The organism is Nocardioides kongjuensis, assembly GCF_013409625.1.
In the GTDB taxonomy this organism is placed as follows: domain Bacteria; phylum Actinomycetota; class Actinomycetes; order Propionibacteriales; family Nocardioidaceae; genus Nocardioides; species Nocardioides kongjuensis.
Map to the genome: position 1 here is coordinate 1,728,479 of NZ_JACCBF010000001.1, position 56,308 is coordinate 1,784,786.

The 56,308-nt window shown below is 73.1% G+C and carries 54 protein-coding genes (2 of these 54 cut by a window edge); 26 read left to right on the forward strand and 28 right to left on the reverse strand.

The window, feature by feature from the left end; genetic code table 11:
• On the forward strand, nt 1-246 hold the 3' end of the coding sequence (locus BJ958_RS08335) for a dihydrofolate reductase family protein (protein ID WP_179726406.1). It extends 330 nt beyond the left edge of the window; the window shows 246 of its 576 coding nt (coding positions 331-576); its start codon lies off the left edge, out of view; its stop codon occupies nt 244-246.
• Between the two features lie 6 nt (nt 247-252).
• On the opposite strand, the gene BJ958_RS08340 is transcribed toward BJ958_RS08335, so the two are convergent.
• Genes BJ958_RS08340 through BJ958_RS08355 form a run of 4 tightly spaced genes read right to left on the reverse strand, consistent with a single transcriptional unit; the run spans nt 253 to nt 4,127 of the window.
• On the reverse strand, nt 253-2,190 hold the full coding sequence (locus BJ958_RS08340; protein ID WP_179726407.1) for a YhgE/Pip family protein: 1,938 nt from the start codon (nt 2,188-2,190) through the stop codon (nt 253-255).
• A complete protein-coding gene (locus tag BJ958_RS08345) occupies nt 2,187-2,798 on the reverse strand; it encodes a hypothetical protein (RefSeq protein WP_179726408.1) in 612 nt (203 codons plus the stop codon). The genes BJ958_RS08340 and BJ958_RS08345 overlap by 4 nt, the downstream gene beginning before the upstream one ends.
• A 57-nt stretch (nt 2,799-2,855) precedes the next feature.
• On the reverse strand, nt 2,856-3,137 hold the full coding sequence (locus BJ958_RS08350) for a putative antibiotic biosynthesis monooxygenase (RefSeq protein WP_273516267.1): 282 nt from the start codon (nt 3,135-3,137) through the stop codon (nt 2,856-2,858).
• Nucleotides 3,138-3,167: 30 nt separating this feature from the next.
• Complete coding sequence (locus tag BJ958_RS08355) at nt 3,168-4,127, reverse strand: NAD(P)/FAD-dependent oxidoreductase (protein ID WP_179726409.1); 960 nt, start codon at nt 4,125-4,127, stop codon at nt 3,168-3,170.
• A gap of 79 nt (nt 4,128-4,206) precedes the next feature.
• Here BJ958_RS08355 and BJ958_RS08360 point away from each other — a divergent pair, with 79 nt between their 5' ends.
• A complete protein-coding gene (locus BJ958_RS08360) occupies nt 4,207-4,824 on the forward strand; it encodes a helix-turn-helix domain-containing protein (protein WP_179726410.1) in 618 nt (205 codons plus the stop codon).
• On the opposite strand, the gene BJ958_RS08365 is transcribed toward BJ958_RS08360, so the two are convergent.
• From BJ958_RS08365 to BJ958_RS08375, 3 genes are read right to left on the reverse strand one after another with little or no spacing between them, the layout of a single operon-like run.
• A complete protein-coding gene (locus BJ958_RS08365; protein WP_179726411.1) occupies nt 4,811-5,932 on the reverse strand; it encodes a class I SAM-dependent RNA methyltransferase in 1,122 nt (373 codons plus the stop codon). The two genes, BJ958_RS08360 and BJ958_RS08365, sit on opposite strands and share 14 nt — an antisense overlap.
• The gene (locus BJ958_RS08370; protein WP_179726412.1) at nt 5,929-7,968 is read right to left on the reverse strand and encodes an amino acid permease; all 2,040 of its coding nucleotides are present in this window, start codon (nt 7,966-7,968) and stop codon (nt 5,929-5,931) included. The genes BJ958_RS08365 and BJ958_RS08370 overlap by 4 nt, the downstream gene beginning before the upstream one ends.
• Nucleotides 7,969-7,996: 28 nt before the next feature.
• Nucleotides 7,997-8,290, reverse strand: coding sequence for a hypothetical protein (locus tag BJ958_RS08375; protein ID WP_179726413.1), 294 nt, complete (start codon nt 8,288-8,290; stop codon nt 7,997-7,999).
• 74 nt (nt 8,291-8,364) lie between these two features.
• Between BJ958_RS08375 and BJ958_RS27725 the strand changes: the two genes are divergently transcribed.
• The 3 genes from BJ958_RS27725 to BJ958_RS08390 are packed head-to-tail and all read left to right on the forward strand — an operon-like array spanning nt 8,365 to nt 10,701.
• Complete coding sequence (locus BJ958_RS27725; protein WP_179726414.1) at nt 8,365-9,321, forward strand: LuxR C-terminal-related transcriptional regulator; 957 nt, start codon at nt 8,365-8,367, stop codon at nt 9,319-9,321.
• 26 nt (nt 9,322-9,347) lie between these two features.
• Entirely contained in the window at nt 9,348-10,013 is a 666-nt protein-coding gene (locus tag BJ958_RS08385; protein ID WP_179726415.1) for an NAD-binding protein, read from the forward strand.
• Nucleotides 10,014-10,026: 13 nt separating this feature from the next.
• Nucleotides 10,027-10,701 carry a potassium channel family protein gene (locus BJ958_RS08390; RefSeq protein ID WP_179726416.1) on the forward strand — a complete coding sequence of 225 codons (675 nt, stop codon included), beginning with the start codon at nt 10,027-10,029 and terminating at the stop codon, nt 10,699-10,701.
• A 14-nt stretch (nt 10,702-10,715) separates the two neighbouring features.
• On the opposite strand, the gene BJ958_RS08395 is transcribed toward BJ958_RS08390, so the two are convergent.
• From BJ958_RS08395 to dut, 4 genes are read right to left on the reverse strand one after another with little or no spacing between them, the layout of a single operon-like run.
• Nucleotides 10,716-11,474 carry a DUF3159 domain-containing protein gene (locus BJ958_RS08395; RefSeq protein ID WP_218865648.1) on the reverse strand — a complete coding sequence of 253 codons (759 nt, stop codon included), beginning with the start codon at nt 11,472-11,474 and terminating at the stop codon, nt 10,716-10,718.
• Nucleotides 11,471-11,830: an OB-fold nucleic acid binding domain-containing protein gene (locus BJ958_RS08400; protein WP_179726417.1), complete on the reverse strand. Its 360-nt coding sequence runs from the start codon at nt 11,828-11,830 to the stop codon at nt 11,471-11,473. The genes BJ958_RS08395 and BJ958_RS08400 overlap by 4 nt, the downstream gene beginning before the upstream one ends.
• 8 nt (nt 11,831-11,838) lie before the next feature.
• Nucleotides 11,839-12,513, reverse strand: a complete 675-nt coding sequence (locus tag BJ958_RS08405; protein ID WP_179726418.1) for a DUF3710 domain-containing protein — start codon at nt 12,511-12,513, stop codon at nt 11,839-11,841.
• Between the two features lie 40 nt (nt 12,514-12,553).
• The gene (dut, locus tag BJ958_RS08410; protein WP_179726419.1) at nt 12,554-13,006 is read right to left on the reverse strand and encodes a dUTP diphosphatase; all 453 of its coding nucleotides are present in this window, start codon (nt 13,004-13,006) and stop codon (nt 12,554-12,556) included.
• Nucleotides 13,007-13,067: 61 nt separating this feature from the next.
• Here dut and BJ958_RS08415 point away from each other — a divergent pair, with 61 nt between their 5' ends.
• Nucleotides 13,068-13,550, forward strand: a complete 483-nt coding sequence (locus BJ958_RS08415; protein ID WP_179726420.1) for a DUF3093 family protein — start codon at nt 13,068-13,070, stop codon at nt 13,548-13,550.
• 42 nt (nt 13,551-13,592) lie between these two features.
• Nucleotides 13,593-13,883, forward strand: a complete 291-nt coding sequence (locus BJ958_RS08420; RefSeq protein WP_179726421.1) for a DUF4235 domain-containing protein — start codon at nt 13,593-13,595, stop codon at nt 13,881-13,883.
• Between the two features lie 81 nt (nt 13,884-13,964).
• Here BJ958_RS08420 and BJ958_RS08425 read toward each other — a convergent pair whose 3' ends face one another.
• From BJ958_RS08425 to BJ958_RS08435, 3 genes are all read right to left on the reverse strand, one after another.
• Complete coding sequence (locus tag BJ958_RS08425) at nt 13,965-14,255, reverse strand: DUF4193 domain-containing protein (protein WP_179726422.1); 291 nt, start codon at nt 14,253-14,255, stop codon at nt 13,965-13,967.
• 137 nt (nt 14,256-14,392) lie between these two features.
• Nucleotides 14,393-15,196, reverse strand: a complete 804-nt coding sequence (locus BJ958_RS08430; RefSeq protein ID WP_179726423.1) for an inositol monophosphatase family protein — start codon at nt 15,194-15,196, stop codon at nt 14,393-14,395.
• The gene (locus tag BJ958_RS08435) at nt 15,193-16,281 is read right to left on the reverse strand and encodes a ferrochelatase (RefSeq protein WP_343052613.1); all 1,089 of its coding nucleotides are present in this window, start codon (nt 16,279-16,281) and stop codon (nt 15,193-15,195) included. Before BJ958_RS08435 ends, BJ958_RS08430 begins: the two co-directional genes overlap by 4 nt.
• 32 nt (nt 16,282-16,313) lie before the next feature.
• Here BJ958_RS08435 and BJ958_RS08440 point away from each other — a divergent pair, with 32 nt between their 5' ends.
• The 5 genes from BJ958_RS08440 to BJ958_RS08460 all read left to right on the forward strand — a co-directional run bounded on the left by BJ958_RS08440 (nt 16,314) and on the right by BJ958_RS08460 (nt 22,464).
• The gene (locus BJ958_RS08440; protein WP_179726424.1) at nt 16,314-17,561 is read left to right on the forward strand and encodes an MFS transporter; all 1,248 of its coding nucleotides are present in this window, start codon (nt 16,314-16,316) and stop codon (nt 17,559-17,561) included.
• Nucleotides 17,509-18,849, forward strand: coding sequence for a D-arabinono-1,4-lactone oxidase (locus BJ958_RS08445; protein ID WP_179726425.1), 1,341 nt, complete (start codon nt 17,509-17,511; stop codon nt 18,847-18,849). Before BJ958_RS08440 ends, BJ958_RS08445 begins: the two co-directional genes overlap by 53 nt.
• Nucleotides 18,842-19,255: a YchJ family metal-binding protein gene (locus tag BJ958_RS08450; RefSeq protein WP_218865650.1), complete on the forward strand. Its 414-nt coding sequence runs from the start codon at nt 18,842-18,844 to the stop codon at nt 19,253-19,255. The genes BJ958_RS08445 and BJ958_RS08450 overlap by 8 nt, the downstream gene beginning before the upstream one ends.
• Nucleotides 19,256-19,309: 54 nt before the next feature.
• Nucleotides 19,310-20,314: a septation protein SepH gene (gene sepH, locus BJ958_RS08455; RefSeq protein ID WP_179726426.1), complete on the forward strand. Its 1,005-nt coding sequence runs from the start codon at nt 19,310-19,312 to the stop codon at nt 20,312-20,314.
• 104 nt (nt 20,315-20,418) lie between these two features.
• Nucleotides 20,419-22,464 (forward strand): SDR family oxidoreductase, encoded by a 2,046-nt coding sequence (locus BJ958_RS08460; RefSeq protein ID WP_179726427.1) that lies wholly within the window; start codon nt 20,419-20,421, stop codon nt 22,462-22,464.
• Here BJ958_RS08460 and BJ958_RS08465 read toward each other — a convergent pair whose 3' ends face one another.
• On the reverse strand, nt 22,465-23,289 hold the full coding sequence (locus BJ958_RS08465) for a sulfurtransferase (RefSeq protein ID WP_179726428.1): 825 nt from the start codon (nt 23,287-23,289) through the stop codon (nt 22,465-22,467).
• Nucleotides 23,290-23,368: 79 nt separating this feature from the next.
• Here BJ958_RS08465 and BJ958_RS08470 point away from each other — a divergent pair, with 79 nt between their 5' ends.
• Nucleotides 23,369-23,797 (forward strand): hypothetical protein, encoded by a 429-nt coding sequence (locus BJ958_RS08470; RefSeq protein WP_179726429.1) that lies wholly within the window; start codon nt 23,369-23,371, stop codon nt 23,795-23,797.
• Here BJ958_RS08470 and BJ958_RS08475 read toward each other — a convergent pair.
• Together BJ958_RS08475 and BJ958_RS08480 are read right to left on the reverse strand one after the other, a co-directional pair.
• On the reverse strand, nt 23,794-25,257 hold the full coding sequence (locus tag BJ958_RS08475) for a glutamate-cysteine ligase family protein (protein WP_179726430.1): 1,464 nt from the start codon (nt 25,255-25,257) through the stop codon (nt 23,794-23,796). The genes BJ958_RS08470 and BJ958_RS08475 overlap by 4 nt on opposite strands.
• Before the next feature lie 9 nt (nt 25,258-25,266).
• On the reverse strand, nt 25,267-26,289 hold the full coding sequence (locus BJ958_RS08480; protein WP_179726431.1) for a DUF4192 domain-containing protein: 1,023 nt from the start codon (nt 26,287-26,289) through the stop codon (nt 25,267-25,269).
• A 133-nt stretch (nt 26,290-26,422) separates the two neighbouring features.
• On the opposite strand from BJ958_RS08480, the gene BJ958_RS08485 reads away from it, so the two are divergent.
• Together BJ958_RS08485 and BJ958_RS08490 are read left to right on the forward strand one after the other, a co-directional pair.
• A complete protein-coding gene (locus BJ958_RS08485) occupies nt 26,423-27,751 on the forward strand; it encodes a DNA polymerase IV (protein WP_179726432.1) in 1,329 nt (442 codons plus the stop codon).
• A gap of 10 nt (nt 27,752-27,761) precedes the next feature.
• Nucleotides 27,762-29,918, forward strand: a complete 2,157-nt coding sequence (locus tag BJ958_RS08490; RefSeq protein WP_179726433.1) for a S9 family peptidase — start codon at nt 27,762-27,764, stop codon at nt 29,916-29,918.
• On the opposite strand, the gene BJ958_RS08495 is transcribed toward BJ958_RS08490, so the two are convergent.
• Together BJ958_RS08495 and BJ958_RS08500 are read right to left on the reverse strand one after the other, a co-directional pair.
• The gene (locus BJ958_RS08495) at nt 29,908-31,233 is read right to left on the reverse strand and encodes a cytochrome P450 (protein ID WP_179726434.1); all 1,326 of its coding nucleotides are present in this window, start codon (nt 31,231-31,233) and stop codon (nt 29,908-29,910) included. The two genes, BJ958_RS08490 and BJ958_RS08495, sit on opposite strands and share 11 nt — an antisense overlap.
• Complete coding sequence (locus tag BJ958_RS08500) at nt 31,233-33,077, reverse strand: peroxidase family protein (protein WP_218865651.1); 1,845 nt, start codon at nt 33,075-33,077, stop codon at nt 31,233-31,235. The genes BJ958_RS08495 and BJ958_RS08500 overlap by 1 nt, the downstream gene beginning before the upstream one ends.
• Before the next feature lie 238 nt (nt 33,078-33,315).
• Between BJ958_RS08500 and BJ958_RS08505 the strand changes: the two genes are divergently transcribed.
• The gene (locus BJ958_RS08505; protein ID WP_179726435.1) at nt 33,316-34,518 is read left to right on the forward strand and encodes a PucR family transcriptional regulator; all 1,203 of its coding nucleotides are present in this window, start codon (nt 33,316-33,318) and stop codon (nt 34,516-34,518) included.
• A gap of 162 nt (nt 34,519-34,680) precedes the next feature.
• Nucleotides 34,681-35,643 carry a sigma-70 family RNA polymerase sigma factor gene (locus BJ958_RS08510; protein WP_379144582.1) on the forward strand — a complete coding sequence of 321 codons (963 nt, stop codon included), beginning with the start codon at nt 34,681-34,683 and terminating at the stop codon, nt 35,641-35,643.
• 28 nt (nt 35,644-35,671) lie between these two features.
• Here the strand turns inward: BJ958_RS08510 and BJ958_RS08515 are convergent, their stop codons facing one another.
• Nucleotides 35,672-36,334, reverse strand: a complete 663-nt coding sequence (locus BJ958_RS08515; protein ID WP_179726436.1) for a hypothetical protein — start codon at nt 36,332-36,334, stop codon at nt 35,672-35,674.
• Between the two features lie 122 nt (nt 36,335-36,456).
• Between BJ958_RS08515 and BJ958_RS28980 the strand changes: the two genes are divergently transcribed.
• Nucleotides 36,457-37,485, forward strand: coding sequence for a LuxR C-terminal-related transcriptional regulator (locus BJ958_RS28980; protein ID WP_218865653.1), 1,029 nt, complete (start codon nt 36,457-36,459; stop codon nt 37,483-37,485).
• Here BJ958_RS28980 and coaE read toward each other — a convergent pair.
• On the reverse strand, nt 37,469-38,059 hold the full coding sequence (coaE, locus tag BJ958_RS08525; protein ID WP_179726437.1) for a dephospho-CoA kinase: 591 nt from the start codon (nt 38,057-38,059) through the stop codon (nt 37,469-37,471). The two genes, BJ958_RS28980 and coaE, sit on opposite strands and share 17 nt — an antisense overlap.
• 22 nt (nt 38,060-38,081) lie before the next feature.
• Between coaE and BJ958_RS08530 the strand changes: the two genes are divergently transcribed.
• Nucleotides 38,082-39,326, forward strand: a complete 1,245-nt coding sequence (locus tag BJ958_RS08530) for a class I adenylate-forming enzyme family protein (RefSeq protein WP_343052614.1) — start codon at nt 38,082-38,084, stop codon at nt 39,324-39,326.
• Here the strand turns inward: BJ958_RS08530 and BJ958_RS08535 are convergent.
• Entirely contained in the window at nt 39,317-40,798 is a 1,482-nt protein-coding gene (locus tag BJ958_RS08535) for a PucR family transcriptional regulator ligand-binding domain-containing protein (protein WP_179726439.1), read from the reverse strand. The genes BJ958_RS08530 and BJ958_RS08535 overlap by 10 nt on opposite strands.
• 84 nt (nt 40,799-40,882) lie before the next feature.
• On the opposite strand from BJ958_RS08535, the gene gabT reads away from it, so the two are divergent.
• Genes gabT through BJ958_RS08550 form a run of 3 tightly spaced genes read left to right on the forward strand, consistent with a single transcriptional unit; the run spans nt 40,883 to nt 44,921 of the window.
• A complete protein-coding gene (gene gabT / locus BJ958_RS08540) occupies nt 40,883-42,238 on the forward strand; it encodes a 4-aminobutyrate--2-oxoglutarate transaminase (protein ID WP_179726440.1) in 1,356 nt (451 codons plus the stop codon).
• Nucleotides 42,238-43,509 carry a Glu/Leu/Phe/Val family dehydrogenase gene (locus BJ958_RS08545; protein ID WP_179726441.1) on the forward strand — a complete coding sequence of 424 codons (1,272 nt, stop codon included), beginning with the start codon at nt 42,238-42,240 and terminating at the stop codon, nt 43,507-43,509. The genes gabT and BJ958_RS08545 overlap by 1 nt, the downstream gene beginning before the upstream one ends.
• Before the next feature lie 26 nt (nt 43,510-43,535).
• Nucleotides 43,536-44,921: an NAD-dependent succinate-semialdehyde dehydrogenase gene (locus BJ958_RS08550; protein WP_179726442.1), complete on the forward strand. Its 1,386-nt coding sequence runs from the start codon at nt 43,536-43,538 to the stop codon at nt 44,919-44,921.
• Between the two features lie 140 nt (nt 44,922-45,061).
• Here BJ958_RS08550 and BJ958_RS08555 read toward each other — a convergent pair whose 3' ends face one another.
• On the reverse strand, nt 45,062-46,405 hold the full coding sequence (locus tag BJ958_RS08555; protein WP_179726443.1) for an amidohydrolase family protein: 1,344 nt from the start codon (nt 46,403-46,405) through the stop codon (nt 45,062-45,064).
• Between the two features lie 158 nt (nt 46,406-46,563).
• Here BJ958_RS08555 and serA point away from each other — a divergent pair, with 158 nt between their 5' ends.
• From serA to BJ958_RS08570, 3 genes are all read left to right on the forward strand, one after another.
• Nucleotides 46,564-47,757: a phosphoglycerate dehydrogenase gene (serA, locus tag BJ958_RS08560; protein ID WP_179726444.1), complete on the forward strand. Its 1,194-nt coding sequence runs from the start codon at nt 46,564-46,566 to the stop codon at nt 47,755-47,757.
• A gap of 113 nt (nt 47,758-47,870) precedes the next feature.
• Complete coding sequence (locus BJ958_RS08565) at nt 47,871-48,449, forward strand: DUF6318 family protein (protein WP_179726445.1); 579 nt, start codon at nt 47,871-47,873, stop codon at nt 48,447-48,449.
• A 50-nt stretch (nt 48,450-48,499) separates the two neighbouring features.
• A complete protein-coding gene (locus tag BJ958_RS08570; protein ID WP_179726446.1) occupies nt 48,500-49,168 on the forward strand; it encodes a PKD domain-containing protein in 669 nt (222 codons plus the stop codon).
• A gap of 9 nt (nt 49,169-49,177) precedes the next feature.
• Here the strand turns inward: BJ958_RS08570 and BJ958_RS08575 are convergent, their stop codons facing one another.
• Nucleotides 49,178-50,503, reverse strand: coding sequence for an HNH endonuclease signature motif containing protein (locus BJ958_RS08575; protein ID WP_179726447.1), 1,326 nt, complete (start codon nt 50,501-50,503; stop codon nt 49,178-49,180).
• 72 nt (nt 50,504-50,575) lie between these two features.
• On the opposite strand from BJ958_RS08575, the gene BJ958_RS08580 reads away from it, so the two are divergent.
• Nucleotides 50,576-50,974, forward strand: a complete 399-nt coding sequence (locus BJ958_RS08580) for a hypothetical protein (protein WP_179726448.1) — start codon at nt 50,576-50,578, stop codon at nt 50,972-50,974.
• Here BJ958_RS08580 and speB read toward each other — a convergent pair.
• From speB to BJ958_RS08600, 4 genes are all read right to left on the reverse strand, one after another.
• A complete protein-coding gene (gene speB, locus BJ958_RS08585; protein WP_179726449.1) occupies nt 50,971-51,909 on the reverse strand; it encodes an agmatinase in 939 nt (312 codons plus the stop codon). The genes BJ958_RS08580 and speB overlap by 4 nt on opposite strands.
• A 114-nt stretch (nt 51,910-52,023) precedes the next feature.
• Nucleotides 52,024-53,376 (reverse strand): helix-turn-helix domain-containing protein, encoded by a 1,353-nt coding sequence (locus tag BJ958_RS08590; RefSeq protein WP_179726450.1) that lies wholly within the window; start codon nt 53,374-53,376, stop codon nt 52,024-52,026.
• An 11-nt stretch (nt 53,377-53,387) separates the two neighbouring features.
• Entirely contained in the window at nt 53,388-54,329 is a 942-nt protein-coding gene (locus BJ958_RS08595) for a helix-turn-helix domain-containing protein (RefSeq protein WP_179726451.1), read from the reverse strand.
• 209 nt (nt 54,330-54,538) lie between these two features.
• A protein-coding gene (locus tag BJ958_RS08600) for an aryl-sulfate sulfotransferase (RefSeq protein WP_179726452.1) crosses the window boundary here: on the reverse strand, nt 54,539-56,308 show its 3' portion. Its footprint extends 258 nt past the window's final position; only the last 1,770 of its 2,028 coding nucleotides appear in the window; the start codon falls outside the window, past its right edge — the gene reads right to left on this strand; its stop codon occupies nt 54,539-54,541.

Consider the following 56,308-nt stretch of genomic DNA (forward strand, 5'->3'; position numbering starts at 1 on the left):
GACGTCGCCGCGCTCAAGGAGACCGACGGCGGCCCGATCTCGATCCACGGCTCGGCGAGCCTGGCCCGTGGCCTCGCCGACGCCGGGCTGCTCGACCGCTACCACCTGCTGGTCTTCCCGTGGGTCCTCGGCGCCGGCAAGCGGATGTGGAGCGAGACCGACAAGGACCGCCAGAAGCTGGAGCTGGTCGAGAGCGCGTCGTACGCCAACGGCGTGCAGAAGCTCTGCTACGACGTCGTGCGCTGACGCCTCCTACAGCACCACCGTCGGCTTGACCCGGCTCGGCGTCCACACCCTGTGCCGGCGCGCGACCAGCGAGGTGAGCACCAGCGCACCGACCAGGTACGCCGCCAGCACCAGCACCGCCGTGGACGCGCGGGCCGGGTCACCGCCGTACATGAGCTGGCGCAGGCCGTCGACGGCGTAGCTCATCGGCAGCACCTGGTGCAGCCAGTGCAGCGGCTCGGGGATCGTCTGCCACGGGAAGGTGCCGCCGGCGGTCACCAGCTGGACCACCATCAGGACCAGCGCGAGGAACTGGCCGGGCGTGCCCAGCAGGGCGTTGAGCAGGTGCACGATCGCGATGAAGGTCGCCGAGATCAAGATCATGAACAACCAGGTCCGCAGGCACTCGACGATCCCGACGTCGAGGGTGAGCGCCACCACCGCGAAGGCCAGGGTCATCTGCACCGCGCCGATGAGGGCGGGGGGAAGCCAGCCGCCGAGGGCGATCCGCAACGGCTGCTGGTTGGCCGCCAGCGCCCGGCTGGACAGCGGGCGGACCAGGAGGAAGAGGACGTAGCCGCCGATCCAGGCGGCCAGGGCCAGGAAGAACGGCGCGAGGCCGGCCCCGTAGTTGCGGGCCGCCGCGTCGCTGCGAGCCCGGACGTCGATCGGGTTCGCGATCGTCTCGGCGATCTGCCGGCGCGAGTCCTCGGTGGTGTCGGGGACCTTCTCGACGCCGGCAGCGAGCCCGTCGCGCAGCGTGCCGGCGCCCGCGGTCAGCTGCCGCAGGCCCTTGCGCAGCTCGACAGTGCCGTCGTGCAGGGTGCCGGCGCCCTTGTCGAGCCGGGCCGCCCCGGTCTCCAGCTTGCCGGCGCCGTCGCGCGCCTGACGGATCCCCTCCACCAGGGCGGGCGCCGAGCGGGCCAGCTGCTCGGCGCCGTCGGCGACCTGGTCCGCGCCGCTCGCCAGCTGGTTGAGCTGCTTGCGCACGTCGGCGGCCTTCGTGTCGACGGCGTGCACCTTGCCGCCGACCCGGTCGTAGACCCCGAGCAACCGGTCCTGGGCTCCCTGGTCGAGGCCGAGCTGGTTCATCTGGGCGACGAGGTCGGCCCGGCCGCCGTCGTACGCGACCCGGGCGTCGTGGACCGCACCGGCGATCCTATTGCCCGCGCCTGCGACCTTCTGGTCGCCGGACGCGACCTGACGGGCGCCGTCGGCCAGCCTCCGGGCCTGCCGGGGCAGGGGCGCGGTACGGGTGGCGAGTGTGGTCAGCCCGTCGTGCAGCTGGGTTGCTCCGGTGTGCAGCTGCCCGGTGCCGTCGGCGAGCTGGGCGCTGCCGTCGACGAGCCTGCGCGAGCCCGTGCGGGCCTGCTTCAGCCCGTCCTGCAGCTGGCCCGCCCCGTCGGCCCCCTGCTGGAGCCCCTGGCGGACGTCGGCGATGCCGAGCAGGAAGGTGCCGACCGCCTCCTGGGAGACCTTCTGCCCGATCGCGTCGCGCACCTTGGTGGCGACGGTGGTGGCGATGGTGGTCGACAGGTAGGAGTTCGCGTCGTTGGTGAGCATGGTGATCCGCGCTTGCTCCGGGTCCCCGCCCGAGCTGCTGGTCAGGGCGGCGGAGAAGTCACGCGGGATGAGCAGTGCGAAGTCGTAGGTGCCGTCGTCGACCCCGGCCTTCGCGGTGGCCCGGGAGACCTCGTGCCAGCCGAAGTCGGCGGAGTCCAGGAGCTGGTCGGCCACCTCCCGCCCGGCGTCGAGCTCCTTGCCGTCGAGCCCGGTCGCGCCGGTGTCCTCGACGACCAGCGCGGTCGGGACCCGGTCCAGCGCGGCGTACGGGTCGTGGTTGGCGTAGAGGTAGAGCCCGGCATAGATGGTCGGCACCGTCACCAGCGCCAGCACGGTGATCCGGCCCATCCGGATGCTCAGGAGCCGGGAGAGCTCGCTCCACGCGATGCGCAGGGTGTTCACGCCGCACCTCCGATCGTGGCCGTGCGGACGACCTCGCCGGCCAGGTCCACCGCCTCGCTCACGGTCACCAGGACCCCGAGCCCGCGGTCCGCCGCTCCCCGGGCGACCGGCCACCAGTCCCGCCGGTGCAGGCCGTGCCGGTCGGGCGAGACCAGCACCAGGAACCGGGCATCCGGTCGCGCCGCCCCGAGCTCGGTCAGCGAGCGGATCCGGTCCGCCGGCGGCACGTCCTCGGTCCGGAGCCCGGGGCCGGTCGCGAGCCGGTGCTCCCGCAGCCACGCCGACACCGCCCGCAGCCCCGCCGGACGCCCGGCGAGGGCGAGCTCCTCGGCGACCACCACCCGGAACGGCACGCTGTCGTCCGGCTCGGTGACCCCGGGTACGTCGACCAGCACCACCGCCGCTTGCAAGGCCCCGGGCGAGGGGTCCTCGCCGAGGGCGACGGTGCCGCCGGTCAACCGGAGCCGTCCGGCCAGCGCGAGGGCCAGCGCGACGTTGCCGTGCCCGGGCCGCCCCACGGCGACGACCACCTCGCCGGCGACCAGCTCCACCGAGGTGGGTTCGAGCAGCCCCGCGACCGCACCGTCCGTCATGACCAGGTTCGCCATGACCGTCAGTCTGCCGTGGCGGCGCCGCGACCCTGCGGAGGACCGGCCTGCCGCGCCCTAGCGTGCGTGGTTCGGTCTGGGGCTCCGGGCAAGGATCCGCGAGCGGATCCTGTGCAGCTGCGGCATCAGGCCGTAGACGACGATGGGGACGGCGATGGTGGCGAGCACGAACGTGCGCAGCACCGGGGACATCGGGCGCAGCCAGTCCGCAAGGGTCAGGTTGATCAGCGTCAGCGTCGGGAAGACGCACAGCCAGATCATCAGGGCGAGCTGGTGCTTGGTCGGCGGGCCGGCGGGGCGGGCGGGGCGGTCGGGTGTGGCGGTGTCCTGGTCGGGCACGGCGGGCTCCTCTGCTTCTCGGTGGGTGGGTCAGGTGGCGGATCGGACGGGCAGGCCCGCGCGGAACGCATCGACGGCGTCCCGGACGTCCTCGTCCGTGAGGTCGTTGTTGATGGCGATGGCCGCCGCAGACCCCTCGCCGGCGGCCGTGATGACCTGGGCCCGCGGGTTCGACGCGTTCCCGGCGGCCCAGACGCCGTCCACGGTCGTCCTCCCGCCGGCGTCGACGAGGGGCCATCCGTCCTCGTCGGCCTGTCCCCCGAGGCCACGGACGAAGTCGTCGTTCCCGGCGAGCCCGGGACGCACGAAGACCGCCGACCTCGCGACGAGCCGGCCGTCGGCGAGACGTACGCCGCTCAGCCGGTCGTCGTCGACGACGAGCCCGCCGACCGTGCCCTCGACGATGCCGATGGCCCGCGCCGTGAGCTGTTCGCGCTCCACGTCGGTGAGCCGGGTCGTGTGGGCGAAGAACACCACGTCGTCGCTCCACTGGCGCACCAGCTGCGCGTGCGCGACGGCACCAGGCGTGCCGCCGAGGACACCCAGCGGCTGGTCGCGGACCTCGTGACCGTGGCAGTACGGGCAGTGCAGCAGGTCCTTGCCCCAGCGTTCGGCGACGCCGGGCAGGTCCGGCACCCGGTCGGTGAGGCCCGTGGTGACCAGGAGCCGCCGGGCTGCGAGTCCCCGGCCGCTGCCGAGCAGCAGGCCGAAGCGGCCGTTCGCCGAGGTCATGAGCCCGGCGACGGTGTCGGTGACGAGCTCTCCTCCGTACCGTGCGACCTCGTCGCGGCCGGCCGCGAGCAGGTCCGCCGGCGCCATGCCGTCGCGGGACAGGAATCCGTGCATCCGGGAGGCGGGTGCGTTGCGCGGCCGGCCGGCGTCGATGACGACCACGCTGCGCCGCGCGCGGGTGAGGACCAGGGCGGCGGAGAGCCCGGCGGGTCCGCCGCCGATGACGGCGACGTCGAAGCTGCTGGTGGGGGTGCTCATGGCGACGAGCCTGCGCTCCTCGTCCCGATACCGGCAACATTCGTTGCCGAAACCGGGACAGACGCGGTTTCATGGCCGCATGGACGACCCGACCTCCCGGATCTCGGCGGCCCTCGAGGCGGTCGGACCGCGGCTCAGGCGCATCCGGTCGATCCGCGGCACCAGCCTCGCCGACCTCGCCGCGGCCACGGGGATCTCCACGAGCACGCTCTCGCGCCTCGAGACGGGACAGCGCAAGCCCAGCCTGGAGCTCCTGCTCCCGCTCGCCCAGGCCTACGGCGTACCGCTCGACGAGCTCGTCGGCGCTCCCGAGGTGGGCGACCCACGCGTGCACCTCCGGCCACGGACCGTCAACGGGCGGACCGTCATCCCGCTCACCCGCCAACCGGGCGCCGTCCAGGTGTGGAAGATCGTCATCCCGACGTCCAAGCACGAGGTCGACCTCAAGGCCCACGAGGGCTACGAGTGGATGTACGTCATCAGCGGCAGGCTCCGGGTCGTCATCGGCGACCACGACCTCGAGCTCGGCCCCGGGGAGGTCGCCGAGTTCGACACCCGCGTCCCGCACTGGTTCGGCAGCAACGGCCGGGTCCCGGTCGAGGTGCTCTCCGTCCTCGGCCGGCAAGGGGAGCGCATGCACGTGCGTGCCCGGCCGAAGGGGACGAAGGGGACGAAGGGGTCGGTCACTCCCGCGTGAGCAGCGCGACGCACTCGACGTGGTGCGTCATCGGGAACAGGTCGAAGGCGCGAAGCGACCCGAGCCGGTAGCCGTGCTCGGCGAAGATCGCGACGTCGCGGGCGAGCGCGGAGGGGTCGCAGGCGACGTACGCCACCGCGCGGGGGCCACGGGCGACGACCTGCTCGACGACGGCCCGCTTGGCGCCGACCCGGGGCGGGTCGAGCACGACGAGGTCGGCGTGGCCCCAGGCTGCGGGCAGGCCGGTGGCGAGCACGGAGGCCACGTCGCCGGGGACCGCGGTGATCCCGGGGCAGTTGCGCTCGGACAGCGCCGACGCGGCCTGGTCCCCCTCGACCGCGGCGACGCGGCCGGTCGGGCCGACCGCCTCGGCGAGGAAGCGGCTGAACAGGCCGACGCCGGCATAGAGGTCGAGCGCGCTCTCGCCCGGCCGGGGGTCGAGGGCCTCGAGCACGGCCCCGACCAGCGCCTCCGGGGCGCCGGGGTGGACCTGCCAGAAGCCACCGTCGGCGACCTCGAAGGTCCTCCCCCGCACGACGTACGACGGACCGCCAGGCGCCTCGAGCAGGCACTCGTCGACCGGGACGACGTCGTGGGAGCGGTGCTTGCGCATCCCGCGCCCACCGTCGGGCAGCGGCACGTAGCGCTGGCGGGTGCGCCAGTGCAGTCCGTCCTCGTCGCCGGGCACCGCCTCCACGGTGACGTCCACGTCGAGGCGGGCCAGGCGACGCAGCTGCTCGCGCACCACGGCGGCCTTCAGGGACCGCTGGGCCGGGACCGCGACGTGCTGGAAGTCGCAGCCGCCGCACAGTCCGGGGCCGGCGTACGGGCAGGGGGCGGGCACGCGGTCGGGCGAGGCCGTGAGCACCTCGACGGCGTCGGCGCGCCAGAACGTGTCACCCTCCGTGCCCTCGGTGATCTCCAGGACCACCCGCTCACCGGGCAGGGCGTGCCGGACGAAGACGACCCGGTCCTCGACCCGGGCGACGCAGTGGCCGCCGTGGGCGACCGGACCGACCTCGGCCTCGAACCTGCGCCCGGCGACGGAGGCACCGCGGGTGGTCCGGGCCCGGGGCCGACGCGAGGGTCGGCGGGCGGGCCGGCTCACCGCGGGGTCTGCCGGTCGTCGCCGACGACCCGGCCGCGGCGCAGGTCGCCGGCGTGCACGCGGTGCTCCTCGCGCTCCTCGCGCTCGAGCGCGATCTCGGAGGACCGCAGCTGGTAGGGCACCGAGATGACCATGACGCCGGGCGTGAACAGCAGCCGGCCCTTGAGCCGCAGCGCGGTCTGGTTGTGCAGGAACTGCTCCCACCAGCGGCCCACGACGTACTCGGGGATGTAGACGGCCACGACTCCGCGCGGATTGGCACGGCGGATCGCGGAGGCGTACTCCACGATCGGCTTGACCACCTCGCGGTACGGCGAGTGCAGCACCTTGAGCGGGATGCCGGTGTTGCGCTCGTCCCACTCCTCCAACAGCCGCACGGTGTCCTTCTGGTCCACCGACACGTAGACGCCCTCGAGTGCGTTCGGCCGGGTCGCCTTCGCGAACGCCAGCGCCCGCAGGGTCGGCTTGTGCAGCTTGGAGACGAGCACGATGGCGTGCACGCGGGTCGGCAGCGCCTTGTCGGTCTCGTCGGCGGCGAGCTCGCGCTCGACGTTGTCGTAGTGCTTCTTGATGCCCCTCATCACGATGAAGAAGAACGTCATCGCCAAGATCGTGATCCAGGCTCCGGCGAGGAACTTGGTCAGCAGCACGACGACCAGGACGACGGCGGTGAACGACAGCCCGATCGCGTTGATGGTCCGCGAGCGGATCATCCTGCGCCGTTCGCCGGCGTCGCGCTCGGTCGCGAGGTGGCGGGTCCAGTGCCGGATCATGCCGAGCTGGCTGAGGTTGAAGGAGACGAAGACGCCGACGATGTAGAGCTGGATCAGCTTCGTGGTCTCGGCGTCGAACGCGATGATCAGGACGATCGCCATCAGGGCCAGGAAGACGATGCCGTTGCTGTAGGCGAGCCGGTCGCCGCGGGCGCCGAGCGCGCGCGGAGCGAGACCGTCCTTGGCCAGGATCGAGCCCAGGACGGGGAAGCCGTTGAAGGCGGTGTTGGCGGCCAGGACGAGGATGATGCCGGTGACCGTGACGACGAAGTAGAAGCCCGGGCTGAAGTCGCGGAAGACCGCGTCGGCGATCTGCGCGATCACCGCGTGCTGGTCGTAGCCGTCGGGCACCGGCTTGCCGTCCATGGTCAGCCGCTCGAGCTCGTGCGGGTCGACGTACTTCAGGCCGATCTGCTTGGCCAGCACGATGACGCTGATCATCATCGTGATCGCGATCAGGCCGAGCATGAGCAGCGTGGTCGCCGCGTTCTTGCTCTTGGGCCGCTTGAACGCCGGGACGCCGTTGGAGATCGCCTCGACACCGGTCAGCGCCGCACAGCCCGACGAGAACGCACGGGCGAGCAGCACGACCAGCCCGAAGGTCGTCAGCGGCTCCTCCCAGCCCTCGCGGGGAGCGATGTCGAGCCCGGCGCTCTCGGCCATCGGCAGCGACCCGCCGAGCGCCTGGACCAGGCCGAAGGCGCACATGCCCAAGATCGCGACCATGAACAGGTAGGTCGGGATCGCGAAGAACGTGCCCGACTCCCGGATGCCGCGCAGGTTCATCGCCATCAGCAGCAGCACCAGGACCACGGCGATCGTCGCCTCGTGGTCCTGGAACGCCGGTATGGCCGCCGAGGCGTAGTTCGCCCCGGACGAGATCGACACCGCCACCGTCAGCACGTAGTCGACCAGCAGCGCGCTGGCCACCGTCATGCCCGCAGTGCGCCCGAGGTTGACGGTCGCCACCTCGTAGTCGCCACCACCGGAGGGATAGGCGTGCACCGTCTGGCGGTACGACGCGATCACCGCCGCCATCACGATCGCGACGGCGATGCCGATCTTCCACGACCAGATGTACTGCGAGGCGCCCGCGATCGCCAGCATGATGAAGATCTCGTCGGGTGCGTACGCCACCGACGACAGCGCGTCGCTGGCGAACACCGGGAGCGCGATCCGCTTGGGAAGCAGTGTCTCCCCCAGCTGGGCGCTGCGCAGCTTGCGCCCGAGGAGGATGCGCTTCGATACGTCTCCGACACCCACGAGCGACAACGGTAGGGCATGCCTGCCGCTATCCCAGCGTTCGCTGCACCACCAGGTCGAGGACGACCGGCTCCCGGTGCCCCGCCAGCTGGTCGCGCGAGGCCGGCGTCGCCCAGATCTTCGCCAGTGCGCCCCGGAAGGCGGTGGCGGTCGCGAGGTCGTCGAAGTCGAGGTCGACCCGGACCTGACGCGGGTCGTCGGCCGCCCGGACCACGCGGTAGGAGCGGACCCCGCTGCCGCGGCGGAAGTCCTCGTAGCGGTTGAAGACCTCGAACCACGTGTCGAAGTCGTGGACGGTGTTGTCGACGCTGAGAGTGATCATGAGGCCAGCGTCGTCGGCCCCGGGCTCGCGGAACATCCCCGAGCCCGGGGGGTTCGCCGCCCTACCCTGACGACGTGGACCTGCTCGTCCGCGTCGAGCGCACCTGTGCCGCCGACTGCTCCGACCGCGAGCTGCGGGAGCGGCTCGTGGCGCTGCTGCGCGAGCGGTTGCCGTTCGAGGGGCACATGTTCGCGATGACCGACCCGGTGACCGGGGTGGCCAGCTCTCCGCACGCGACCGTGCCGATGCTCCCCTGGCCCGAGCTGCCCGGACTGGTCCGCACCCGGCACCTGACGCCCGAACGGACGGCGTGGAACACCTACCTGTCCCGGTTCGGCGTGACCGACACGGCCCACGTCGCCTTCGCGGACCGGCACGGCCGCTGGGGCTGGCTGGAGCTGTGGCGCGTCCGGGGCCGGTACGACGACCGAGAGCGCCGCCTCCTCGCGCAGCTGGCGCCCACGATCACCCGGGGCCTGCGTGCCGCGTCGGCCCGGACCTTCGCCGCCCGCGACCCCGCCCTGTCCCCCGTGCCGCCCGGCGTCGTCCTCCTCGACGACGGGCTGCGGGTGCTCGACCAGACCGACGCCGCGGCGCAGGCGCTGCTGCGTCTGCTGCCACCGCCGGGGGCCGATGCCTCGATGGCGCCGATCCCGGCGGCGGCCTACAACGCCGGGGCCGCGCTGGTGGCGGCCGAGGCCGGACTGTGGCCGACGGACCCGAGCTCCCGGGTCCACCTCGGCGGCAACCGGTGGGTCACGGTCCGGGCCGCGCGCCTGGGCGCGGGCATCGCGGTGGCGATCGCGCCCGCCACGGCCGAGGAGCGCACCGACCTGTTCGCCCGCGTGCACGGGCTGTCCCCGCGGGAGACCGAGGTGCTCGGCCTCGTCCTCCAGGGCCTCGGCACGCCCGAGATCGCCGCGCGCCTGGTCCTCGCCCGCACGACGGTCGAGGACCACGTGAAGGCACTGCTCGCGAAGACCGGCTCCCCCAGCCGACAGGTCCTGCTCGCGAGGGCACTCGGAACCTGAGGCCCGGCTGCTATAGCGTGCTCACCGTGCACGTCGTGATCATGGGCTGCGGACGGGTCGGCTCGACCCTGGCCCGCAGCCTCGAGGACCGCAACCACACCGTGTCGATCATCGACAGCGAGCCGGACGCCTTCCGGCGGCTGGGTCCTGGGTTCAACGGTGACAAGATCCCGGGGATCGGCTTCGACCAGGAGGTCCTCGAGAAGGCCGGCATCCGGCGCGCTGACGCGTTCGCGGCCGTGTCGAGCGGTGACAACTCCAACATCATCGCCGCGCGGGTCGCCCGGGAGACCTTCGGGATCCAGCAGGTCGTCGCCCGGATCTACGACCCCGGCCGCGCCGAGGTCTACCAGCGGCTCGGCATCACCACGGTCGCCACCGTGAAGTGGACCGCCGACCAGGTGCTGCGCCGGATCCTGCCGGCCGGTGCCGAGCCGGACTTCCGTGACCCGTCGGGCACGATCCGGGTCGACCACATCCCGGCTCCCGAGGTCTGGGTCGGCGCGCGGGTGGGCCAGCTCCAGGAGCAGGCCCGCTGCCGGGTCGCGTGGATCGACCGTCTCGGCGAGGGCCTGCTGCCCGACCGGGACAGCGTCATCCAGGAGGGCGACATGCTGCACCTGGTCACCCGCGAGGAGTCCGCGGACCAGGCGTACAAGGTGCTGGCCCGCGGGCCCGAGCACGAGGGCTGAGGGGAACAGACAGATGCGTGTCGCCATCGCCGGAGCAGGTGCCGTCGGTCGCTCGATCGCCCGCGAGCTGATCGAGAACGGCCACGAGGTGCTCCTCATCGACAAGTCCCCGTCCTCGATCCGCCCCGAGCGGGTCCCGGACGCCGAGTGGCTGCTCGCCGACTCGTGCGAGCTGTCCTCGCTGGAGGAGGCCCGGCTCGACAAGTGCGACGTGGTCATCGCCGCCACGGGCGACGACAAGGCCAACCTGGTCACCTCGCTGCTCGCCAAGACGGAGTTCGGGGTCCCGCGCACGGTCGGGCGGGTCAACCACCCCAACAACGAGTGGCTGTTCACCGAGGCCTGGGGCGTCGACGTCAACGTCTCGACGCCGCGCATCATGTCGGCGCTGGTCGAGGAGGCCGTGAGCGTCGGCGACCTGGTGCGGCTGTTCACCTTCCGCAAGGGCAACGCCAACCTGGTCGAGATGGTGCTGCCGGCCGACTCGCCGTACGTCGGCAAGGCCTCCGGCCTGATCCCGCTCCCGGAGAACTGCGCGCTCGTCTCGATCCTGCGCGACGGTCAGGTCTACGTGCCGACGCCGGAGCAGCCGGTCGAGTCCGGCGACGAGCTCCTCTTCGTCGTCCCGGCCGAGGCCGAGGACGAGCTGGAGCGGCTGCTCGCCCCGGGCTCGCACCCGGAGAAGTAGGCCGGACAGGTAGGTCAGGCGGGCTCGGCGTCGGCGCTGGCGTCGGACCCGGCGACCTCGGCGGCGGCCTCCAGGGGCGTCGCGTTGCGGGCGAGCAGCCAGAACATCAGCGAGAACGCCGCGATCCGCAGCACCCAGCCGAGGCCGAGCCGCAGCACCGCGATGATCGTGACGGCCACCTCGGCCCGGATCACGTCGTGGTGACCGAGCAGCCAGACCGGTCCCTGCAGGAGCACGCCGATGGCTCCGGGCGCCAGCATCAGCCAGGTCAGCCGGCTGCACAGCCGGACGACCTGGTCGTTCTTGCGCCACTCGAGGGGGTCCTCGGTGCCGACGCCGAGCATGAAGCCGAGCATCGGCCAGCGCAGCAGGCAGGTCGCGGCGAGGACGACCGAGTAGACGCCGCTGTAGAGGATGCCGGGCAGGAAGTACGCCAGCGCCTGGTCGGAGGCGTCGCCGCCCGAGCCCTGCGCCCAGCGGACGAACACCCAGCCGATCGCGAGGCCGAAGATCGCGTTGAACACGTACTGCGTCGAGCTGCGCTGGACGAGCCGCAGGACCAGGGCGATCGCGGCCACGGCGCCCGCCGCGACCAGGGCCAGCTCGATCTGCTTGGTCGGCAGCCAGAGCAGGGTGAACACCAGCCCGGGCAGGGCCGCCTCGATCGTGCCCCGCCGGCCGCCGAGGGTGGTCGCGAGCTGACGCCGCACGAGCGCCTCGACGGTGTCGACGCCGATCGGCTCGTGGCTCGCGGCCCTCTCCGGCGTGCTCACAGCAGCTCGTAACGGGGGTTGTAGAGGATCCGGGTGCCGTCCTGGCTGCCGATGCGCCCCGTCACCTCGAGCGCCCGACCGGGATCGATGCCGGCGATCCGGCGACGGCCGAGCCAGATCACCGTGACCACGCCCGTGCCGTCGTACAGCTCCGCCTCGAGGGCCGGCACCCCACCGCGCGGGCGCAGGGTCACCGTGCGCAGAGTGCCGCGCAGCCGCACCGGCTCACGGTCGGGGGCGTCGCCGATGCACACCACACCGGTGCCGCTGAACGCGGCACGGAGGTCACGGGCCTCGGCCTCGTCGGGGTTGGCCCACTTGCTGATCGTGCGCCGCAGGCGGCTCTTCGTGCGCATCGGACCGGTCAGGTGGTGGGGACGGCGCGTGGCGTGGCGCCCTCGGGCAACGAGAGCGGGAGCTGCTCACCGACGGGCATGGCGTGGGCGCCGCGGCGCACGGCGACCTGGGCGATCGCGGCCTCCCAGGCCTCGGCCGACTCGGGGTCACGGGCGGGGTCGCCGAGCAGTGTCGCGCGCAGCAGCCAGCGGGGTCCGTTGATGCCGATCACGCGGGAGGTCTGGGTGCCGGTGGCGCCGTCGGCGCGGGTCATCCGCACCTCGCACACCAGCTCGGTGCCGAACCGGCCCTCGCGCTCGGTGGCGGTGCCGCCGCGGCGAGCGGCGTCGGCCGCGATCTGCGGACGGATCTCGCTCCACAGGTCACCGTTGCGCGGTGCCGCGAAGGCGCGCAGCTCGAGCGCGCCCTCGTCGGTGGCCAGGAGCACGGCCCGCACGGCGCCGGACTGCTCGTCGACCTGCACCCGCAGCTCGCGGTCCTCGGCGGGGGCGACGAGCAGCGAGCCCAGGTCGAGCCGGGCGATGCCGTCGTCGGGGAGGTCGTCGGCGTCGAACGGGCCGGACGTCGGGTCACCCGCGGCGCCCCGAGCGTCGTCGGCGGTCTCGCCCGCCTCGCCGGTCCCGGTGGTCTCGTCCACCGCGTCGTCGACCGTCGGGTCGGCAGCCTTGCGCCGCAGCCTCACTGTGTCCTCCTCGTTGCGCCGCTCGCGCCGTTGCCGACCCTCACGACTGGAATCCTCCGGTTGAACCGTAGCCGCCACTGCCACGCACGCTGTCCGGAAGGGCGCTCACCGCCTCGAACCGGGCCCGCTCGACCCGTTGGACCACCAGCTGGGCGATGCGGTCTCCCCGGCGCAGCGTGATCGCCTCCACCGGGTCGTGGTTGATCAGCAGCACCTTGATCTCTCCACGGTAGCCCGCGTCGACGGTTCCCGGGGTGTTCACGATCGACAGACCGTGCCTGGCCGCCAGGCCGGAGCGCGGGTGGATCAGGGCGACGTACCCCTCGGGCAGCGCGATCGCGATCCCGGTGGGGATCAGCGCCCGCTCGCCGGGCGCCAGGTCGACGTCGACACCGGCGACCAGGTCGGCCCCCGCGTCGCCCGGGTGGGCGTACGCGGGAAGGGGCAGCTCGGGGTCGAGCTGCTGGACGGCGATCACCAGGTCGTCAGGCACGGGGAGACCCTAGCGACCCCTAGCGACGAGGCCCGACCACCCGGATGGGATCATCCTCCCCGTGAGCGAGAGTGCGAGCTACCAGGAGCGGCTGCGGGTTCCGCTGCGCTGGTGGGCCCAGGGCACGATGCTCGTCGCGACCCTCTGGCTGACGCTGATCGTCGCGCTGATCGGCCACGCCGCGTGGCTCGCGTGGGTGGTGACCGGCGTGGTCCTCGCCGGGATGGCCGCCTGGCTGCGGTCCTACGGCGGCGCGCGCGTCGAGGTGTCCGACGGCTGGTTCCGTGCGGGCCGGGCCCGGATCGAGATGTCGTACGTCGGCACGGCCGAGGCCCTCGACGCCGACCGCACCCGCCGCGTGTCGGGTCCCGAGGCGGACGCCCGGGCGTACCTGCTGCTGCGTCCCTACCTGCGCCAGTCGGTCAAGGTGGAGATCACCGACCCGGCCGACCCGGTGCCGTACTGGCTGGTGAGCTCTCGCCACCCGCGCGCGCTGGCCGGCGCGCTCAACGCGGTCCGCACGGGCAACCCGGCCGACCAGTAGGGCGAGCGACCGGTAGGGCGCGCGACCAGTAGGCTCGGCCGCATGGCAAAGGACAGCTCCAAGGTCTGGTCGGCGTTCTCCCTCGTCGCGGCGCTCGGCGCTGCCGCGGTGGCCAAGAAGGGGCTGGACACCAGCTGGCGCGCGGCGACCGGCAAGCAGCCGCCGGCGAACCCGGCCGATCCCGACGTCGACGTCTGGGAGGCGGTCGCCTGGGCCGCAGCGAGCGGCACCTTCGTCGCGCTCGCCAAGATGCTCGCCCAGCGCCGGGCCGCGGGCTACTACCTCAAGTCGACCGGCCAGCTGCCCCCGGGCCTGCGCAAGGGCGAGGCCTGAGGGGCTCGACAGCACCCGAACAGCACAGGACACGACAAAGCGGCCGTGGCGGTCTGAACGCCACGGCCGCTCGGTCGTCTGTCAGATGCAGTCCTTGCAGATCATCTTCTTGGGATCTGCGAGCTGGCTGCGGTGGTGGACCAGGAAGCAGCTCATGCAGGTGAACTCGTCGTCCTGCTTGGGCTTCACCTCGACCGCGAGCTCCTCGTGGGACAGGTCGGCGCCGGGCAGCTCGAACGACTCCGCCGCCTCGGTCTCGTCCTCGTCGACCTTGCCCGAGTTCTTGTCGTGGCGGCGCGCCTTGAGCTCTTCGATGCTCTCCTCGGACTGCTCGTCCTCGTTCTTGCGCGGTGCGTCGTAGTCAGTCGCCATGACCGGTTGCTCTCTCCCCTCAGTGACCGCCACCCGCACGGGAAGCGTGCGGATGGGCGCGGCAGATTGTGCACCATGGGAGCCACTTCGCGACACCCGGGTCGGTGCGAGTCCCCAGAACAGTGGAGGGAACGGTCCTATTCCCCGGTCGGCACGGCGAGGAAGCCGGCGCTCCGCACGGCTGCCAGGAGCTCCTCGAAGCCGTGTTCTGGACCACACACGACGGCCTCCTGGCCGCCGGCTCCGACGTCCACGAGGAGCCGCGCCCCGGCCAGCCGGGCGATGAACCCGCCGGCCGCGTGGTCCCACAGGTGCACGCCCTCCTCGACGTACCCGTCGAGGGCGCCCTCGGCCACCCGGCACAGGTCGAGCGCACAGGAGCCGGTGCGCCGGATGTCGCGGATGTGTGGCAGCAGGCGGGCCGCCGCGGCCGCCTGGACCTCGCGCACGGGGCGCGTGTAGTTGAAGCCGGTGGCGACCAGCCGGTGCGCCAGCGGTGCGGGGCCGCGGACGGCCAGCGGCACGGCGTCGCGGGTCGGTACGCCGCCCGCGTGGCCCGCGTAGACGACGTCCTTCGCGACGTCCACGACCACCCCTGCGACGACCTCGCCGTCGACCTCGGCGGCGATCGAGACGGCGTACTCCGGGATCCCGTAGAGGAAGTTGACGGTGCCGTCGATCGGGTCGACGACCCAGCGCACCCCGGAGGTACCGGCGATGTCGTCGCCCTCCTCGCCGAGGAAGGCGTCGTCGGGACGGGCCGCGAGCACCAGCCGGCGGATCAGCTCCTCGCTGGCCCGGTCGGCCGCGGTGACCACGTCGATGTCGCTGGACTTGGTGGCGGCGACCGAGACGCCCGTGGCGGCGTGCTCACGCACGAGGACGGCGGCCGCGCGGGCGACGTCCTCGGCCAGGGCCCGGAGGACGGCGGGCTCGGTCATCGGCTGCCCGTGCAGCAACCGAGCGGGCAGTGGTCGCGCGGCACCGGCTGCCCGGCGCGCTCGCGGGACGCCCGGGCCAGGACCAGGTCGCGGATCGCGGCCACGAAGGCCGGGTGCGTGCCCGCCGACGCCGCCCTCCGCGCCGGGAGCCCGAGCCGCTCGGCGGTCGCGAGCGCCTCGGTGTCGAGGTCGTAGGCGACCTCCATGTGGTCGGAGACGAAGCCGACCGGCGACAGGACGACGGCGGGGGTCCCCTCGGCGGCCAGCTCCTCGAGCCGGTCGTTGACGTCGGGCTCGAGCCACGGCACGTGCGGGGCGCCGGAACGCGAGCAGTAGACGAGCTCGTGGGGCCGCTCGACGCCGGTGGCGGCGGCGACCCGTGCCGCGACGGCGGCGGCGACCTCGAGGTGCTGGGCGACGTACGCGCCACCCTCCGGTCGATCCCGAGGGGGCCCGCTGGACTCGCTCATCGAGATCGGGACGGAGTGGGTGACGAAAACCAGTCGGGCGGAGTCCCGCACGTCGTCGGGCAGGTCGGCCAGCGCAGCGAGCACACCGTCGGCGTTCGCGGCGACGAAGCCCGGGTGGTCGTAGTAGGCGCCGATCTTGTCGATCTCCGGGGCGACCAGGTCGTCGGGCACGGCCGCGACGGCCGCCTCCAGGTTGTCGCGGTACTGGCGGCAGCTCGACCACGAGGAGTAGGCCGACGTGGCCAGGCACAGCACCCGTCGTACGCCGTCACGCGCCATCTGCTCGACGGTCTCGGCCAGGTAGGGGTCCCAGTTGCGGTTGCCCCAGTAGACCGGCAGGTCGAGTCCGTGCTCGGCGAGGTCCTTCTCGATCGCCGCGATCAGCGCCTTGTTCTGGTCGTTGATCGGCGAGCGGCCGCCGAAGAGGAAGTAGTGCTCCCCCACCGCCTCGAGGCGCTCGCGCGGGATGCCGCGGCCGCGGGTGACGTTCTCGAGGAACGGGACGACGTCCTCCGGCTTCTCGGGCCCGCCGAAGGAGAGCAGCAGGAGCGCGTCGTAGGGGTCGGTCGGCTGGTCGGTCGACAGGTCGGTCGACAGGGGGTCCGGATTCGGCACGCGCCCATCGTAGGGAGGACGATGAGCGGGCAATGTTGCAGACCTATCGCCAGATCTTCACGCCCGCCACCGCCCGCTTCAGCCTGGTGGGGCTCGTCGCCCGCCTGCCCATCTCGATGGTCGGCCTCGGCATCGTGCTGCTCGCCGAGCACGAGACCGGCTCCTACGGCTTCGCGGGCTCGGTGTCCGCCGTGGCCGTGATCGCCAACGCGGTGTTCGCCATCCCGCAGGGCCGGCTCATCGACCGGCTCGGGCAGGGCCGGGTGCTGCCGGTCGTGATCACCCTGTGGGGCATCGGCCTGGCCCTGGCGATGGGCTCGCTGTCGTGGGACTGGCCGACCTGGTCGACGTACGCCTTCGCCGTGCTGGCGGGTGCCTCGCTGCCGTCGGTCGGCACCTGCGTGCGCGCCCGCTGGTCGCACACGCTGGCCGACCGGCCGGCGCTGCTGCACACGGCGTTCTCCTTCGAGGCCGTGGGCGACGAGGCGGTCTTCATCGCCGGCCCGGTCGCGGTCACCCTGCTCGCCACCTCCGTCCATCCCGCGGCAGGCCTGGGCACGGCCCTCGTCGTCGGCCTCACCGGCACCTGGGCGTTCGCCCTCCAGCGCGGCACCGAGCCGCCGGCCCACCCGCGCGCCGACGTGCACGCAGCGCGGCCGCCGATGCCCTGGGGCGCGATCGCGCCGCTCACCCTGGTCGGCGCGGCGCTCGGCGTCGTGTTCGGCTCGGCCGAGGTGGTCACCGTCGCCTTCGCCGACGAGCAGGGCCACCAGTCGCTGGCCGGGGTATTCCTCGCCGTCTGGGCGCTCGGCAGCCTGCTCGCCGGCGTGGTCTCGGGTGCCATCACGTGGCGCCGCGGCCCGCTGGCCCGACTGCGGATCGGCGCGGTCGGGATGGCGGTGGCGACGCTGCCGCTCGCGTTCGTGCCGAACCTGACCGTGATGGGGCCGGTGCTGCTGCTGAGCGGCCTGGCCGTCTCCCCCACCCTGATCGCGACGATGTCGCTCGCCGAGCAGGTGCTCCCGCCCCCGCGGCTCACCGAGGGCATGGCGTTCATCCAGACCGGGCTGGCGGTCGGGCTCGCCCCCGGCGCCGCTGTCGCCGGGGTCGTGATCGACGAGGCCGGCGCCTCGCCGGCGTACCTCGTGTGCCTGGTCGGTGGCGTCCTCGTCCTCGTCGGCGCGCTGCTCATCCGGGTCGCGGCGCGGCCGGATAGCGTGCCTCCCCATGAGCACAACCCCAAGCGGACCGACCGCGCAGACCGCGCCGAGCTGGCGTAACTGGTCGGGCCTCGAGTCGGCCGACGGTCTCGAGGTCGTCCAGCCCGCCGACGCCGCCGAGGTCGCCGAGGTCGTGCGCCGGGCCCGGGCCGCCGGCCGCACGGTGAAGAGCGCGGGGACGGGCCACAGCTTCACCGGCATCGCGACCCCGCGGCACGTCCACCTGCGTCCCGAGCGGATGCGCGGCATCGTCGCCGTCGACCGCGACGCGATGACCGTCACGGCCCTGGCGGGCACCCAGCTCAAGGTGTTCAACGCCGAGCTCGCGCAGCTCGGCCTGAGCCTGCACAACATGGGCGACATCGCCGAGCAGACCCTCGCCGGAGCGATCTCGACGGGCACCCACGGCACCGGCGGTCGCGCGGCGGGGCTGGCGGCCCAGGTGGTCGGCCTCGAGCTGGTCACCGGCACCGGCGAGGTGCTGCGGGCCTCGGCGACCGAGAACCCCGACGTGCTCGACCTGGGCCGGGTGGGCCTGGGTGCCCTCGGCGTGCTGACGACGATCACCTTCGCCGTCGAGCCGCTCTTCCTGCTGCGCGCCGAGGAGCGGCCGATGTCGTGGACCGACGCGCTCGCCGCCTTCGACGACCTGACCGCGGCCCACGACCACGTCGACATGTACTGGTTCCCCCACTCCGACCGGATGCTGACCAAGCGCAACACCCGCGTCGGCACCGACCTCACCGCGGCCCGGCCACTGCCCCGCTGGCGGGCCTGGCTCGACGACGACCTGCTCTCCAACAAGGTCTTCGGCGCCCAGACCGCCACGCTCAACCTCGTGCCGCGGGCGATCCCGGCCGCCAACCGGTTCGCGTCGCGGCTGCTGGGGCCGCGCACCTACACCGACATCGCCCACCGGGTGTTCACCACCGAGCGCGAGGTGGTCTTCCGCGAGATGGAGTACGCCGTGCCCCGCGCAGCCGGCCTGGACGCGCTGCGCGAGTGCCGCACCGCGTTCGAGCGCTCCGGGCTCACCGTGTCGTTCCCGGTCGAGATCCGGGTCGCGCCGGCCGACGACGTGCCGCTGTCGACGTCGTACGACCGCGACTCGTTCTACCTCGCCTTCCACACCCACCGCCGCGCCGACCACCGCGCGTACTTCGCCCTGATGGAGCCGATCATGCGGGCCCACGGGGGCCGGCCGCACTGGGGCAAGCTGCACACCCTCGACGCCGACGACGTCGCCGGGCTCTACCCGCGCCTGCCCGAGCTCCTCGCGCTGCGCGAGCGGCTCGATCCGGACCGGGTCTTCACCAACACCTACCTCGACCGGGTGCTCGGTGCCTGAGCCCACGTCCCCGTCGACGCGGCCGGCCTGCCCCTGCTGCTCCGGGCAGACCTACGACGACTGCTGCCGTCCCTACCACCGCGACCCCGGCTCGGCGCCGAGCGCCGAGGCGCTGATGCGCTCGCGCTACTCCGCGTTCGTGAAGGGGCTCGCGTCGTACCTGCTCCACACCTGGCACCCGGCCACCCGGCCGCCGTCGCTGCAGCTCGACGACAGGATCGAGTGGACCGGCCTCGAGGTGCTCGCCGCCCAGGCGGGCGGCCCCGACGACAAGCGCGGGATGGTCGAGTTCGTCGCCCACTTCACCCGTGACGACCTGCCGGGCTCGCTGCACGAGATCAGCCGGTTCCGCCGGCAGGGCGACACCTGGCTCTACGTCCGCGGGCGGGCCCGGTGGAGGGCGTAGGCTCGACCGATAACCTGAGCAACACCTGACCAGCAGCAACGACCCGAGGGCAGCATGACCGACACGGCGGACCAGGGCGGCACGGACCGCCCCGTGCGCCTGACCCTCGCTGCTGGCCAGACCGCCGGGTCCGACCGGCGGCGGCTGCTGCTGGTGGACGACCAGGGCGGTGAGTTCACGCTCGACATCACCCCCGACCTGCGCGCAGCCGTGCGCGGCGACTCACCGCGTCGATTGGAGACACCGATGAGCAGCAGCATCCGGCCCCGCGAGATCCAGATCCGGATCCGGTCCGGCGAGTCCGCGGAGGCGGTGGCCGAGGCCGCCGGCACCTCCGTCGAGGCGATCATGCCGTACGTCGCGCCCGTGCTCGCCGAGCGCGAGCACATCGCCGAGCGGGCGCAGAAGGCCTCCGTGCGGCGTACGCCGGGCGAGGGGCAGTCCGGCCCCGCCACCAGCCGCGTGCTGGGCGACGCCGTCGACGCCCACCTGCGCGGCCGCGGCGGCAACCCCGAGGCCGTGACCTGGGACGCCTACCGGCGCGACACCGGGCGCTGGGTGCTGACCGGCACCTTCGAGACCGCCGAGCGCGGCGGCGTGGCTCGGTTCACCTACGACGCGCCCGGCAACTACGTGCTCTCCGACAACGACGACGCCCGCTGGCTGATCGGCGAGGTGCTCGCGCCCGCCGCTCCCCCGGCCCGCGACGACCTCCAGCAGGTGCGCGAGCGCCGGCTGGCCGCCGTGCCCGAGGAGCTGCCGCTCGGCGGCGAGGCCAGCCGGGTCGCCGACGACACCCTGCCGCTGGGCGACTCGATCGACCAGGCACTCGACCAGGCACTCGACCTGGTCACCGGCGAGGCAGCCGAGCCGCTCGCCGACGAGCCGGTCCGGGCGACCACGGAGGACCCGGCTGCACCGGCCGCGCCGTCCGCCGAGGAGGTCCAGCCCGAGACCGAGGCGGAGCGCGCCAAGCACCGCCGACCGGTGCAGAAGAAGCGCGGCCGCGCCTCGGTCCCGAGCTGGGACGAGATCATGTTCGGCGGCGGCGACCAGTAGGCCACTGCGACATCTCCGCCCGCGACGCGGTGCGTGGCGCACGTCTCATTACTCATCGGTAACCGACCTCCCCACGGACGGGCAAAAACGCGTAGCGTGCGCGCATGGCCTACTTCGTCACCGGCGCCACCGGCTTCATCGGGCGCTTCCTCATCGATGAGCTGATCGACCACCGCGAGGGTCCGATCCACGTCCTGTGCCGCGCCTCGTCGCTGGGCCGGATGGAGGGCCTGATCCGGCAGTGGGGCTCCGACCGGGTGCAGCCCGTCGTCGGCGACCTCGGCCAGCCCGGTCTCGGTGTCGACGAGGCCTGGGTCAGCGAGCACGCCGGGTCGATCGACCACTTCTTCCACCTCGCCGCGATCTACGACATCACCGCGGACGACGCCACCAACGACGCGATGAACATCGAGGGCACCCGCAACGCGCTGGCCCTCGCCGAGGCGCTGGACGCCGGCTGCTTCCACCAGGTGTCCTCCGTCGCCGCCGCCGGCGACTACCACGGTCGCTTCGACGAGACCATGTTCGAGGAGGGACAGCCGCTGCCCTCGCCGTACCACCGCACGAAGTACGAGTCGGAGAAGATCGTCCGCGACGAGGCGCGCGTGCCGTGGCGCGTCTACCGCCCGGCGATCGTGGTGGGCCACTCCGAGACCGGCGCGATGGACAAGATCGACGGTCCCTACTACCTCTTCCCGCTGATCAAGCGGCTGCGCGACAACCTCCCGGCCTGGCTGCCGCTGGTCGGCATCGACCTCGGCGACACCAACGTGGTGCCGGTCGACTACGTCGCCAAGGCGATGGACCACCTCGCCCACCTGCCCGACCGCGACGGCGAGGCCTTCCACCTGGTCAACCCCGAGCCGCAGCCGGTCGTCGACATGCTCAACGCCTTCTGCAGCGCCGCCGGGGCACCCCAGTTCGCGACCCCGGTCGGACGCGGCCTCACGACCGCCGGCCCGCTCGGCCTGATCCCGGCGCGACTGCGCCCGCTCAGCCTGATGACCGCGGTGATCCGGACCGGCCCGGCCCAGCTGCTGCTGGACCAGACGCTCGGCCGCCTGGGCCTGCCGGCCGAGGCGCTGGCGCACACGTCGTTCCCGTCGGTCTTCGACTCGCGGATCACCGAGAAGGCGCTCGCCGGCTCCGGGATCAGCGTCCCGCCGCTCGAGTCCTACGTCCGCAGCCTGTGGGGCTACTGGGAGGAGAACCTCGACGACGCCACCGGACGCGACCCGAAGGCCGTGGCCGCGCTCAAGGACAAGTACGTCGTCATCACCGGAGCCTCCTCCGGCATCGGCCAGGTCGTGGCGCTCAAGGTCGCCCAGGCCGGCGGCATCCCGGTGCTGGTGGCCCGCGGCAAGGAGAAGCTCGAGGCCACCAAGGCGACCATCGAGATGCGCGGCGGTCGCGCCGAGGTGTTCCCCTGCGACCTGTCCGACCTCGAGGCGATCGACCGCCTCTGCGAGCAGCTCACCACCGAGCTCCCGAGCGTCGACTTCGTCGTCAACAACGCCGGCCGCTCGATCAGGCGCTCGCTGAAGCTGTCGCAGGACCGGTTCCACGACTTCGAGCGCACCATGCAGCTCAACTACTTCGGCGCGATCCGGCTCGTGATGGGCCTGATGCCGCAGCTCCACGAGCAGCGCTCGGGCCACATCGTCAACATCTCCTCGATCGGCGTGCAGACCAACCCGCCGCGGTTCTCGGCGTACGTCGCCTCCAAGGCCGCCCTCGACGCGTGGAGCAACGTCGTGTCGTCCGAGGTGGTGGGGCACGGCATCTCGTTCACCAACGTGCACATGCCGCTGGTGCGGACGCCGATGATCGCCCCGACCAAGATCTACGACAAGTTCCCCACCATCTCGCCGGCGCAGGCCGCCGACGTCGTGGTCAAGGCGATGGTCGACAAGCCGCACGAGATCAACACCGCGCTCGGCACCGCCGGCGAGCTGGCGCACACGATCGCGCCGCGCACCGCCTTCCGGGTGCTCAACCTGGCCTACCAGGTGTTCCCGGACTCCGCCGCCGCCAAGGGGCACAAGCCCGCGTCACAGGCGGCGGCTGCCGCCGAGGAGGCTCCTGCCGGCAACCGGCGTGAGACCGAGCAGATGCTGATGGCCCAGCTGTTCCGGGGCGTGCACTGGTAGTCAGCCTGCCGCCGGGCCCGTCGCGACGGGCCGGCGCGGGTCGGCCACCCACTCGCTCCAGCTGCCCGGGTACAGGGCGGCGGTGACCCCGGCGAGCTCCAGCGCGAGCACGTCGTGGGCCGCCGTCACCCCCGAGCCGCAATAGACGGCGACGTCGGCGCCGGGCACGGCGCCGACCTCGGCGTACGTCGCCGCCAGGCTCGCCGCGTCACGGAACCGGCCGGTCTCGTCGAGGTTGCGGCCGGTCGGCACGTTGACCGCGCCCGGCACGTGCCCGGCCACCGGGTCGATCGGCTCGACGTCTCCGCGGTACCGCTCGGCCGCGCGCGCGTCGACCACCACGCCCGCGTCCTGCACGCTCGCCGCGTCGACGACCGGCAGCGCGCCCGGGGTGGCCTCGAAGTCGCCGGTGTCCTGCGCTGCGCCGTCGCCGGTCTCGACCTCGCAGCCTGCCGCCAGCCAGGCGGTCCAGCCGCCGTCGAGCACCCGCACGTCGGTGTGCCCGTGGTACCTCAGCAGCCACCAGGCCCGCGCAGCCGCGTGACCCGCCCAGTCGTCGTACACGACCACCGGCCGGTCCGCCCGCACGCCCACCCGCCGCATCGCCGCCTCGAAGACCGCGACCTCGGGCAGCGGGTGGCGGCCGCGCTCGCCCGGCTCCGCGGCCAGGTCGCGGTCGAGGTCGACGTACGCCGCCCCGGGGACGTGGCCCGCGGCGTACTCCTCGGGCCCGGCCGGCGCACCCATCCGGTACCGGACGTCGAGCACGCTCACCTCCCCCAGGTTGGCGCGGAGCTCGTCGACGCTGATCAGACCGGACCTCATGGGGCGAGCCTAGGAGGGGGTGATGTGCGCCTGTGGAGGGACGCCCCCGCTCGCGGCCCGGATCGGGCAGGCTCCCGGCATGATCCAGGAGCCGGTCCCGACCCTGCTCGAGCGCGTGCTCCTGCGGGCGGTGCGGGAGCACGCCGCGGCCGAGGGGCGCTGCCGGCTGCCGCCGACCCTGCACGTCGGCATCCCGGGCGCCGACGTCCGCGCGTTCGAGATCGTCGCGGGCGAGCCGCTCGACCTCGCCCTGCGCACCGAGGTGCTCGAGGCGATGTGCCGCGACCACCTCGAGCGCGACGTGGTCCCGCTGGTCTGGCTGACCCGCACGCCGGAGGGCCACGACACCGAGGACCTCGCCTGGGCGGCCGCCGTCGGCCGCGCCGGCCCGGAGCTCGGCGTCCGGCTCGACCTGGTCGTGGTCACCCGGCGGTCGTGGTGCGACCCCCGCTCGGGCGTGGGCCGGAGGTGGACTCGACTGCGGCGTCCCCAGCCGCGGCAGTCCTAGGCCCAGGTGTGCACCGGGTCGTTGTCGTGCATCCGCTGCCGGTACTCGGCCAGCACCGCGCGCAGGGCGTCGTAGCGCTCGGCGTCGTCGCGTTCCTGCACCCGCCGGACGAACCAGTCCGAGGCGTTGGTGCCCGCCAGGCAACGCTGCTCGATGATGTCGAGGTAGCGGTGCGCCTCCTCGGACGACACCCCCCAGGCCGCGAGGCCCTCGTGGGCGAGCGGCAGGAGGCGGCGCACGACGAGCTCGGTGGCCCGCACCTTGCCCAGCTGCGGCCAGTAGACCTCCGCGTCGATGCCGTGGCGCGCCGCGCTGTGGAAGTTCTCCTCGGCAGCGCTGAACGACATCTGCGACCACAGCGGGCGGTCGTTCTCGGCGAGCGCCCGGACCAGGCCGAAGTAGAACGCCGCGTTGGCGACGGTGTCGACCACGGTGGGCCCGGCCGCGAGGATCCGGTTCTCGACCCGCAGGTGCGGCAGACCGCCGGTGATGTCGTAGACCGGCCGGTTCCAGCGGTAGATCGTCCCGTTGTGCAGGCGCAGCTCCGACAGGTTCGGCGTACCGCCCGCCTCCAGGACGGTGAGCGGGTCCTCCTCGTCGATCACGGGCAGCAGGGGCGAGAAGTAGCGCACGTTCTCCTCGAACAGGTCGAACACCGAGGTGATCCAGCGCTCGCCGAACCACACCCGGGGACGCACGCCCTGGACCTTGAGCTCCTCGCCCCGCGTGTCGGTGGCCTGCTCGAACAGCGGGATCCGGGTCTCGGACCACAGCTGCTTGCCGAGCAGGTACGGCGAGTTGGCCGCGACCGCGAGCTGGATGCCGGCGATCGCCTGGGACGCGTTCCAGTAGGAGGCGAACTGGTCCGGGCTCACCTGGACGTGGAACTGGGTGCTGGTGCAGGCCGCCTCCGGCATGATCGTGTCGACGGTGGCGTTGAGCCGCTCGACGCCGCGGATGTCGATGAGGATGTCCTCGCCGCGGGCCCGCAGGATCTGCTCGCTCAGCAACCGGTAGCGCGGGTTGGCACTGATCACCTCGGCCCGCAGGTGCTCCGGCGCGAGCGTCGGCAGGATCCCGATCATCACCAGGTGGGCCCCGAGCGCCGCCGCCCGCTCCTCGGCGTGGTTGAGGCTGGCGCGCAGCTGCTTCTCGTAGCCCTCCAGGCCGCCGCCCGACAGCGGTCCCGGCGCCAGGTTGAGCTCGATGTTGAACTGGCCGAGCTCGGTCTGGAAGTCGGGGTCCTCGATCGCCTCGAGAACCTCGGCGTTGCGCAGGGCCGGGTCCCCGGCAGCGTCGACCAGGTTGAGCTCGACCTCGACCCCGGTCCACGGATCGTCGGTGTCGAAGGCCGACTCGCGCAGCATCCGCTCGAACACGTCGAGGCAGCGCCGGACCTTCTCCCGGTAACGGGTCCGGTCGGCGGGGGTGAACTCCTGGGCCGCGACGTCGTCTCCCATGCACCGACCCTAGGAGATGCGTCGCTCGTCCGGCAGCCCCCTGTCCCATGCGAATCCCCCTTCCCAGGTCTGTGGCGGCACGGCGCCCTGCAGGATCACGGCCAGCTGGTCGGCCATCCGGTAGCCCGGCTCGGCGCGGGTGCACCGGTCGACGGCCACCCAGGCCAGGGCACCGTCGCCGGCCTGCCAGGCCGCCCAGCCCAGCAGGGCGGCCGGGGCGGCGACGAGGGTCTCGGGCGCGCGGCGCACGGCATCGGTCCACAGCCGGACGTGGGCAAGGGCGGTACGGCCCGTGATGTGGGCCCACGCGGCGTCGCGGACCCGCACGGACTGCATCACCCACAGCAGCCGGGCCAGGTCGGCGTCGGCGGGCAGCGCACCGTCGGCGACCAGGTCGTGGACGGCGTGGTGCACCCACTCACCGGCCTCGCGAATCGCCCGCCCGCTGGTCGGCACGCCGGCGTCGGCGTACCGTCCCGCGAGGAGCGCCGCGGCGACGGCCGCCACCGCCACCGGGTCCGGCTCGAGGGAGGCGACCAGGTCGGACCGCGAGCGATGCACGAGACGCCCGGACACCAGGGCCTCGAGCACGAAGGGGTGGGCCGCGACGTCGTAGGGGCATCGTCGGTGTCGCTCGTCGGGGTCGGGGTGCTCGAGGTCGCGGTAGTGGGTCCGGTCGACGAGCAGCGCCGTGATGACGACCAGCCCCAGGCGCCGGCAGGCCCGCCGCAGCGAGCGGTGCACCGCCTCGGCGGCGGCCGGTTCGTCGGAGTAGTAGAGCAGCACCACGTGGGTGGCGCCGTGGCGCCGGGCCGGGTCGAGCAGCACGTCGGCGAGCTCCCGGCGCACAGCCGGGCGCTGGGCGGCGAGTGGTGGCAGGTCGACGCGGGCGTGGAACGGGTGCCGGGCGCCGAAGGTCATCAGCACGACGTCCTGCTCGGGCCAGAAGCCGAGCAGGACGGGGGCGGCGGCGAGCAGGTCGTCGGAGCCGCGGACGGTCAGCCGGGTGGTGGGGCGAGGGGTCGTGGTCATGACGACGACGGTGGTCCGCAGGTCCGACGCGAGCCGGATGGTCGGGACCGGGTGTGGACAACGCCTCATCACCGACCCGCCTGTGGAGAGGCGAGGGACGGGACTGTCTCTCCCGAGCACTAACGTGACGGCCGTGCGCCCCCACGCCTCGGTCCTCCACCTGGACCTCGACGCGTTCTTCGCGGCCGTGGAGCAGCGCGACAAGCCGTCCCTTCGCGGCAAGCCGGTCGTGGTCGGCGGGACCGGCGGGCGCGGCGTGGTGTCGACGGCGTCCTACGAGGCCCGCGCGTACGGCGTCCGCTCGGCCATGTCGACCCGGGAGGCGCGCGCCCGGTGCCCGCACGCGGCCTACCTGTCCGGCCGGTTCGAGGCCTATCGGTCCACCAGCGCGGCGGTGATGGCGGTGCTGCGGGACTGCTCGCCCCTGGTCGAGCCGCTCTCGCTCGACGAGGCGTTCGTCGACCTGGCCGAGGCCGGCCTGCCGGACCTCGAGGTGTCGACGGTGACCGCGCTGGCCGAGGAGCTGCGGGCCCGGGTCCGCGAGGTGACGGGCGGGCTGACCGCGTCGGTGGGCGTCGCCTCGTCGAAGTTCCTCGCGAAGATCGCCAGCGACCTGCGCAAGCCGGACGGCCTGGTGGTCATCGAGCCCGGCACCGAGCTGGACCTGCTGCGCCCGTTGCACGTCTCGGTGATCCCGGGGGTCGGTCCGGCGACCGTCGAGCGGCTGCGCCGCGCGGGCGTGCACACGGTGGCGGAGCTGGAGCGGGTCAGCCAGGAGGAGCTGGTCCGCCTCGTCGGCAAGGCGCAGGGGCAGGCCCTGTTCCACCTCGCCCGCGCGGAGGACGACCGGGCCGTCGTCCCCGACCGCGAGACCAAGTCGGTCAGCGTCGAGGGCACCTACGAGACCGACCTCACCGACCGGCAGCAGATGAGCGCGATCGTGACCCGCCAGGCGAACGAGGTGGCCAAGCGGCTCCGGGCGAGCGGCCTGTCGGGCCGCACGGTCACGATCAAGGTCCGCCTCTACGACTTCACCACGCTGAGCCGGTCCTCGACGCTGCCCGCCCCGACCGACGACCCGGCGACCGTGGCCCGGCTCGCCCGCACCCTGCTCGAGGACCTGGACACCTCGGGCGGCGTACGCCTGCTCGGCGTCGGCGTCTCCGGCCTGGCCGACTGGATCCAGGAGGACCTGTTCGCGGCGGGCAGCGAGGCCGAGGCCCCCGAGGAGAGCGCCCCGGACGTGGAGGACGAACCCGACCAGGCCGGAGCCCGCTGGCGCGACACGGGCCCGCAGAGCTGGGCGCCCGGCATGGACGTCGTGCACGCCGAGCATGGCCGGGGCTGGGTCTGGGGCTCGGGCAGGGGCGTGGTGACGGTGCGCTTCGAGACCGCGGAGACGCCGCCCGGCCCGGTCCGCTCCTTCCGCGCCGACGATCCCTCCCTTTCCCGCTGGCAGTAGCGTTCCGGGCATGCACGTCCCGCCGAGCGCCCCGCGCCACCCGGTCACCACGACGAACCACGGCCACACCCGCACCGACGAGTACGAGTGGCTGCGCGACAAGGAGGACCCGGCGGTCATCGCGCACCTCGAGGCCGAGAACGCGTACACGCAGGAGCGCACCGCGCACCTCGCCGACCTGCGCAGCCGGATCTTCGACGAGATCAAGGCCCGCACCCTCGAGACCGACCTGTCGGTCCCGACCCGGGTGCGCGGGTTCTGGTACTACGGGCGCTCGTTCGAGGGCCGCCAGTACGGCGCCAGCTGCCGCGTCCCGGTGAGCGACCCGGACGACTGGACTCCCCCACAGCCCGCGGCCGACGCCAGCCCGGACCAGCCCGCGCTGCCCGGCGAGGAGGTGCTGCTCGACCTCGACGCACTGGCCGAGGGCCACGAGTTCTTCAGCCTCGGCGGCTCGTCGGTCAGCCCCGACGACCGGCTCCTCGCGTACGCCGTCGACGTGGTCGGCGACGAGCGCTACACCGTGCGCGTGCTCGATCTGGCCACCCGCGAGCTGCGCGAGGACGTCCTCACCGACGTGCTGGGCGGCGTCACGTGGGGAGCGTCGGCCGACCACTTCTACTACACGACCGTCGACGAGGCCTGGCGTCCCGACAAGGTCTGGCGGCACCGCCTCGGCACCGCCCAGGCCGACGACGAGCTGGTCTTCCACGAGCCCGACGGCCGCTACTTCGTGGGCGTCGGTCGCACCCGCAGCCGCCGCTACGTGATGATCGCGGCCAGCTCGAAGACGACCTCCGAGTTCCACGTCCTCGACGCCGCCGACCCGCAGGCGCAGCCCGTCTGCTTCGCCGAGCGCACCGACGGCGTCGAGTACTCCCTCGAGCACGCCGTCGTGGGCGGCGAGGACCGGTTCCTCGTGCTGCACAACGCGACCGGCCCCGAGTTCGAGCTGGGCCACGCGCCCGCCGTGCCGACTCCTCCGGAGCAGTGGCAGCCGCTGCTCCGCCACGACCTCGCCGTCCGCCTGGAGGACGTCGACGCCTTCGAGAGCCACCTGGTCGTGCAGCAGCGCAGCGGCGGCAGCAGCCAGGTCCGCATCCTCGACCTGGGCGAGGACCCCGCGAACCCGGTGACCGGCGACCGGTTCGTGGAGTTCCCCGGCGAGCTCGCGACCGTGGGCGCAGGCAGCAACCCGGCGTTCGAGCAGCCCACGATCCGGGTCGGGATGACCAGCCTCGCCCGCCCCTCGGCCGTCTACGACCACGACCTCCGCTCCGGCGAGCTGGTGCTGCGCAAGCAGGCACCGGTGCTCGGCGGCTACGACGCCGACGACTACGAGGAGCACCGGCTCTGGGCGACGTCGGTCGACGGCGTGCAGGTGCCGATCTCGCTGGTGGTCCGCAAGGGGGTGCGGACCGCCGAACCGATCCCCGTCCACCTCTACGGCTACGGCGCCTACGAGGCCTCGATCGACCCGTACTTCGCCGTCAGCCGGCTCTCGCTGCTCGACCGGGGAGCGGCCTTCGCCATCGCCCACGTCCGCGGCGGCGGCGAGATGGGCCGTCACTGGTACGACGACGGCAAGCTCGAGCACAAGCAGCACACCTTCGACGACTTCATCGCCGCGGCCCGCCACCTTGTCGAGGCCGGCTGGACCACCGCCGACCGGATCGTCGCCGAGGGCGCGAGCGCCGGCGGCCTGCTGATCGGCGCGGTCGCCAACCAGGCGCCCGACGCGTTCGGCGGCTTCGTGGCGGGCGTGCCGTTCGTGGACACCCTCACCACGATGCTCGACGCCACCCTGCCCCTGACGGTGCCGGAGTACGACGAGTGGGGCAACCCGACCGACGACCCGGTCGCCTACGAGCGGATCGCCGGCTACGCGCCGTACGAGAACGTCGCCGACCTGCCCTACCCGCCGATCCTGGCCGAGACCTCGCTCAACGACACGCGCGTGCTCTACGTCGAGCCCGCCAAGTGGGTCGCGCGGCTGCGCGAGCGCGCCCCGCGGGCCGAGGTGCTGCTGCGCACCGAGATGGCCGCCGGGCACGGCGGCGTGTCCGGGCGGTACCGCGCGTGGGAGGACCGGGCGTTCTCGCTGGCGTGGATCCTGGACCGCCTCGGCCTGGCCGACGTGGAGCCGCTGTCGTCGCCTAGCTCGTGAGCCAGCCGATCGCCGACGAGTAGACGTCGAACCCGTAGGGCAGGTCCGCGTCCCCACTCAGCCGCGGACCTGCCTCGAGCGTCGGTGTCGCGGTCGCGAGCAGCCGACCGAGCACCGCCTGGCCGAGGAAGATCGACAGTGCGGCCCCGGGGCACCCCTGGGGGCCGTGGCTGAAGAAGTTGAACGACCAGTCGTCTCCGGCCGTGCCCTCGCTCCACTCCTCGGGGGCGAACCGGTCGGCGTACGGGATGCGCGCGCTGTTGCGGTGGTTGAAGAGGTTGGGGATCAGCAGCTGGGTGCCCTCGGGCGTCTTCTGGCCGTTGACCCAGCGGTGCTCCGCGGCCTGCACCCGCCCGAACAGGGAGGTCGTGGGCCACAGCCGCATCGCCTCCAGGACGCACCCGGCGAGGTACGACGCCCCGGCGATCGTCTCGACCGTGGCGGGCTCGTCGCCCAGCTCCGCACGCACCCGGTCGAGCGCGTCGGGATGCGTGGCGAGCAGCGCGAGCGCCCGGAACAGGTTGGTGGGCAGCGTGTCGCCCATCGCGAACAGCCAGTGGATCAGCTGCCCGGGGACGTCGGTGTCGTCGGTGGCCGGTGCCGCCGCGACCAGCCCGGTCAGCGCGTCCGGGTCCGGGTCGGCGACGTACGACGCCAGCCGCTCGTGGAAGGCGTCGTACCCGGGCGCGGGCCGGCCCGGCATCTTGTTGCCGGCCGCCATCAGCTCGCCGAGCTGCTCGGTGAGCCCGGTGTCGTCCGCGGCTGCGGCACCGAGCACGACCCGGCGGGTGAGCCGCTGGAAGGCCGCGTTGAGGGCGTCGAACCGCAGCGGTCCGTCGGTGGCGAGCAGCGCGTCGGCCTCCTCGGCCGCGATCGCGGCGAAGGACGCGGCCAGGGGGTGCAGCGGCGAGCCGGGGTGCAGCACGGCGTCGGCGAAGGCGCGGCGGTCGCGCCACAGGTCGCCGCGGGAGATGCTCAGGGCGGTCGGCTGGAAGGCGGACATGCCCTTGCGCTTGGCCTCGGGGTCGGGCGCGAACGGGTCGGGACTGCCGCCCAGCACGATCCGGATGTCGTCGGGGTGGGTGACGAGCAGCGTCTCCTCGGAGCCGACCCGCACCCAGAACGGGTCCGGCCCGTACTTCGCGACCAGGCCCTCGACGAACCGGAAGCCCAGGCCGTCGGCCGGGATCTTGTCCACCGCGCTCACCACGGCCTCGCGGCGCCTGAACAGCCCCTGGACCACGTTGGGCACGGCCACCTGGGCGGTGAACCGGACGCCCTCGACGATCGAGGCGTGCTTGAAGTCGAGCGCCATCAGCTCCCCCAGGGCAGGTAGGACTTCACCGTGTCGGCAGCCCGCAGGATGGTCGGCTTCCTCCCGGGCTCGGCCGCGCCGAGCTCGTGCCACGGCGCGAAGACCCGCTCGACGTCGCCGACGACCGGCTCGAGCTCCGGGTAGTGGCGCAGCAGCACGTCCTTCATCGAGTTGTCGTTGACCCAGTCGAAACCGGTCCTCGTGTAGACCTCGGGGCGGAAGTCCGTGGTGAAGAAGCGGTCGCTCTTGAGGCGGCGTGAGGCCATCAGGATGAAGATCCGGAAGGCGGTGTCGGAGAAGCCGAAGCCCTTCGGCGGCTGCTCGGCCTGCATGCCGATCTGCAGGTCCACGGCGTCGACGTCGCCGTGGTAGATCTCGTTGATCTCCTTCGCCCACTGCTTGTTGGGCGTGATGTCCTCGATCTTCTTGCGCCGCGGCATCCGCAGCGCCTCGCGGAAGTCGTTGTAGCGCGGTACGCCGCGCTCGCGGTCCCGGACGATGTCGAGCGTGGCCAGGTCGGTGACCTGGCCGTCGACCCGGGTCAGGTTCCGCAGCGCGTTGGGGTAGTTGTGCAGGCACACCGCGCCGGCGCTGGCCTTGCCGATGGAGTACCACAGGTCGCCCATCGCGAGACGGTCCATGAAGTCGCGGGTGTAGCGGCCCTGGATGTCGGTGAAGTACTGGTGCTCGAGGAAGGCACCGCTCTCCAGGGAGAAGAAGTCCCAGTCGTCGGGGATGAGCGGGTGCATCCGGTAGACCGAGACGAACTCCTCGGTCAGCGAGAACGGCGCGGCGTGGTGGTCGGTGCTGGAGCCGACGATTCCGGAGAGTGCCTCGCTGTCGCCGATCCGGCCGACCTTGTCGCGGAAGGTCTCGCCGAGGGCGCCGTACCAGTTGGCGCTCATGCCGATCTGCAGGGCGGGGTGCCGCAGCACGCAGGGGGTCCACTCGACGGTGTGGATCTTGGCGATCAACGCGGAGACGACGAGCACACCGAGCTCGAAGAGGCGCTGGTCGCCGAGGTCGGGGTGCGCCTTCTTGATGGCCGCGACGACGGAGTTGTGCTCGCGGGCGAACAGCGTGTGGAGCAGCCCGGGCCCGAACCACCAGTTCTCCTGCATGCCGGTCAGGTCGACGCCGGGGATGTCGCTGCGCGGCAGCCGGCCGTCGTCGTCGACCTTGATCCTGCCGTCGACGTACGTGCGGATCTGGTCCTGCTTCTCCGCGCCGCTGCCGTAGATCTGCGAGCCGTCCCACCAGTGCGTCTCGGCATTGGCGAACACCGGCGCGGGCTTGCCGTCCTCGATCTCGCCGCCGTGCAGGGGGATCGTGTCGCGGATGATCATCGGGTTCTCGGGGAAGTCGTCCCCGTCCTGCAGCGGGATCGAGATGAACCGGGTCGGGTCGCCGTTGCCGTGGAAGAACCAGTTGTGGTTCTCGAACTGCAGCCAGGCGGCGCCGAGCGCGTTGAGGATGCCGGCCGGCTTGAACTCGTCGCGGGCCATCAGCCGGCGGCTGATCTCGCGGGGGTCCGGCTCGAGCAGGCGCGCCTTGTCGACGACCGTCTTCTCGATGGGCACGTTGCGACCGAACCCGGTACCGCGGGCGCCCATCATCGGGCAGCCGAGGTCGTTGTGGCTGCCCTCGGGCGTGCGGGCCCGGGCCCCCTGCTCGGCCTCCCCGGCCGGCGCCTCGTCGGGCCGCATCCCGTCCTGCTCGTGGAGGTTCTCGTCGCGCAGGTCCTCACGGGCCTTCGCCAGGTTCGCGAGCTGCAGGGTCAGCGACGGGTGCTGGTACCACTCCAGGCCGAGCGGGTTCAGCGGGTTGAGCGGGTTGGGCCTCACGGGAGCACTCCTGACGTGTGCGGTGCGGCGGGAGCCGACCGGCGAGCAGCGGCGCCGCGCCACCTGGCTCCCCCCAGGAGTCAGGTGACCCAGGTCACGCCACGGACCACGAGACTAGGACCCGCCGGAGCGGCACGAGAAGGCTTTAGGACGGTGAATCGGAACAGTCGGGCACCGTGCTCGTTGTCGATCATGACAACGGGCGTCACCGGCGGCGTCCGGCTCGTACTGTGCCGCCATGACGTCGCTGCGACCCGCCGCCCCGGCCACCGATCCCCCTCCGGAGCTGCGCGACCTCGCCACGGCCCTGCTGGCCTCGGTCGAGGCGAGCGGGGCGGTCGTGGCGCGCCGGGTCCGCGAGCGGATCCCGTTCTACGCCGAAAGCGGCGCGGTCACCGAGGCCGACTTGGTCGCGAGCTGCGTGGAGAACCTGCGGTTCGTGATCGAGGGTCTGGCCGCGGGCCAGATCGGTGATCCGGCCCCGGCCGCGGCCACGGGCACCGGCCGTGCGCTCGCCGGCGTGCCGCTGCCGGCCGTGCTGGCGGCGTACCGGGTCGGCTTCGGGGCGATGTGGGAGCAGGTGGCCGCCGAGGCCCGCGACCGCGGCATCCCCGCCGAGGTCGTGCTGGCCACCACCGCGGACGCGATGGTGATGCACGACGTGTTCACCGAGACGATGGCGGCGGCCTACAACGCGACCGTCACCGAACGCGTCCTGCGCGAGGAGGCCGAGCGGTCGTCGCTGGTCGAGACGGTCCTCAGCGGCACCGTCGTGGACCGGCGCACGCTGTGGGAGGTCGCGGACCTGCTCGGGCTGCCGGTGAGCGGCACGTACGTCGTGGTGGCTGCCCTGCTGGCCGCGCCCGGGCGGGCGAGCCTGGCCGGGGTCGAGCCGGCGCTGGCCCGGCTCGGCTGCCGCTCCGCGTGGCGGCTCCTGCCGCAGGTGCAGGTCGGCATCGTCGACGTCGGCACGACGAGCGTCGAGCGGGTGGTCGAGGCCCTCACGGTCGACGGCCGGGCCCGGATCGGCGTCAGCCCGGTGGTCGACGACCTGACCGGCGCCGCCCGCGCCCTGGAGCTGGCCCGGCTCGCTGCCGCCACGGCCCCGGCGGCCGGCGGGGCGGTGCGCTTCGGCGAGGACCCGGTCGGCATCGCGGCGGCCGCGGGCGGCGACGTGGTGGCCCGGATGGCCGACGACATCCTGGGACCGCTCGACGGCCTCGCCGAGGCCGACCGCTACAGCCTGGTCGAGACGCTCGAGGTGTGGGTGGAGGTCGGCGGGTCGGCCAGCAAGACCGCCCAGCGGCTCTCGTGCCACGCCAACACGGTCCGGCACCGGCTGCGCAGGTTCGAGGAGCGGACCGGTCGGCGGCTGGACCGTCCCCGGGACGTGGCCGCCCTCTGCCTGGCCCTGGAGGCGCTGCGTTCCCGGCGAAGTTGAGAACTCCCTGAGATTCGTCCCCGGGCGCAACTTCCGGGGTTTCCCGGACGTCAAAGCCGGTGAGAGCAACACCGAAGGTTCCGGGGAATCCCGGGTACCTCGCCGGTGTTGGGAACCACAGGTGCGGATGGGCTCCAGCCGCACGGGGCAAGGAGGGACGCCATGGCAGCGACGATGACGAGGACGCGCAACACCGGACGCGAGATCGAGGGACGTGACAGCGTCGGGCTGTACCTCGACGAGATCGCGCGCACCCCCCTGCTCGACGCGGCGCGGGAGGTCGAGCTCGCGAAGGCGATCGAGGCCGGACTGTACGCCGAGCACCTGCTCGCCGAGGGCCGGGTCGGCCGGCGCAAGGGCGGCGCCCCGAAGCAGGCCACCGAGGCCGAGCTGGAGTGGATCGCCGAGGAGGGCCGCAAGGCCGTCACGGAGTTCATCAACGCCAACCTGCGCCTGGTGGTGTCGATCGCGCGCAAGTACGGCCGGGCGCAGATGCCGATGCTCGACCTGATCCAGGAGGGCAACACCGGCCTGATCCGCGCGGTCGAGAAGTTCGACTACGCCAAGGGCTACAAGTTCTCCACCTACGCCACCTGGTGGGTGCGCCAGGCCATCACCCGCGGCATCGCGCAGCAGGCCCGCGTGGTCCGGCTGCCCGTCCACGTGGTCGAGGAGCTCAACCAGGTCGGCGGCGCCCGCCGTACCCTCGAGCGCCAGCTGGGCCGTGACCCGGAGCCTGCTGAGATCGCCGCCGAGCTCGGCCTCGAGGTCGAGCGGGTCCTGGACCTGATGGCGTGGGGCCGCGAGCACGTCAGCCTCGACACCCCGGTCGACGAGGACGGCGACACCTCGCTGGGCGACCTGATGGCCCAGGAGACCGCCCCCGGCCCGGACCTCACCGTCCTCGACGTGGAGGCCCGCGAGCGGCTCAACAACCTCGTCGACCAGCTCGACGCGCGGGCCGCCGACATCATCCGGGAGCGCTACGGCCTGGTCGACGGTCGCCAGCACAAGCTCGCCGACATCGGCGTCAAGCACGGCATCTCCGCCGAGCGGGTGCGCCAGCTCGAGCGCGAGGCCCTGCAGAAGCTGCGCCGCCTCGGCGACCCGGACATGGCCGCCTGACCCGACGCCCCCTCCACGAAGACCTCCGTCACCTCCCGGCGGAGGTCTTCGCACGTTCGGGGACGCCGGCCCGGTTCCGGGCCACGCCGATCCAGATCGCCCACGTCCCGAGCAGCGCGCTGACGGGGAACAGCGGGTCGAAGCGGTCGGTGAAGGCGATGGTCGCCGACGCCAGGGCGAACGCGCCGCCGCCGACGCCGCCCAGGGCCGCGGTGACCGGGTACCCGATCGCTCGGGTCAGTCCTCCGGCGACCGCCAGAGCCGCGAAGGCCAGGCCCCAAGCGGCGTCGATCACGGTCTCGTTGACGACCTGGACCTGCGCGAACAGGTTGGCGTGCCCGTCGGCGATTGCGTCCGCGTTGAGCGCCTCGAGCAGGTGGATCGCCATACCGATCACGGCGACGACGCCGACCACCGACGCGATGCGGGTCGCCACACTGACGACGCCGGAGCCACCCGTGCCGTCGCGATGCAGCGCGAGAGCGCCGGCGGCGAAGCCGACGGTGGCGAGGAGGAGCAGCGCGTGGGCCGGGTACCAGCTGGGGTCGACCAGCATCTCGTGCAGCTGCTCGGTCTTGGTGCCGGTGCCGCTGTCGCCGGGGTGGAGGACACCTCCGGCGATGAAGGCGAGACCGCCGACGGCGAGCGACACGAAGGAGCGGGAGGAAACGGTGGGAGAAGTGTGCGTCATGCGGCGCACGCTGCCCCGGTCGGGCTCGCGTCGGCTGCGGGGCCATCCCTGTGACCGGATCCCAGGGAAAACCCTGCCCTGATCGCGCCCCCGCGGGCGGGCCGCCGTGCCAGCATGGCGCCGTGGCAGAGCCCGAGGTGCGCGGTGACGACGTCGTCGTCACGCTCGGCGGGGTCGGCGTCGTCGCCGTCCTCGTCGCCCTCGGCGCCCAACGCGGATTCTGGGTGTCGAACCTCCACAACGCCGTCCTCGCCGTCACCTTCACCCTGGCCGGCGCACTGACCCTGACCAAGCGGCCCGGCCACGCAGAGGCCCGGCGGCTCGTGGCGGTCGGCGTGGCCAGCGCCGTCCTCTACCTCGGGCGGCAGGTGGGGCTCGCCTCGACCGACCGCGCCGACGCCTGGTGGGGCTGGCTGGGCGTGTGGCCCACCGCGGTGATCATCGGCCTGGCGACCTGGGTGGTGCTCGGCTTCCCCGAAGGACGTCCGCTGTCGCCGACGTGGCGCCGGCTGGCACTCGGGGCCGGCGGCCTGGCGCTGGTGAGCGCTGCGCTGTCCGCCCTCTACCCGGTCGAGTACGGCGACGCCGCGGTCGGGACGCCGTTCCCCTTCAGTCTGCCCGGGCGCGAGGTCGCCCAGCGGGTCTGGGACGTCCTCGGCCCGGGGACGTACCTGCTGCTCCAGGGGCTCTGGATCGTCGGCCTCGTCGCGCGGTGGCGGGCCTCCGACTCGGCGGTACGCCGCCAGCTCACCCTGCTGCTCGGCACCGTCGCGGCCGCGACGGTGCTGCTGCTGGTCGGCCTCGCCGTCGACGGCACCCCGACGCCGGGGTTGATCGCGCTCGGCGCCGTCCCGGTCGTCGCGGGCTGGCTGCTCGACCGGATGAGCCTGGCCCACGTGGTCGAGATCGAGCAGGCGGCCGGTCGAGTGCCCGAGCTGTCGCCCCGGGAGAACGACGTCCTGGAGCTGATGGCCCAAGGACTCTCGAACGCGGCGATCGCGGACCGGCTGTGCCTGAGCGTGAAGACCGTCGAGCCCGCCATCAGCTCGATCTTCCGCAAGCTGGGGCTCAACGAGGAGCCGGCGAGCAACCGGCGAGTGCTGGCCGTCGTGCAGTACTGGTCGCGGCCCGGCGTCAGGCGGGTCGACTGAGCCGCTCGAAGACCTCGACGACCTTGCGACGGAGGTCTTCGCGCGTCCCGGTGTTCTCGATCAGGTACGTCGCCACCGCGCGACGCTGCTCGCGGGTCGCCTGGGCGGCGATCCGGGAGCGTCCGTCGGCCTCGGTCCAGCCACGGTCGCGCACCATCCGCTCGAGCTGCAGCTCCTCGGGGGCGTCGACGACGATCACCGCGTCGAACTCCGCGGCGCGGCCGGACTCCACGAGCAGCGGGATGTCGTGGACGACGATCGCGTCGGTCGGAGCGGCGGCCTCGAGCTCGGCGTACCGCTCGAAGACGAGGGGGTGCACGATCCCCTCGAGGGTCCGGCGCTTCGCCTCGTCGGCGAAGACGAGTGCGCCCATCCGCGGGCGGTCCAGCTCGCCCTCGGGCGTCAGCATCTGCGGGCCGAAGGCCGCGACGACGGCCGCGAGACCCGGCGTCCCCTTCGCGACGACCTCGCGGGCGATCTGGTCGGCGTCGATGACGACCGCCCCCAGCTCGCGCAGGATCGACGAGACGGTGCTCTTCCCCGAGGCGATCCCCCCGGTCAGTCCGACACGCACACGCGGACCCTACTGTGAGCCCGTGGAGAACGAACGGGTCGCCCTGCTCCTGCCCGGCTCCCACGCGTACGTCGACGCGGTGCTCCGCATGCTCACCGCCGGTGTCTTCCCGATCCCGCTCGACCCGCGGCTCACGCCGGGCGAGCAGTCACGGATCCTGGCGGGGCTGGAGCCGACGGCCGTCGTACGGACGAACGAGGAGCTGGCGGCCCTCGTCTCCTCGCTGCCCGAGCCGGGGCTCCCGCTCGGCCGGCCGATGCACTGCACCAGCGGCACGACCGGTGTGCCGAAGGGGGTCTGGTCGGGGCTGTTGTCCCCGAGCGACGCCCAGGCGCTGGTCGCCGAGGAGCGGGACCTGTGGGGCTTCTCCCCCGACGACGTGAACCTCGTGCTCAGCCCGCTCTACCACTCCGCGCCGCTGCGCTTCGCGATGGGAACCGTCCTCGCCGGCGGCCGGATCGTGATCCCCGGGCCGTTCGACCCGGCCGCGGTGACGGCGGCGATCGAGTCCGAGCGGCCCACGACGATGTTCTGCGTGCCGACCCACCTGCAGCGGCTCTTCGCGCACTGGGACGAGCACGGCCGGCCCGACCTGTCGTGCTTCCGGCTGGTCGCGCATGCCGGTGCTCCGTGCCCGACGGACCTCAAGCACCGGCTGATCGAGGCCTTCCCGCCGGGCTCGACGTGGGAGTTCTACGGCTCCACGGAGGGCCAGTTCACCGCGTGCCGCAGCGAGGAGTGGCTGGAGCGGCCCGGCACCGTCGGCCGTGCCCGCCCGGGTCGCGGCCTGCAGACCGACGCCGACGGCACCATCTGGTGCACGGTGCCGCCCTTCGCCCGGTTCACCTACTTCGGTGCGCCCGAGAAGACCGCCGCCGCCTGGCGCGACACCCCCGACGGGCCGGCGTTCACCGTCGGTGACCTCGGCCGGCTCGACGCCGACGGCTATCTCTACCTCGACGGCCGACGCGAGGACCTCGTCATCAGCGGCGGCGTCAACGTCTACCCGACCGAGGTCGAGCAGGTCCTCGGCACCTGCCCGGGCGTCCGCGACGTCGCGTTCTACGGCGTCGACGACCCGCAGTGGGGTCAGCGGGTCTGCGCGGCCGTGGTCGTCGGCCCCGACGGCCCGTCGGAGGACGACCTGCGCGCCTTCGCCCGTGAGCAGCTGGCGCCACCGAAGCGGCCCAAGGACTACGTGTTCCTGGCCGAGCTGCCGCGCACGCTGACCGGCAAGGTGCGGCGCGACGAGCTGCGTCAGGCCTGATCGGCCGCCAGCTCCAGTGCCAGCCACGCGCCCACCCGGGCGGCGGGGTCGTCGAGGTCGAGCCCGGTGAGCCGCTCGATCTCGGCGAGCCGGTTGCGCACGGTGTTGCGGTGCACGCCGAGGTCGTCGGCGACGGCGCCGCGGGAGCCGTGGTGGCGGAGGAAGGCGGCAAGGGTGGTGCGGTGCTCGGCGTCGAGCGGCGCGAGGAAGGTGGCGGCGTACTCCTGCCCCAGGGCCTCGGGCACCAGGGCCAGGGGCCCGGCGTCGGCGACCTCCTCCCAGCGCCGGTAGGGACTGGCGGCGGTGGTGCGGTCGAGGGCGTGCCCGGCGGTCTCCGCGCCGCGGCGGGCCTCTTGCGCGGGTACGGCGCGGCCGACCCCCGCCCGCAGCCCGGCAGCCAGGGCGAGCACGGCTGCGACCCGCGAGGGCACGGCGACCGCGACCAGCTCGCCGTCGACGAGGCCGGCCAGCACGCCGTCGTCGGCGAGGTCGTCCTCGAGTCGTTCGAGCACGTCGCCGAGCGCCTCCTCCGCACCTGTCATCCGTACGACGCGCAGCCGCTCGGGCACCGAGCGTCCCCCCTCGGCGGCGTCCAGGAGCACCTCGGCCGAGCGCAGGTCGCCGGCGCAGAGCAGCTCGAGGGCGCGCCCGCGCAGCCGCCGGTCGGCCGCGCGGCGCTCGGCGCGGCGCTCGACGGCGAGGCTGAGCAGCACGGCAGCGGTGCTGACCGCCGAGCGCTGCGGTTCGTCGAGGCCGCCGGGCAGGCTCACCGCCAGGTAGAGCTCGGGACGTCCGGCCAGGCCGATCGGTCGGACCACCGTGGTGTCGCGGTCCCGGGTCGTGGTCGAGACAGCTCCCAGGCCTTGGCCCTTGATCCCGGCCACCTCGGCCCGGACCAGGTCGAGGTCGAGGGTCTCGGGGTGCGCACCCAACGGCCCCTCGGCCGGCTCGCCGTCGCGCTGCACGAGCGCCACGCTCGCGTCGAGGAGCTGGGCGAGCCGCTCGACGAGCGGGCGCAGGTCGAGGCCGAGCGCGGCGCGGGTGAGCCGGCGCTGGAGGTCCAGCGCGAGCCGGGTGGTCGTCGCCTCCTGGTCCTGGAGCAGCTCGGCCGCGGCGCGGGAGACGGCGACGAAGGGCGTGGCCCGCGGCACCTCCAGCAGCACCAGACCCCTCGCCGCGCAGGCCGCGACCAGCGCGGGAGGCAGCCGGTCGTGGGTGAGGCCGGTGCCCAGCCCGAGGGCCGCCGCGCCGGCGTCGGCCAGGCGGTCGACGTACGCCGTCCACTCCTGGCTCCACCCGCGGGTGCCGAGGCCGGTGGTGAGCAGCAGCTCCCCGCCCTCCAGGTACGGCGTCGGGTCGGCCAGCTCGCTGGTCGCGACCCAGCGCAGCACCGGCCCGTCGAGCGGCGGCGCACCGGGCGCGGGGCGCAGCCCGAGGCCGGGCATCGCCACCAGGTCGGCCACTGTCACCACGGTGACATTCTTGCACAACGCGGCAATCCAGATTGTGCACGCCGTGCATGGTGGGGCAGGCCGGGCGGTCCTACCGTCGTACCCATGACCGACATCACCTCCGGGCACACCTCCGGCGGCCCTGGCATCACCCAGGAGCGACGCCTCGTCACCGCGATCCCCGGCCCCCGCTCGCAGGAGCTGGCGGCCCGCAAGGCGAAGGCGGTCGCCTCCGGCGTCGCCGTCGGCCTGCCCGTCCAGGTCGTCGCGGCCGGTGGCGGCATCCTCGTCGACGCCGACGGCAACCAGCTGATCGACCTCGGCTCCGGCATCGCCGTCACGACCGTCGGCAACAGCGCGCCGCGCGTCGTCGAGGCCGTGACCCGCCAGGTCGCCGAGTTCACCCACACCTGCTTCATGGTCACCCCCTACGAGGGCTACGTGGCCGTCGCCGAGAAGCTCAACGAGCTCACCCCCGGCACCCACGAGAAGCGCTCCGCGCTGTTCAACGCCGGCGCCGAGGCCGTCGAGAACGCCGTGAAGATCGCCCGCTCCGCCACCGGCAAGCAGGCCGTCGTGGTCTTCGACCACGCCTACCACGGCCGCACCAACCTCACGATGGCGATGACGGCGAAGAACATGCCGTACAAGAGCGGCTTCGGCCCGTTCGCCTCCGAGGTCTACCGCGCCCCGCTGTCCTACCCCTTCCGCGACGGCGGTCTCGACGGCGTCGAGGCGGCCCGCAAGGCGATCGACGTCATCGAGAAGCAGGTCGGCGCCAACAACCTGGCCGCGATCGTGATCGAGCCCATCCAGGGCGAGGGTGGCTTCATCGTCCCCGCCGAGGGCTTCCTCCCGACCCTCGTCGCGTGGTGCCGCGAGAACGGCGTCGTCTTCGTCGCCGACGAGGTGCAGACCGGCTTCGCCCGCACCGGCGAGCTGTTCGCCTGCGACCACGAGGGCGTCGTCCCCGACCTGATCGTGACCGCGAAGGGCATCGCCGGCGGCCTGCCGCTCGCCGCCGTCACCGGCCGCGCCGAGATCATGGACGCAGCCCACGCCGGCGGCCTCGGTGGCACCTACGGCGGCAACCCGCTCGCCTGCGCCGCCGCGCTCGCCGTCTTCGAGACGATCGAGGCCGAGGGCCTCGTCGACCGCGCCCGCACCATCGGCAAGACCATGACCGAGCGGCTCGCCGCGCTGCAGGAGAACGACCCGCGCATCGGCGAGGTCCGCGGCCGCGGCGCGATGATCGCCGTCGAGCTGGTCAAGCCCGGCACCACCGAGCCCGACGCCGACCTCACCAAGAAGGTCGCCGCCGCCGCCAACGCCAAGGGCATGGTCGTGCTGACCTGTGGCACCTACGGCAACGTGCTGCGCTTCCTGCCGCCGCTGTCGATGCCCGACCACCTGCTCGACGAGGCGCTCGACCTCCTCGCGGAAGTCTTCCAGGAGAACTGATGACCGCGCTCCAGGAGCCCGTCGCCACGGCGACCGGGCCGCTGAACGACGCCCGCACGCAGCTGCGGGAGGCCACCACGCTGCTCGGCTACGACGAGGGTCTGCACCAGATGCTCGCCACCCCGCGCCGCGAGGTGACGGTCAGCATCCCGCTGCGCCGTGACAACGGCACCACCGAGCTGTTCGTCGGCCACCGGGTCCAGCACAACTTCTCCCGCGGCCCGGCCAAGGGCGGTCTGCGCTACTCCCCCGACGTCGACCTCGACGAGGTCCGCGCGCTGGCGATGTGGATGACCTGGAAGTGCGCCCTGCTCGACGTGCCCTACGGCGGCGCGAAGGGTGGCGTCCGGATCGACCCGCGCAACTACTCGGCCGCCGAGCTGGAGCGCGTCACCCGTCGCTACACCAGCGAGATCAGCCCGCTCATCGGTCCCGAGCGCGACATCCCGGCACCCGACATCGGCACCGACGAGAAGACCATGGCCTGGCTGATGGACACCTACTCCGTCCAGCAGGGTCACACGGTCCTCGGTGTCACCACCGGCAAGCCGATCAGCCTCGGCGGCTCGCGTGGTCGCGCCACCGCCACCTCGCGCGGTGTGGTCCACGTCGCCCTGGCGGCCCTGCGCTCGCGCGGCATCGACCCGGCCGGCGCCACGGCGTCCGTGCAGGGCTTCGGCAAGGTGGGCCGGTACGCCGCCCGCTTCCTCGCCGAGGCCGGCACCCGGGTGCTCGCGGTGTCCGACCAGTACGGCGCGGTGTTCGCGTCGACCGGTCTCGACATCGTCGCCCTCGAGAAGCACGTCGACGCCACCGGCTCGGTCGTCGACTTCCCCGGAGCCGACCCGATCACCAACGACGACGTGCTGGAGGCGGAGGTCGACCTGCTCGTCCCCGCTGCCGTCGAGGGTGTGCTCCGCGCCGACAACGCCGGCCGGGTCAGGGCCAGGGTCATCGTGGAGGGCGCCAACGGCCCCACCACGCCCGAGGCCGACCGGATCCTCCAGGAGGCCGACCGGCTCGTCGTACCCGACATCCTGGCGAACGCCGGCGGCGTGATCGTGTCCTACTTCGAGTGGGTCCAGGCCAACCAGGCCTACTGGTGGAGCGAGAACGAGGTCGAGGCCCGCCTCGCCGAGCGGATGCTCGACGCGTGGGAGTCGGTCACCGCCGCCGCCACCCGGCTCGACGTCCCCCTGCGCACTGCGGCGACCTGCCTCGCCGTCGAGCGCGTGGCCCAGGCGCACCAGCTGCGCGGCCTCTACCCGTGATCCTCGAGCTGACTGGAGAAACAACGATGACTGACACCACCTTCGAGGTGCACGACCCCGCCACCGGCGCGGTCATCGACACCGTCGCGGACGGCACCGTCGCCGACGCGACCGCAGCCGTCGACGCCGCCTCCGCTGCGTTCCCGGCCTGGGCCGCGACCCCCGCCCGGGCCCGCGCCGAGATCCTGCGTCGCTGCTACGACCTGATGATCCGCGACGCGGACCTGCTCACCGGCCTCATCGCCTCGGAGAACGGCAAGTGCGTCGCCGACGCCCGCGCCGAGGTCACCTACGCCGCCGAGTTCTTCCGCTGGTTCAGCGAGGAGGCCGTCCGCGGCGAGGGCACGTACGGCGACGCGCCGGCCGGCAACGCCAAGACCCTGGTCACCTACGCGCCCGTCGGCGTGGCCGCGCTCATCACGCCGTGGAACTTCCCGGCCGCGATGGCGACCCGCAAGATCGCGCCAGCGCTGGCCGCCGGCTGCACCGTCGTCCTCAAGCCGGCCGCGGAGACCCCGCTGACCGCGCTCGCGGTGGCGAAGATCCTGCTCGAGGCCGGCGTGCCCGAGGGCGTCGTGAACGTGGTCCCGACCACCGACGCCGCCGCCGTGGTGACCGCCTGGCTCGAGGACGCCCGCGTCCGCAAGGTCAGCTTCACCGGCTCGACCGGCGTCGGCCGCACGCTGCTGCGGCAGGCCGCCGACCGGGTGCTCAACTCCAGCATGGAGCTGGGCGGCAACGCGCCGTTCGTCGTCACGGCCGACGCCGACATCGACGCGGCCGTCGCCGGCGCGATGATCGCCAAGTTCCGCGGTGGCGGCCAGGCCTGCACCGCGGCCAACCGGTTCTACGTGCACGCCGACGTCGCGGACGCGTTCGTCGCGAAGTTCTCGGCCGCCGTGGCCGCCCTGAAGGTCGGCCCGTCCGCCGACGAGAACAACCAGATCGGCCCGGTCATCAGCGAGAAGGCGCTCACCGGCATCACCAAGCTGGTCGACGCCGCGGTCGCCGACGGCGCGAAGGTCGCCGTGCAGGGCACCGTGCCCGAGGCCGGCTGGTTCTTCCCGCCGACGATCCTGGTCGACGTGCCCGTCGGCGCGCCGATCCTGTCCGAGGAGATCTTCGGCCCGGTCGCCCCGATCGTGACCTGGACCGACGAGGACGAGCTGCTCGCGTCGGTCAACGACACCGAGTTCGGCCTGGCGGCCTATGTGTACGCCGGCCGGCTCCAGGACGCGCTGCGCCTCGGCGAGCGGATCGACGCCGGCATGGTCGGCATCAACCGCGGCATCGTCTCCGACCCCTCCGCGCCGTTCGGCGGGGTCAAGCAGAGCGGCATCGGCCGCGAGGGTGCCCACGAGGGCATCCGCGAGTACCAGGAGACGCGCTACTACAGCGTCGACTGGAGCTGAGCCGAGCCGCCTCCGAGCCGAGCTGGGTCAGTCACGAGGTTCAGCTCCGGGCCGCCCCTCACCGTGCCGATGGTGAGGGGCGGCCCGCCTTTTCAGCCGGCAGGCCGAGCTCACCGGGTGCGGCCGAACCTCGTGCGTGCTCAGGCGGCGAGGTCGTCGCGGGCCACGACGCCCTGGGCGACGACCAGCTGGACCCGCTCCATCGCAGTCAGGTCGTCGAGCGGGTTGCCGTCGAGGACGACGAGGTCGGCGAGGTGGCCGGGCGTGAGCCGGCCGACCCTGCCCTGCCAGCCGAGCAACCGCGCCGCCGTGGTGGTGGCACCGCGCAGCGCGTCGAGGGCCGGGACCCCGGTCTCGCCGATCAGCCGCACCTCGCTGCCGATCGGTCGGGTCGCCGTACCGAAGGTGTCGGTGCCGGCCACGACCGGGATCCCGAGCTCGTGGGCACGCAGGACGGCGGCCCTCAGGACCGGACCGTAGTCGCGGCCGCGCTGGGCCAGGATCGGGTCGGGGTCGTCGGCCAGGCCCAGGATCGGCCCGAGGGTCGGGGTGAAGAACGTGCCGCGTCGCACCATCAGCTCGAGCGTCTCCTCGCTCACGAACACGCCGTGCTCGAGGCTCCTGATGCCGGCCGCGACCGCGCCGTGGCAGCCCTCGGCGCTGTAGGCGTGGCAGAGCACGCCGGCCCCGCCGCGGCGCGCGGCCCGGACGACCGCCTCGAGCTGGGTCCGGTCGTACACGAGCTCGAGGGGGTCCTGCGTGGCGACGCCGGCGCGCGGGTTGGCCCGCGTCTTCACGACGTCGACGTCACGCGAGAGGTTGACCCGGACCAGGTACGCGAGCGCCTCGGGCGAGCGGACACCGCCGGCGAGGCTCGCGAGCGGGACCAGGTCGGGATCGGCGAGCACCGTGTCGCCGAGGTCGGGCGTCACGAAGACTCCCGCCGCCCGCATCCGCGGGACGGCGCCGGGCTTCCACGTCGCCAGCGGGCGCATCGCGACGTCCTGGTAGAAGTTCGAGGTCCCGCTGCGGATCGACGTCGCCCCGGCGTGCAGCACGCCCGCGGCGTCGGCGAGCGCGTTGACGTGGACGTGCGCGTCGACCAGGCCCGGCAGGATCGCGCCACCGGCGGCGTCGATCGTGCGTGCGGTGCCGGACACCTCGCGTACGGCGGCCCTCGTGGCGTCACGGCTGCCGGACGCCACCACCCGACCCTGCGCGAGCACGACCACCGCGTCCTCGACGACGTCGCCGGTCAACGGGTCGAGCAGGGGTCCGCCCGCCACGACCAGCGGTGGTGGTACCGGCGGCCGGCCCGGGAAGCGCCGACCCGGCGCACGCCGGAGGGCGCCCGTCGTACCGTCGGCCTCGGCGGCCGTGGCGACGCTGCTCACACCAGCCAGGGCGGCCGCGCCGGCCAGGACCCCGCGTCGGGTCACGACCGAGCGGATCGAGCCGGGGACCTCGGCACTCTCGTCACACATCGACACCACCTCCGGGGCACTCGTGCATGAGGTTCCCCACGCTAGCCCTGCACGTGGAGGCGCGCGACGCCCATTTTTGGGGCTGCCTGGCGGCGGCGAGGTGTCCACGCCTCAGGCCCGTTGCGGGTCGAGGACCCGCTTGGCCGTAGGGTTTCCTCGTGAAGGCTCTGCTGCTCGAGAACATCCATCCGGCCGCCGTCGAGACCCTGGAGGCCCGGGGCTACGAGGTGGAGCTGCGGCCGGGCTCCCTGTCCGAGGACGAGCTGATCGCCGCCCTGCCCGGGGTGCAGCTGCTCGGCGTGCGGTCCAACACGAACGTGACCGCGAAGGTCCTCGAGTCCGCGCCGGACCTCGTCGCCGTCGGCTGCTTCTGCATCGGCACCAACCAGGTCGACCTGAAGACCGCTGCCGCCAAGGGCATCGGCGTGTTCAACGCGCCGTACTCCAACACCCGCAGCGTCGTCGAGCTGGTCATCGCCGAGATCATCGCCCTCGCCCGCCGCCTTCCGGAGAAGACCCAGCGCATGCACGAGGGCGTCTGGGACAAGTCGGCCAAGGGCAGCCACGAGGTTCGTGGCCGCACGCTGGGCATCGTCGGCTACGGCAACATCGGCACCCAGCTCTCCACCGTCGCCGAGGCCCTCGGCTTCAACGTCGTCTTCTACGACAGCGCCGACCGCCCGGCCCACGGCACCGCCCGTCGCGTCCGGTCGCTCAAGGAGCTGCTCGAGGTCTCCGACGTCGTCAGCCTCCACGTCGACGGCCGCCCCGGCAACGCCGGCTTCTTCGGCGCCGCCGAGTTCGCCGCCATGAAGCCGCGGGCGCTGTTCATCAACGCCTCGCGCGGCATGGTGGTCGACTACGAGGCGCTTCGCGACCACCTCGTCTCCGGCCACATCGCCGGTGCCGCGGTCGACGTCTTCCCGGCCGAGCCCAAGGCCCAGGGCGACCCGTTCGACTCGGTGCTGCGTGGCCTCGACAACGTCATCCTCACGCCCCACATCGGTGGCTCCACGCAGGAGGCGCAGGAGGAGATCGGCTGGTTCGTCGCCGAGAAGCTCGCCCGCTTCGCCCTCGAGGGCAGCACCGCGCTCTCCGTGAACCTGCCCGCCGTGCAGCCGCCCGACCTGCCCACCGGACGTCGCCTCGGCCTGCTGCACCACAACGTCCCCGGTGTCCTGGCGGACCTCAACGCCACCTTCGCCGAGGCCGGCGACAACGTGGTCGACCAGCTCCTGTCCACCAAGGACGGCCTCGGCTACGTCGTCATCGACGCCGCCGAGCCCCTCTCCACCGCTGCCCTCGACCGGCTCCGCGCCGCCGAGTACGCCGTGTGGGCGCGCACCTGGTGACCACCTGAGGGCCTGTCCACACCTCGCCACCTGCCGGTGGCGCCTGCCGCCCGGATCGGGATAGCGTCACCAACGCGTCCCCGGTCCGGGCGCTGCAATTCTCGGGAGGACCCTTGGCCACGACGATCCGCGCCGCCGTCGCGATGCTGGTGCTGCTCCTGCTGTCCGGGTGCTCGGACGGCAACGCATCGCCGCGCGACCCGTCCTCCACGTGGAGCCCGACGGGCACGATGCAGACCCCCACCTCGGCCGCGCCGGATCCGGTCGAGCCGCAGCTGCCTGCTGCGGCGAAGGAGGCGAGCGAGGCCGGGGCGCGGGCGTTCATCGCCTACTACTGGGACTTGATCAACTACGCCCAGGTCACCGGGGACGTGAAGGCGCTCAGGTCGGTGTCGGGGCCCCACTGCAACGGCTGCAAGGCGGGGATCCGAGGCGTCCGGGAGCTTTACGCGGAAGGCGGACATATCGAGGGCGGCGGCTACTCAGTTCACCTCGTCAAGGTGAACCAGCTCAAGAGCACAAACCCATCTCACTTCGCATTCGAGGCCAAGTTGTCGGCTACGACCGACGAGCAGACTGTCATTGCGGGCGACGGCACCTCGACGACGAATCCCGTTGCGACCTCGACCGTCGTAGTCGCCGTGCTCTGGTTGGATTCGCAGTGGCGTCTGGAAGCGATGCAAGTGTCGTGAGGGGCCTCCTAGCCGCTGCAGTTGCCCTCGGGTTTGTGCAACAGACCTCCGTGGCTGTCGCTGACGATGACACAGGCACAGGAACTTCGGGCGCTGGGTTCTGGATCCAGAAGGTCCACCATGGGCAGAACGGCCATAGCGACAGCGGACACGCAGTCCGCGGCGACGAGGCCAAGTCGCAGCCGGTGCTGATTGGCAATGGGGCATGCAGTGCAGCTGATCCGGTGGCGGGCGAGTTTCTCGACGCCAGCTTCTGCTCCAGTGATGAGAAGCCTGTCATCACTGTCGCCGACGTCCAGAAGGCCTTCGCCGAACTCCCCCTCAGCGCCGGCGCCCTGGTCATCCAGCCACCCGACGGCCTGACCCTGGTCAACTTCAAGACCAACTTCTACACGACCACCACCACACCCACCACCGCGACCGTCACCCTCCTCGGGCAACCCGTCACCCTCGAGGCCACGCCTGCCACCTACACCTGGCACTTCGGCGACGGCGACAGCACGAGCACCACCGAACCCGGCGCGCCGTACCCGAAGCTCACCGTCACCCACAGCTACAAGCTCAAGGGCGACTACCAGCCGAGCCTGTCGACCACCTACACCGGCCGCTACAAGCTCGCCGACGGCCCCTGGCAGAGCATCCCCGGCACCGTCACCATCGACGGCCCGCCCCAACCCCTGCGCGCCATCGAGGCCGAGCCCAAGCTGGTCGGGTACTGAACCCCGGTCTCAGGCGGCGTGGTCGAGGAGCAGTTGGGTGACCATGATGTCGGCGCGGGTGGGTTCCTCACCGGCCGGTGGGCTGGTGATGCGTCGTGTGCCGGTCGGGTCGACCAGGTAGTGGGCCCCGTAGGGATCGCGCCAGACCACGATCCCGGGGAACGGATGTCGCACCTGCCAACCCGCATGGGTCTTGATCCGGTGATGAGTCCTGGTCAGCGGCCCCAGGTTCCCGATCCCGGTGACCCCACCCTGCGCGTACGGGACCGCGTGGTCCAGGTCCATCCGCCTCGACGTGTTCGCCGCGAACGGGAACACGTCCGCGGGATGGACCAGCCGCACCGCCTCCCGCAGCCGCGCCGGGATCTCGTAGGCATCGACCGGCGCCATCCCCGCCACGTCCAGCACCGGCGTGACCTGCACCCTGGCCGCGGTGTCGGCCAACATCTCCATCACCCGGCCGACCGTGACCGGGCCGTGGCCCTCCAGCCGGGCGATCGGGGAGTCGGCGTAGAGGTGCAGGTAGACCTTGACCCGCACCTTGACCGGACCCACCGACTCATCGAGCCCACGGTCAGGATCCGGGTGGGCGGCCGGGTTGAGCAACAGCGCCGCGGCGGCGACCCGACGATCGTTGACCACGGCGTCGGGCATCGACTCCTTCAACCGCTCCGCGACCGCGGTCACCGCGGCATCGATCCCCGCGATCGTGACCGCATCCCCCTTGATCACGAACGTGGCCATGCCGTGCTTGTTGACCCGTGAGGCCCGGGCACACCGCTCCTTGGCCGCGGCCTCCTCACGAGCCCGCGCCAGTTCCGGCGCCGCAGCCGCGACCTTGCCCTCGACCAGCAGCTCGAAGCGCGACCACGCCAACCGGCCATCGGCGGCCTCGACCACCTCACCATCGACCCACGCCGCTTCCGCCTCGGACAGGTCGCGGGTCGCACCCGCGACCCAGCGGGCGTGTGTCACCCGCACCGTCCCGGCCCGCACATCGGCCCACAGGCGGGGCAGACGCAGGTGCAGGTCGACCGCGTCCGCGATCAACCTCCGCGCGCCATGGGGGCTGGTCTGGATCCGGGCACCGAACGCCGCCGCGGCGTGCTCGGTGACCAACGGTGTCCCCACCCCACCGGCACGGCGTGCACGCGCCCGACCCCGACGATCAGCGGCAGGAAGCCGGTCGGGATGGTGCAGCACCGCCCACTGGTAGGCCGCGGCCAGGATCTCGCGCTCCGCCGCCAGACGCGCAGCATGAGCAGCCTCGACGACGTCGAGAACTCCCGCTGCCGGCAGACCCGCCAGGTCCGCCACCGCCCGATCGGTGACCATGACGACAGCCCACCACGAGGGTCCGACACAAACGCCGTGCGTCGTCCACAACGCTCCGTCCACACTGGCCCGATGGCAGACGTGCAGATCACCGCTGTCGACGAGCGGAGCAGCAGCTGGGAGGACGACCGCCCGCGGTTCCGGGTCTACGTCCAGGACACCGGACGTCCGGCGGACGTCCGGGCATCAGCCACGACGTGGACCTACGACGTCACGGGGGCCGACGTGCTCCAGGTTGTCGACTGGGCGCAGCGGGAGGCGACGGGTAGCCGAACGTACGCGATCGCCCTGGTGGTCGATGAGGGGCGCGGGCTGGTCTGGCTGGTCGGCGCGGACGCCAACAGCACGAGCCACGTGCCGGCCGAGGTCGACGCCCAGCGCCGGATGCGCGCACGACGTACGACGCCGGTCGGCATTCCGGCCCAGGACCGGATGCCGACCGGCGTCCGTGCGCACGGAGGCGACTCCTAGGCGGGCTTGCCCGGCAGCACCGAGAGCAGCTCGTAGGCCACGTGGGCGGCGGCGATGCCCGTGATCTCGGCGTGGTCGTACGCCGGGGACACCTCGACGATGTCGGCGCCGACGACGTTGAGGCCCTCGAGGCCGCGCAGCACCTCGAGCAGCTGGGCGCTGGAGAGGCCGCCGGCCTCGGGCGTGCCGGTGCCCGGGGCGAAGGCGGGGTCGAGGACGTCGATGTCGAGCGACACGTAGACCGGGCGGTCACCGAGGCGCTCGCGCATCCGGTTGATGATGTCGTCGATGGGCGAGCGCACGAAGTCGCGGGCGTGGACGGCGGAGAAGCCGAGCGCCTCGGACTCGTCGAGGTCGAGCTTGCTGTAGAGCGGCCCACGGATGCCCATGTGCATCGCGTGGCTGAAGTCGATCAGCCCCTCCTCGGACGCGCGGCGGAACGGCGTGCCGTGGGTGTACGGCGCCCCGAAGTAGGTGTCCCACGTGTCGAGGTGCGCGTCGAAGTGGAGCACGGCGATCGGCCCGTGCCGCTCGGCCTGGACCCGCAGGAGCGGCAGGGCGATGGTGTGGTCTCCACCGATGGTGAGCAGGGTGCGCGAGGTACCGGACAGCTCGCGGGCGCCGGTCTCGATCGAGGCGATCGCCTCGTCCAGCGAGAACGGGTTGGCACCGAGGTCGCCGGCGTCGGCGACCTGCGCGCGGTCGAACGGCTCGGTGTCGTTGGCCGGGTTGTAGGGCCGCAGCAGGCGCGAGGACTGGCGGATGTGGTTCGGGCCGAAGCGCGCGCCGGGACGGTAGGAGACACCGCCGTCGAAGGGCACGCCCCACACGACGGTGTCGGCGTCACCGACGTCGCTGAGTCGCGGCAGGCGGGCGAAGGTGGTGTCTCCCGCGTACCGCGGGATCTGGGTCGCGTCGACGGGTCCGACGGTCATGCTGCGCCTCCCTGGCTGGTCGCTTCTCGGCTCCGCCCAGCGTGAGCCACCGCACGTCCGGACGGGAGAGGTCTATCATCCAATGTCGACCAAGGGCATTGGACGATCCTCCAATCAGGACAGGGCCCGCAACGCGAGGAACAGGTCGACCCGGTCTGCGGTCGAGGCCAGCGAGCGGCCGGTCAGCTCCTCGACCCGCTTCATCCGGTGCCGCAGCGTGTTGATGTGCACGTGCAGCGCGTCGGCCGTGTCCTGCCACCGCCCGCCGCCGTCGAGGAAGGCACGCAGGGTCGCGACCAGCTCGGTCCCGCGGTCGCGGTCGCTGTCGAGCACCCCACCGAGCACGGTCCGGGCGAGCGCCTCCAGCACGGCGGGGTCCTGCGCCGCGAGCAGCACGGCCGGGCTGGCCAGCTCCTCGTGGGTCAGCCAGCCCTCGACCCCGCGCGCCACCAGCGCGTCGGCGGCGTGCCGCGCCTGGAGCAGGCTCACCCGGAGCTCCCCCGCCGCGGCCGGCTGCCCGACGCCGACGTACCCGGCGACCGGCACCCGCGCGACGTCCTCGCCCACGAGGCACACGACGTCGTCGGCCCGCTCGACGATGAGGTACGGCGCCAGCGCGGCGTCGACCGCGTCCGGCCCCACACCGCGGGCGACCAGGCAGCGCAGCGTGCGGTCGAGCGGGACCCCGAGTGCCTCGAGCCGTGCGGTCACCGCGGGCGCGGGCACGCCGGTGGCGATCCACTCGACGACCTCCCACGCGTAGCGTTGCTCGGTGGCCCGCACGGCACGCTCCCGCTCCAGCTCCAGGGCCAGGAAGGGCATCGCACTGGACACGGCGGCCTGGACGTCGACGTCGAGCTCGGCCAGCGGGCGTGGCAGCACCAGCGACGCATCGGCGAGGCCCTCGCCGATCAGGGTGACCGGACAGCCGCCCACGGGGACCGGGCCGTGGGTCGTCGTACCGGCGACGACGGCGACCTCGATACCGAGCCGACGGCGCAGCACGCGCAGCACGGAGTCGACCCCGCGCTCGGCCCGCAGCGCCGCGACGATGGCGCCGTGGTGCTCCAGCTGGCGGCGCAGCGGCGCCTCCCACTCGACCCGCTTGGCGGCGACGAACACCTCGGCCAGCCGGACGAAGGGGACGGCCACGGGCACGGCGAAGCAGGCCAGCCCGCGCTCGTGGGCTGCGGCGACCAGGTCGGCCGGCGGCTCGTCGTCCGGCGCGAGCCGACCGAAGCCGACGGCGATCGCGCCCGCGTCCGCGACCTTCGACAGCCAGGCCGCGGGCGTCTGGCCGAGCCGCTGCCAGGCACCGGTGGTGAGCACGACCTCGCCGCCGCGGAGGAACTCGCCGGGGTCGGCGACCTCGATGCTGTGCACCATGCGGACCTCGCGGTCCGGCGCACCGGCGACCAGCACCTCGAGCCCCAGGGACGGATCGTCGAGCAGCTCGTGGAGTAGCACCTCTCCCCCGCTCAGCAGGCGAACTGCCGGCGGTAGCTCTGCGGGCTGACCCCGCGCACGCGCACGAAGTGGTGGCGCAGCGTCGCGGCGTTGCCGAAGCCGACCTCCGAGGCGATCCACTCGACCGGCTGCTCGGTGCGCTCCAGCAGCTCCTCGGCGGCGTTGACCCGCTGCCGGGTGACCCAGTGGTGGGGCGTGGTGCCGGTCTCGTCGCGGAACCGCCGCGCGAAGGTGCGCGGCGACATCAGCGCGCGCTTGGCGAGCGCCTCGACGGAGTGGTCCTCGCCGAGGTTCTCCAGGATCCAGGTGAGCAGCGGGCGCAGGGTGTCGGCCTCGCAGTCGGGAACCGCTCGGGCGATGTACTGGGCCTGTCCCCCGTCACGGTACGGCGGCACGACGGCCCGACGCGCGACGACGTTGGCGATCGCGGCGCCGTGCTCCTGGCGCCAGATGTGCAGCGCGGCGTCGAGGCCGGCCGCGCTGCCGGCGCCGGTGACGACCTGGCCGGCGTCGACGTAGAGCACCTCGGGGATGACCTTGGCGAGCGGGTACTCCCGCTGCAACCGCTCGGTGTGCATCCAGTGCGTCGTGCACTCGCGGCCGTCGAGCAGGCCGGCCTGGCCGAGCACGAAGGAGCCGCTGCACACCGACATCAGCCGTGCACCTCGCTCTGCCGCGGCGCGGATCGCGTCGACGACCACGTCGGAAGCGACACCGCCCTTGATCGCCGGGATGGCGACCAGGTCGGCCTCGGCCACGCGGTCCAGGCCGTGCGCGGCCTGCATCGTGAAGCCCATCGAGGTGCGCATCGGACGGTCGTCCTCGGCGCACACGGCGAAGTCGATCGGGGGTACTCCGTCCTCGGTGCGGTCGATCCCGAAGGCCTCGCAGAGGATCCCCAGCTCGAAGGGGGCGACGCCGTCGAAGGCGATGACGGCCACGTTGGTCAGCACCCGACCACTGTCGCAGCCGACTGGCAGAAAATCAACGCAGGCCGTCTTTTCTGCCACTGGTGGCAGGATCCGGACAGGAGCAGGATTTCTGCCATGACCACTGCGCTGATCCTCCTCCTGCTCCTCGCGGGCCTCGGTGCCCTCCTCACCTGGACCCGCCACGACGGCCTCGACGCCGACCACGGCCCCGACGCCGACCGCGCCGCGGCTCACCGCCCGCGCAGGCTCAGCCTCACCGAGCTCGCCGGGGTGACCGGATCCGCCGAGCCCGGCCGGCCCACGCGGACCTCGACCCGCCGTCGCGGCGCTGCCGAGCTGCGGCACTTCACGACCACCTCCAGCAACGCCGCCTGACCGGGCGCCAGGACCGGTGTCCGCCAGGTGCCGGCCCGGACCTCGGCCGTGACGTCCCGCCCGGCGGCGAGGTAGCGGACCCGGTACCGGAAGCCGGCGGCCCCCGCCGTCACGGCGAGGTCGGTGGCCCGGACGCTGGTGTTCGTCACCCGCAGCAGGGCCCGGCGTACGGCGCCGCGCCGGGGCAGCCGCAGCACCTTCGTCGCGGCCCACGTCCCCGCCGACCGCACAGCAATCCCCGGCTCGGGCGACGTGACGACGTACTCCCGCCGCTCGACCGTGGTGTTGCCGGCACCGTCGACGGCGGTGACGGTGTAGGTCTGCGTCCCGACCGCGCCGGTCGGGACCGACGCGGCCCAGGTGCAGGACTGAAGGGTCGAGCCACCCCGGTCGGTGCACCGCACCTGCGGGGTGACCCGGTCACCCCGGTCGTAGCGTGCGGCACCGGGCAGGGACACGCTCACCACCGGAGCGGTCCGGTCCGGGACCTCGGCCTTCTCGGCGCGGTAGCTGAGCACCGTGGGCGCCGCCAGCTCCCACACGATGGTGCCGTCCGGCGCCACCTCGCTGACCAGCGCCTGCTGGTAGGCCGCCCAGTCGACCAGGGTGTTGCCGCCGGGCAGACGCCGAGCCGAGCCGGCGAAGTAGGCGAACCGGCCCGGCCGCGACCAGCTGCCGACCAGGGTCGCGGTCATCGCGTCCTCGTCGAGCGCGTACTCGGTGACCCGCGTCGCCGCCCGGTCGACCGTCGGGCCGAGCCGGTCTGCCGGGTCCACGCAATACGACGGGTTCGCGCCGAGCACCGCGGATCCGTTGTCGAAGACCAGCAGGTGGCCGTTGGGCAGCCGGCTCACCGTGTGCTGCGCGCACGGGCCGCCGTCGGGGTCCCCGACGAAGGTGAAGTCGCTGAGCCGGCCGCCGAAGCGCCACACGACGTCGCCGCGGTGGAAGCCGTCGTGGTCGGACCAGGCGATCCGCAGCGCGGCGCTGAGGTGCCGGAAGGAGGCGAGCACGTCACCGTCGGGCAGCAGCTGGATCGAGTTGATGTGCGCCCAGTCCGGGGAGGCGCCCGCCGTCGTCTCCGTCGCCGGATCGAGGACGTCGCCGCTGTCCCAGGTGTGGACGACGGCGCCGGCCGGGTCGACCTCCTGGATGACCGCGTCGACCAGCCCGGTGACGGCGTCCGGCTCGTAGGCGACGAACAGGCGGCTGCCGTCGGGACGCAGGATCACGTCGTGGTTGTCGGTGTTGACCAGCCCGACGGCGCGCGAGGTCGCGACGTCCCCGAACTGCTCGTCGAGCTCGACCAGGTCCCAGTTGCTCGCCGCGCCGGGACGGCGGACCATCACCGTGTAGTGCCCGTGCGGGGCCGGTTTGAGGTCGGTGACCGACGTGCCGAAGTCGCGCACCTGCGCCGGCACGCCGTTGCGGTCGAGCGCCACCGCGAAGGTGCCCAGGGTCAGCAGCACGTTGCCGTCGGAGACGCCCGGGCCGTCGACCACCGTCGTGATCTCGGGGAAGGCGGCGGGCATGTACACCAGGGCGTAGGCGTGGTGCCCGGCCGCGTCGTCGACGACCACCGAGACCTCCTCGCCCGTCGTCAGCCCCGCCACCTCGGTCGGCCC

Bases quoted from the DNA above. Each gene is read 5' to 3' on its own strand.
- BJ958_RS08345 (WP_179726408.1), bottom strand. From the start codon at position 2,798: ATGGCGAACCTGGTCATGACGGACGGTGCGGTCGCGGGGCTGCTCGAA.
- BJ958_RS08355 (WP_179726409.1), bottom strand. From the start codon at position 4,127: ATGAGCACCCCCACCAGCAGCTTCGACGTCGCCGTCATCGGCGGCGGA.
- BJ958_RS08360 (WP_179726410.1), top strand. From the start codon at position 4,207: ATGGACGACCCGACCTCCCGGATCTCGGCGGCCCTCGAGGCGGTCGGA.
- BJ958_RS08375 (WP_179726413.1), bottom strand. From the start codon at position 8,290: ATGATCACTCTCAGCGTCGACAACACCGTCCACGACTTCGACACGTGG.
- BJ958_RS08390 (WP_179726416.1), top strand. From the start codon at position 10,027: ATGCGTGTCGCCATCGCCGGAGCAGGTGCCGTCGGTCGCTCGATCGCC.
- BJ958_RS08400 (WP_179726417.1), bottom strand. From the start codon at position 11,830: ATGCGCACGAAGAGCCGCCTGCGGCGCACGATCAGCAAGTGGGCCAAC.
- BJ958_RS08420 (WP_179726421.1), top strand. From the start codon at position 13,593: ATGGCAAAGGACAGCTCCAAGGTCTGGTCGGCGTTCTCCCTCGTCGCG.
- BJ958_RS08425 (WP_179726422.1), bottom strand. From the start codon at position 14,255: ATGGCGACTGACTACGACGCACCGCGCAAGAACGAGGACGAGCAGTCC.
- BJ958_RS08430 (WP_179726423.1), bottom strand. From the start codon at position 15,196: ATGACCGAGCCCGCCGTCCTCCGGGCCCTGGCCGAGGACGTCGCCCGC.
- BJ958_RS08440 (WP_179726424.1), top strand. From the start codon at position 16,314: ATGTTGCAGACCTATCGCCAGATCTTCACGCCCGCCACCGCCCGCTTC.
- BJ958_RS08445 (WP_179726425.1), top strand. From the start codon at position 17,509: ATGAGCACAACCCCAAGCGGACCGACCGCGCAGACCGCGCCGAGCTGG.
- sepH (WP_179726426.1), top strand. From the start codon at position 19,310: ATGACCGACACGGCGGACCAGGGCGGCACGGACCGCCCCGTGCGCCTG.
- BJ958_RS08460 (WP_179726427.1), top strand. From the start codon at position 20,419: ATGGCCTACTTCGTCACCGGCGCCACCGGCTTCATCGGGCGCTTCCTC.
- BJ958_RS08465 (WP_179726428.1), bottom strand. From the start codon at position 23,289: ATGAGGTCCGGTCTGATCAGCGTCGACGAGCTCCGCGCCAACCTGGGG.
- BJ958_RS08470 (WP_179726429.1), top strand. From the start codon at position 23,369: ATGATCCAGGAGCCGGTCCCGACCCTGCTCGAGCGCGTGCTCCTGCGG.
- BJ958_RS08475 (WP_179726430.1), bottom strand. From the start codon at position 25,257: ATGGGAGACGACGTCGCGGCCCAGGAGTTCACCCCCGCCGACCGGACC.
- BJ958_RS08480 (WP_179726431.1), bottom strand. From the start codon at position 26,289: ATGACCACGACCCCTCGCCCCACCACCCGGCTGACCGTCCGCGGCTCC.
- BJ958_RS08490 (WP_179726433.1), top strand. From the start codon at position 27,762: ATGCACGTCCCGCCGAGCGCCCCGCGCCACCCGGTCACCACGACGAAC.
- BJ958_RS08495 (WP_179726434.1), bottom strand. From the start codon at position 31,233: ATGGCGCTCGACTTCAAGCACGCCTCGATCGTCGAGGGCGTCCGGTTC.
- BJ958_RS08505 (WP_179726435.1), top strand. From the start codon at position 33,316: ATGACGTCGCTGCGACCCGCCGCCCCGGCCACCGATCCCCCTCCGGAG.
- BJ958_RS08510 (WP_379144582.1), top strand. From the start codon at position 34,681: ATGGCAGCGACGATGACGAGGACGCGCAACACCGGACGCGAGATCGAG.
- BJ958_RS08515 (WP_179726436.1), bottom strand. From the start codon at position 36,334: ATGACGCACACTTCTCCCACCGTTTCCTCCCGCTCCTTCGTGTCGCTC.
- gabT (WP_179726440.1), top strand. From the start codon at position 40,883: ATGACCGACATCACCTCCGGGCACACCTCCGGCGGCCCTGGCATCACC.
- BJ958_RS08545 (WP_179726441.1), top strand. From the start codon at position 42,238: ATGACCGCGCTCCAGGAGCCCGTCGCCACGGCGACCGGGCCGCTGAAC.
- BJ958_RS08550 (WP_179726442.1), top strand. From the start codon at position 43,536: ATGACTGACACCACCTTCGAGGTGCACGACCCCGCCACCGGCGCGGTC.
- BJ958_RS08555 (WP_179726443.1), bottom strand. From the start codon at position 46,405: ATGTGTGACGAGAGTGCCGAGGTCCCCGGCTCGATCCGCTCGGTCGTG.
- BJ958_RS08575 (WP_179726447.1), bottom strand. From the start codon at position 50,503: ATGGTCACCGATCGGGCGGTGGCGGACCTGGCGGGTCTGCCGGCAGCG.
- BJ958_RS08580 (WP_179726448.1), top strand. From the start codon at position 50,576: ATGGCAGACGTGCAGATCACCGCTGTCGACGAGCGGAGCAGCAGCTGG.
- speB (WP_179726449.1), bottom strand. From the start codon at position 51,909: ATGACCGTCGGACCCGTCGACGCGACCCAGATCCCGCGGTACGCGGGA.